The organism is Bacillus sp. MM2020_4, from assembly GCF_011250555.1.
Taxonomy (GTDB): domain Bacteria; phylum Bacillota; class Bacilli; order Bacillales; family Cytobacillaceae; genus Neobacillus.
Window position 1 is genome coordinate 1 of the sequence record NZ_JAANMZ010000022.1, and the last position, 57,671, is coordinate 57,671.

At 38.4% G+C, this 57,671-nt stretch carries 62 protein-coding genes and 4 pseudogenes (1 of these 66 running past the window's edge); 51 read left to right on the plus strand and 15 right to left on the minus strand.

Going from position 1 to position 57,671, the window contains the following annotated elements:
- From G6554_RS14300 to G6554_RS26360, 8 genes and pseudogenes are all read left to right on the plus strand, one after another.
- A pseudogene (locus G6554_RS14300) lies at positions 1-1,060 on the plus strand (hypothetical protein); the annotation flags it as partial.
- 16 nt (positions 1,061-1,076) lie between these two features.
- Entirely contained in the window at positions 1,077-1,376 is a 300-nt protein-coding gene (locus G6554_RS14305) for a hypothetical protein (protein WP_166242988.1), read from the plus strand.
- 24 nt (positions 1,377-1,400) lie between these two features.
- Positions 1,401-1,535, plus strand: coding sequence for a hypothetical protein (locus G6554_RS26060; protein WP_278187276.1), 135 nt, complete (start codon positions 1,401-1,403; stop codon positions 1,533-1,535).
- Positions 1,536-1,772: a hypothetical protein gene (locus tag G6554_RS14310; protein WP_166242990.1), complete on the plus strand. Its 237-nt coding sequence runs from the start codon at positions 1,536-1,538 to the stop codon at positions 1,770-1,772.
- Complete coding sequence (locus G6554_RS14315) at positions 1,769-1,981, plus strand: hypothetical protein (RefSeq protein WP_166242992.1); 213 nt, start codon at positions 1,769-1,771, stop codon at positions 1,979-1,981. The genes G6554_RS14310 and G6554_RS14315 overlap by 4 nt, the downstream gene beginning before the upstream one ends.
- 49 nt (positions 1,982-2,030) lie before the next feature.
- A complete protein-coding gene (locus G6554_RS14320) occupies positions 2,031-2,519 on the plus strand; it encodes a phage holin family protein (protein WP_166242994.1) in 489 nt (162 codons plus the stop codon).
- Positions 2,519-3,085 (plus strand): annotated as a pseudogene (locus G6554_RS14325) (peptidoglycan recognition protein family protein); the annotation flags it as partial. The gene G6554_RS14320 and the pseudogene G6554_RS14325, both read left to right, overlap by 1 nt.
- Positions 3,083-3,358: a peptidoglycan-binding domain-containing protein gene (locus tag G6554_RS26360; protein ID WP_242637866.1), complete on the plus strand. Its 276-nt coding sequence runs from the start codon at positions 3,083-3,085 to the stop codon at positions 3,356-3,358. The pseudogene G6554_RS14325 and the gene G6554_RS26360, both read left to right, overlap by 3 nt.
- 59 nt (positions 3,359-3,417) lie before the next feature.
- Here G6554_RS26360 and G6554_RS14330 read toward each other — a convergent pair whose 3' ends face one another.
- The 4 genes from G6554_RS14330 to G6554_RS14345 form a co-directional block, all read right to left on the minus strand.
- The gene (locus G6554_RS14330) at positions 3,418-4,065 is read right to left on the minus strand and encodes a hypothetical protein (protein ID WP_166242998.1); all 648 of its coding nucleotides are present in this window, start codon (positions 4,063-4,065) and stop codon (positions 3,418-3,420) included.
- 115 nt (positions 4,066-4,180) lie between these two features.
- On the minus strand, positions 4,181-4,435 hold the full coding sequence (locus tag G6554_RS14335; RefSeq protein ID WP_166243000.1) for a hypothetical protein: 255 nt from the start codon (positions 4,433-4,435) through the stop codon (positions 4,181-4,183).
- Positions 4,419-4,577 (minus strand): hypothetical protein, encoded by a 159-nt coding sequence (locus tag G6554_RS14340; protein WP_166243002.1) that lies wholly within the window; start codon positions 4,575-4,577, stop codon positions 4,419-4,421. Before G6554_RS14340 ends, G6554_RS14335 begins: the two co-directional genes overlap by 17 nt.
- A complete protein-coding gene (locus G6554_RS14345) occupies positions 4,549-4,758 on the minus strand; it encodes a helix-turn-helix transcriptional regulator (RefSeq protein WP_166243124.1) in 210 nt (69 codons plus the stop codon). Before G6554_RS14345 ends, G6554_RS14340 begins: the two co-directional genes overlap by 29 nt.
- Before the next feature lie 130 nt (positions 4,759-4,888).
- Here G6554_RS14345 and G6554_RS14350 point away from each other — a divergent pair, with 130 nt between their 5' ends.
- The 8 genes and pseudogenes from G6554_RS14350 (at position 4,889) to G6554_RS14385 (ending at position 9,862) form a co-directional block, all read left to right on the plus strand.
- Positions 4,889-5,125, plus strand: a complete 237-nt coding sequence (locus G6554_RS14350; protein ID WP_166243004.1) for a hypothetical protein — start codon at positions 4,889-4,891, stop codon at positions 5,123-5,125.
- A gap of 59 nt (positions 5,126-5,184) precedes the next feature.
- Positions 5,185-5,451, plus strand: a complete 267-nt coding sequence (locus G6554_RS14355) for a hypothetical protein (RefSeq protein WP_166243006.1) — start codon at positions 5,185-5,187, stop codon at positions 5,449-5,451.
- Positions 5,448-5,711 carry a hypothetical protein gene (locus tag G6554_RS14360; RefSeq protein WP_166243008.1) on the plus strand — a complete coding sequence of 88 codons (264 nt, stop codon included), beginning with the start codon at positions 5,448-5,450 and terminating at the stop codon, positions 5,709-5,711. The genes G6554_RS14355 and G6554_RS14360 overlap by 4 nt, the downstream gene beginning before the upstream one ends.
- Before the next feature lie 39 nt (positions 5,712-5,750).
- Positions 5,751-5,924, plus strand: a pseudogene (locus tag G6554_RS14365) (sporulation protein YhbH); the annotation flags it as partial.
- A gap of 113 nt (positions 5,925-6,037) precedes the next feature.
- Entirely contained in the window at positions 6,038-7,237 is a 1,200-nt protein-coding gene (gene nagA, locus G6554_RS14370) for an N-acetylglucosamine-6-phosphate deacetylase (RefSeq protein ID WP_166243010.1), read from the plus strand.
- Positions 7,234-7,974, plus strand: a complete 741-nt coding sequence (nagB, locus tag G6554_RS14375) for a glucosamine-6-phosphate deaminase (protein WP_166243012.1) — start codon at positions 7,234-7,236, stop codon at positions 7,972-7,974. The genes nagA and nagB overlap by 4 nt, the downstream gene beginning before the upstream one ends.
- An 83-nt stretch (positions 7,975-8,057) precedes the next feature.
- Complete coding sequence (locus G6554_RS14380) at positions 8,058-8,780, plus strand: GntR family transcriptional regulator (RefSeq protein WP_166243014.1); 723 nt, start codon at positions 8,058-8,060, stop codon at positions 8,778-8,780.
- 89 nt (positions 8,781-8,869) lie between these two features.
- Positions 8,870-9,862 (plus strand): CAP domain-containing protein, encoded by a 993-nt coding sequence (locus G6554_RS14385; protein WP_347564309.1) that lies wholly within the window; start codon positions 8,870-8,872, stop codon positions 9,860-9,862.
- A gap of 113 nt (positions 9,863-9,975) precedes the next feature.
- On the opposite strand, the gene G6554_RS14390 is transcribed toward G6554_RS14385, so the two are convergent.
- Complete coding sequence (locus G6554_RS14390; protein ID WP_166243016.1) at positions 9,976-11,250, minus strand: sensor histidine kinase; 1,275 nt, start codon at positions 11,248-11,250, stop codon at positions 9,976-9,978.
- A 203-nt stretch (positions 11,251-11,453) separates the two neighbouring features.
- A complete protein-coding gene (locus tag G6554_RS14395) occupies positions 11,454-12,104 on the minus strand; it encodes an FMN-dependent NADH-azoreductase (protein ID WP_166243018.1) in 651 nt (216 codons plus the stop codon).
- 175 nt (positions 12,105-12,279) lie between these two features.
- Between G6554_RS14395 and G6554_RS14400 the strand changes: the two genes are divergently transcribed.
- Together G6554_RS14400 and G6554_RS14405 are read left to right on the plus strand one after the other, a co-directional pair.
- Positions 12,280-12,420, plus strand: coding sequence for a hypothetical protein (locus G6554_RS14400; RefSeq protein ID WP_166243020.1), 141 nt, complete (start codon positions 12,280-12,282; stop codon positions 12,418-12,420).
- A 370-nt stretch (positions 12,421-12,790) separates the two neighbouring features.
- Complete coding sequence (locus G6554_RS14405) at positions 12,791-14,200, plus strand: MFS transporter (protein WP_166243023.1); 1,410 nt, start codon at positions 12,791-12,793, stop codon at positions 14,198-14,200.
- Positions 14,201-14,357: 157 nt separating this feature from the next.
- Here the strand turns inward: G6554_RS14405 and G6554_RS14410 are convergent, their stop codons facing one another.
- A complete protein-coding gene (locus tag G6554_RS14410; protein ID WP_166243025.1) occupies positions 14,358-15,551 on the minus strand; it encodes an ROK family transcriptional regulator in 1,194 nt (397 codons plus the stop codon).
- Between the two features lie 254 nt (positions 15,552-15,805).
- On the opposite strand from G6554_RS14410, the gene uxaC reads away from it, so the two are divergent.
- The 7 genes from uxaC (at position 15,806) to G6554_RS14445 (ending at position 23,900) form a co-directional block, all read left to right on the plus strand.
- Entirely contained in the window at positions 15,806-17,209 is a 1,404-nt protein-coding gene (gene uxaC, locus G6554_RS14415) for a glucuronate isomerase (RefSeq protein WP_166243027.1), read from the plus strand.
- A 141-nt stretch (positions 17,210-17,350) separates the two neighbouring features.
- The gene (gndA, locus tag G6554_RS14420; protein WP_166243029.1) at positions 17,351-18,766 is read left to right on the plus strand and encodes an NADP-dependent phosphogluconate dehydrogenase; all 1,416 of its coding nucleotides are present in this window, start codon (positions 17,351-17,353) and stop codon (positions 18,764-18,766) included.
- Positions 18,767-18,982: 216 nt separating this feature from the next.
- Positions 18,983-19,915 carry an AraC family transcriptional regulator gene (locus G6554_RS14425; protein ID WP_166243031.1) on the plus strand — a complete coding sequence of 311 codons (933 nt, stop codon included), beginning with the start codon at positions 18,983-18,985 and terminating at the stop codon, positions 19,913-19,915.
- Positions 19,916-20,803: a sugar phosphate isomerase/epimerase family protein gene (locus G6554_RS14430; protein WP_166243033.1), complete on the plus strand. Its 888-nt coding sequence runs from the start codon at positions 19,916-19,918 to the stop codon at positions 20,801-20,803. It abuts the gene before it with no gap.
- A gap of 2 nt (positions 20,804-20,805) precedes the next feature.
- Positions 20,806-21,966 (plus strand): Gfo/Idh/MocA family protein, encoded by a 1,161-nt coding sequence (locus G6554_RS14435; RefSeq protein WP_207343054.1) that lies wholly within the window; start codon positions 20,806-20,808, stop codon positions 21,964-21,966.
- A 65-nt stretch (positions 21,967-22,031) separates the two neighbouring features.
- Positions 22,032-23,036, plus strand: a complete 1,005-nt coding sequence (locus tag G6554_RS14440) for a Gfo/Idh/MocA family protein (RefSeq protein WP_166243035.1) — start codon at positions 22,032-22,034, stop codon at positions 23,034-23,036.
- Between the two features lie 3 nt (positions 23,037-23,039).
- Positions 23,040-23,900 (plus strand): sugar phosphate isomerase/epimerase family protein, encoded by an 861-nt coding sequence (locus tag G6554_RS14445; RefSeq protein ID WP_166243037.1) that lies wholly within the window; start codon positions 23,040-23,042, stop codon positions 23,898-23,900.
- Positions 23,901-24,140: 240 nt separating this feature from the next.
- Here G6554_RS14445 and G6554_RS26225 read toward each other — a convergent pair whose 3' ends face one another.
- The 3 genes and pseudogenes from G6554_RS26225 to G6554_RS26235 form a co-directional block, all read right to left on the minus strand.
- Positions 24,141-24,350 (minus strand): hypothetical protein, encoded by a 210-nt coding sequence (locus G6554_RS26225; RefSeq protein WP_347564310.1) that lies wholly within the window; start codon positions 24,348-24,350, stop codon positions 24,141-24,143.
- A 324-nt stretch (positions 24,351-24,674) separates the two neighbouring features.
- A pseudogene (locus G6554_RS26230) lies at positions 24,675-24,842 on the minus strand (nuclease-related domain-containing protein); the annotation flags it as partial.
- Positions 24,824-25,051 (minus strand): hypothetical protein, encoded by a 228-nt coding sequence (locus G6554_RS26235; RefSeq protein ID WP_347564311.1) that lies wholly within the window; start codon positions 25,049-25,051, stop codon positions 24,824-24,826. The gene G6554_RS26235 and the pseudogene G6554_RS26230, both read right to left, overlap by 19 nt.
- A 252-nt stretch (positions 25,052-25,303) precedes the next feature.
- On the opposite strand from G6554_RS26235, the gene G6554_RS14455 reads away from it, so the two are divergent.
- The 6 genes from G6554_RS14455 (at position 25,304) to G6554_RS14480 (ending at position 32,565) form a co-directional block, all read left to right on the plus strand.
- Positions 25,304-25,975, plus strand: a complete 672-nt coding sequence (locus tag G6554_RS14455; protein WP_166243039.1) for a YesL family protein — start codon at positions 25,304-25,306, stop codon at positions 25,973-25,975.
- Between the two features lie 14 nt (positions 25,976-25,989).
- Positions 25,990-26,937 carry a carbohydrate ABC transporter permease gene (locus tag G6554_RS14460; RefSeq protein WP_207343052.1) on the plus strand — a complete coding sequence of 316 codons (948 nt, stop codon included), beginning with the start codon at positions 25,990-25,992 and terminating at the stop codon, positions 26,935-26,937.
- A gap of 29 nt (positions 26,938-26,966) precedes the next feature.
- Entirely contained in the window at positions 26,967-27,800 is an 834-nt protein-coding gene (locus G6554_RS14465) for a carbohydrate ABC transporter permease (RefSeq protein ID WP_166243041.1), read from the plus strand.
- A 54-nt stretch (positions 27,801-27,854) separates the two neighbouring features.
- Complete coding sequence (locus G6554_RS14470; RefSeq protein WP_166243043.1) at positions 27,855-29,204, plus strand: extracellular solute-binding protein; 1,350 nt, start codon at positions 27,855-27,857, stop codon at positions 29,202-29,204.
- Positions 29,205-29,489: 285 nt separating this feature from the next.
- Positions 29,490-31,310, plus strand: coding sequence for a histidine kinase (locus tag G6554_RS14475; RefSeq protein WP_166243045.1), 1,821 nt, complete (start codon positions 29,490-29,492; stop codon positions 31,308-31,310).
- Positions 31,303-32,565, plus strand: a complete 1,263-nt coding sequence (locus tag G6554_RS14480) for a response regulator transcription factor (RefSeq protein ID WP_166243047.1) — start codon at positions 31,303-31,305, stop codon at positions 32,563-32,565. Before G6554_RS14475 ends, G6554_RS14480 begins: the two co-directional genes overlap by 8 nt.
- 51 nt (positions 32,566-32,616) lie before the next feature.
- On the opposite strand, the gene G6554_RS14485 is transcribed toward G6554_RS14480, so the two are convergent.
- Positions 32,617-33,774, minus strand: a complete 1,158-nt coding sequence (locus G6554_RS14485; protein ID WP_166243049.1) for an ROK family transcriptional regulator — start codon at positions 33,772-33,774, stop codon at positions 32,617-32,619.
- 250 nt (positions 33,775-34,024) lie between these two features.
- Between G6554_RS14485 and G6554_RS14490 the strand changes: the two genes are divergently transcribed.
- From G6554_RS14490 to G6554_RS14525, 8 genes are all read left to right on the plus strand, one after another.
- Complete coding sequence (locus tag G6554_RS14490) at positions 34,025-35,293, plus strand: nickel pincer cofactor-dependent isomerase, group 22 (RefSeq protein WP_166243051.1); 1,269 nt, start codon at positions 34,025-34,027, stop codon at positions 35,291-35,293.
- A gap of 18 nt (positions 35,294-35,311) precedes the next feature.
- Positions 35,312-36,082, plus strand: a complete 771-nt coding sequence (locus tag G6554_RS14495; protein WP_166243053.1) for an SDR family oxidoreductase — start codon at positions 35,312-35,314, stop codon at positions 36,080-36,082.
- A 76-nt stretch (positions 36,083-36,158) separates the two neighbouring features.
- On the plus strand, positions 36,159-36,959 hold the full coding sequence (gene larE, locus G6554_RS14500) for an ATP-dependent sacrificial sulfur transferase LarE (protein ID WP_166243055.1): 801 nt from the start codon (positions 36,159-36,161) through the stop codon (positions 36,957-36,959).
- Between the two features lie 125 nt (positions 36,960-37,084).
- Positions 37,085-38,560 carry a gluconokinase gene (locus tag G6554_RS14505; protein ID WP_166243057.1) on the plus strand — a complete coding sequence of 492 codons (1,476 nt, stop codon included), beginning with the start codon at positions 37,085-37,087 and terminating at the stop codon, positions 38,558-38,560.
- 17 nt (positions 38,561-38,577) lie between these two features.
- Positions 38,578-39,324 (plus strand): nickel pincer cofactor biosynthesis protein LarB, encoded by a 747-nt coding sequence (larB, locus tag G6554_RS14510; RefSeq protein ID WP_166243059.1) that lies wholly within the window; start codon positions 38,578-38,580, stop codon positions 39,322-39,324.
- A 4-nt stretch (positions 39,325-39,328) separates the two neighbouring features.
- Positions 39,329-40,183: a nickel pincer cofactor biosynthesis protein LarC gene (larC, locus tag G6554_RS26065; RefSeq protein WP_166243061.1), complete on the plus strand. Its 855-nt coding sequence runs from the start codon at positions 39,329-39,331 to the stop codon at positions 40,181-40,183.
- Between the two features lie 52 nt (positions 40,184-40,235).
- Positions 40,236-40,715, plus strand: a complete 480-nt coding sequence (larC2, locus tag G6554_RS26070) for a nickel pincer cofactor biosynthesis protein LarC2 (protein ID WP_166243063.1) — start codon at positions 40,236-40,238, stop codon at positions 40,713-40,715.
- A 50-nt stretch (positions 40,716-40,765) separates the two neighbouring features.
- Entirely contained in the window at positions 40,766-41,407 is a 642-nt protein-coding gene (locus tag G6554_RS14525) for a sulfite exporter TauE/SafE family protein (protein WP_166243065.1), read from the plus strand.
- A 52-nt stretch (positions 41,408-41,459) separates the two neighbouring features.
- On the opposite strand, the gene G6554_RS14530 is transcribed toward G6554_RS14525, so the two are convergent.
- The 3 genes from G6554_RS14530 to G6554_RS14540 form a co-directional block, all read right to left on the minus strand.
- Complete coding sequence (locus G6554_RS14530; protein WP_166243067.1) at positions 41,460-41,741, minus strand: hypothetical protein; 282 nt, start codon at positions 41,739-41,741, stop codon at positions 41,460-41,462.
- Positions 41,742-41,748: 7 nt separating this feature from the next.
- Entirely contained in the window at positions 41,749-43,029 is a 1,281-nt protein-coding gene (locus tag G6554_RS14535) for an ArsB/NhaD family transporter (protein ID WP_166243069.1), read from the minus strand.
- 186 nt (positions 43,030-43,215) lie between these two features.
- A complete protein-coding gene (locus G6554_RS14540) occupies positions 43,216-44,334 on the minus strand; it encodes a metallophosphoesterase (protein WP_166243071.1) in 1,119 nt (372 codons plus the stop codon).
- A gap of 208 nt (positions 44,335-44,542) precedes the next feature.
- Between G6554_RS14540 and G6554_RS14545 the strand changes: the two genes are divergently transcribed.
- From G6554_RS14545 to G6554_RS14570, 6 genes are all read left to right on the plus strand, one after another.
- A complete protein-coding gene (locus G6554_RS14545; protein WP_166243073.1) occupies positions 44,543-45,247 on the plus strand; it encodes a cobalamin biosynthesis protein CobQ in 705 nt (234 codons plus the stop codon).
- On the plus strand, positions 45,225-45,455 hold the full coding sequence (locus G6554_RS14550) for a 4Fe-4S binding protein (protein ID WP_166243075.1): 231 nt from the start codon (positions 45,225-45,227) through the stop codon (positions 45,453-45,455). Before G6554_RS14545 ends, G6554_RS14550 begins: the two co-directional genes overlap by 23 nt.
- Before the next feature lie 19 nt (positions 45,456-45,474).
- Positions 45,475-46,539, plus strand: coding sequence for a 3-methyl-2-oxobutanoate dehydrogenase subunit VorB (locus G6554_RS14555; protein ID WP_166243077.1), 1,065 nt, complete (start codon positions 45,475-45,477; stop codon positions 46,537-46,539).
- A complete protein-coding gene (locus G6554_RS14560; RefSeq protein ID WP_166243079.1) occupies positions 46,536-47,291 on the plus strand; it encodes a thiamine pyrophosphate-dependent enzyme in 756 nt (251 codons plus the stop codon). The genes G6554_RS14555 and G6554_RS14560 overlap by 4 nt, the downstream gene beginning before the upstream one ends.
- Positions 47,291-47,839, plus strand: a complete 549-nt coding sequence (locus G6554_RS14565; protein ID WP_166243081.1) for a 2-oxoacid:acceptor oxidoreductase family protein — start codon at positions 47,291-47,293, stop codon at positions 47,837-47,839. The genes G6554_RS14560 and G6554_RS14565 overlap by 1 nt, the downstream gene beginning before the upstream one ends.
- A gap of 141 nt (positions 47,840-47,980) precedes the next feature.
- Entirely contained in the window at positions 47,981-48,325 is a 345-nt protein-coding gene (locus G6554_RS14570) for a cupin domain-containing protein (protein ID WP_347564312.1), read from the plus strand.
- Between the two features lie 18 nt (positions 48,326-48,343).
- Here the strand turns inward: G6554_RS14570 and G6554_RS14575 are convergent, their stop codons facing one another.
- The gene (locus G6554_RS14575) at positions 48,344-50,518 is read right to left on the minus strand and encodes an MMPL family transporter (RefSeq protein WP_166243083.1); all 2,175 of its coding nucleotides are present in this window, start codon (positions 50,516-50,518) and stop codon (positions 48,344-48,346) included.
- A gap of 221 nt (positions 50,519-50,739) precedes the next feature.
- Here G6554_RS14575 and deoC point away from each other — a divergent pair, with 221 nt between their 5' ends.
- The 6 genes from deoC to G6554_RS14605 form a co-directional block, all read left to right on the plus strand.
- A complete protein-coding gene (deoC, locus tag G6554_RS14580; protein WP_166243085.1) occupies positions 50,740-51,414 on the plus strand; it encodes a deoxyribose-phosphate aldolase in 675 nt (224 codons plus the stop codon).
- A gap of 135 nt (positions 51,415-51,549) precedes the next feature.
- Entirely contained in the window at positions 51,550-52,062 is a 513-nt protein-coding gene (locus tag G6554_RS14585) for a DUF3189 family protein (RefSeq protein WP_166243087.1), read from the plus strand.
- A 19-nt stretch (positions 52,063-52,081) separates the two neighbouring features.
- A complete protein-coding gene (gene proC / locus G6554_RS14590; RefSeq protein WP_166243089.1) occupies positions 52,082-52,885 on the plus strand; it encodes a pyrroline-5-carboxylate reductase in 804 nt (267 codons plus the stop codon).
- Positions 52,886-52,953: 68 nt separating this feature from the next.
- The gene (locus G6554_RS14595) at positions 52,954-54,012 is read left to right on the plus strand and encodes a HEAT repeat domain-containing protein (protein WP_166243091.1); all 1,059 of its coding nucleotides are present in this window, start codon (positions 52,954-52,956) and stop codon (positions 54,010-54,012) included.
- A 3-nt stretch (positions 54,013-54,015) separates the two neighbouring features.
- Complete coding sequence (locus G6554_RS14600) at positions 54,016-55,428, plus strand: glycosyltransferase family 2 protein (protein WP_166243093.1); 1,413 nt, start codon at positions 54,016-54,018, stop codon at positions 55,426-55,428.
- On the plus strand, positions 55,425-57,671 hold the 5' portion of the coding sequence (locus G6554_RS14605) for a hypothetical protein (protein ID WP_166243095.1). It continues 993 nt past the right edge of the window; only the first 2,247 of its 3,240 coding nucleotides appear in the window; the start codon lies at positions 55,425-55,427; the stop codon falls past the right edge of the window. The genes G6554_RS14600 and G6554_RS14605 overlap by 4 nt, the downstream gene beginning before the upstream one ends.

Here is a 57,671-nt window from a genome sequence, read left to right on the forward strand (position 1 = left end):
AACCTACCACAATACAAAAGTAGAAATTTCAGAAGACGGTATTACATGGACGACTTTATTTGATAGTTCAATTACTGGTGAGTACAAAGAAACAGCAAATGGGTTGGTTGTTCAGGTAAATAATTCAATCGTTAATAGTTTTTATTCCAGACTCTCAACAGCTGAATCAAGCATAACCCAACAAGCTGGGCAGATATCATCTAAAGTTTCTCAATCCACCTATGACGTGGACATCCCAAACATAAAGAATCGTTTGAGTTCTGCCGAATCGAACATCACTCAACAAGCAACAGATATTAGTTTACGGGTCAAGACAACCGACTATAACGGAAATCAGATTGCCTCTTTAATCAATCAGACAGCGACTACAATTAAATTAGTTGCTTCGAAGATTGACCTAGATGGTGATGTAGATATTTTAAACGGGCGCACCAGGATAAAAGATGCGGTCATCACAAATGCAAAAATAGAAAGTATGTCAGCGGATAAGTTGACCGCTGGAAATGTCAATAGCGATACATTGGGAATTGGGAGTAATAGCGGCTATAGACTTGTGTTTGGTACTAGGGACACAGGCAATGGTGGAGTAAAGAGTTCAATTTATTCCACAAATAACGATGGCTTATGGATTCGTTCACAGTTTGGTTCTGTTGATATTAGTTCCCCAGACAGGGTTAGGCTGTTATCGGTTACCGAGGCAACAAATATCCTTTTAACGGGTGATTATTATATTTCTACCAAAGACAGGACGTGGATTTCTCCTACCTTTACAAACGGATGGTCAAATTATAGCAATGGATATGAGCCTGCCGGATATTACAAAGATCCAAATAATTTAATGCGTCTTAAGGGTCTAGTTAAGGGCGGGAACTTTGGATATGCCATATTCCAGCTTCCATCAGGGTATAGACCAACGTATAGGCGGATATTTAACGTAATTTCATATAACGGGACCGCAATTGTGGCAGGCAGAGTAGATATAGATGCCAGCGGTTATGTTTACGCGATGACAGGCGCTAATGCTTGGTTATCGTTAGACGGTATTTGGTTTAACTTCTAATCTAGGGGGAATTAGTTTGATAGAACAAGTTTCAATTGTGGATGATCAAGGAAACTACCTAGAGCCTCTTTTAGTTTTTCCGTATGATATTCTCCCCGTTAATTGGGTTCGGGAGCCGGTGCCGGAAGGTCTTTATCAGCCAAGATGGGATGGAGCAAAATGGGTGGAAGGGTTGTCTGATGATGAATTAAGGAATAGACAGTTACAAGATATTCCTGTTTCTGAGATTGATAGAATCAAACAGGAAAACGCTGAATTAAAAGAACGTTTAGAAACTGCCGAGATGGCCATTATCACGTTAATGGACTTTTTGTAGAGGGGAAAAGGAGAGATGAATAATATGTATCAGTTTGTTCTCAATATGTGGGTTTTCAGGAGAATTACTGAAGAGCAGGTAAATAGTTATGCAACAAAAGGATTTATCGAACCAGAAGAAGCAACGCGAATATTAGCAACCCCACAGGAGGTAAAATAAATGAGTGCAAGCACCGATTTAGTCATAGAAAACCTAACAGATCAAATAGCCAATCTTAGCCGAGAAAAGGCTATTTTTTTTGCCATTGCAACGGAAAAGGAGCAGGAGAATCAGCAATTAAGACAAGCAGAGGAAGAATCAAAAATTAGATTACAACAGGTAGAAAATGAATTACTCATAGAAAAAGCTAAAACTGCTGGACCTATTCCAGTAAAGAAAGAAGGTGAGGAAGAATGAAAATCCAAATCGCATCAGTAAATGTAAGTTATTCTCCAGAAGGCGAAGTGGTCAGCGTCCAGGTGTTTTTCCAGGGATACGACGAAGAAAGAACAATTAATATTAATGGCTACTTGCCGTTAACCGCCGGTGAATACAGCGGAAATGAGTCTATCAAAGCTTTAACAGAAATAGTAAAAAACAGTGTAGCCAGTAAGTTGTTAGATTAAGAGAGTCCTTCCAGGGCTCTTCTTTATATTGAAATTAGGAGAGTGAAGTATGTTTGGAAATGTAACAGAGGTATTTACTAAGATGGTTAGTAATAAAAGTTTAGCTTTAGGGACTCTAACCGGGACGGTGGGAGCTTTTTTTGATGCCGTGCTGCAGGCTAAAGGCTTTAATAAACTACACATCTATATTGCGGCAGCTTTAGCGATAATCGTTGTCCTTGATTATGTTGTAGGTGATAGACTCGCCAAGAAAAATGATCTGTATAAAAGTAACATTGGCATCGATGCGTGTATTAGAGACGGTATTATCTTTGGGATAGTTGGAGTTGGGTGGATATTTGATCAGCTTTTAGGCACTGGAGCCCTAGTCTTTGCAGTGTTGGCATTCTCTTTCATCTACCACAATTTACAGTCTTTTGTATCAAATTTGTATGTACTTGGTTGGGATAAATATTTCCCTATGTGGCTTTTCAAAATTCTCGAATCAGAGATCAATGCAAAAATAAAAAAATATAGTGATCAAGGAGTGGGTAAATAATGCCACCATGGACAGAGGATATAATCAAAATCAATAAATATTCAAGACCAGGACTTAAATTAACTGCTGTTAAAAAAATAGTGGAGCATTTTACGGCTAATCCCGGCGGTTCAGCCAAAAACCATGTAACGTATTTCGGCAAAACATTAATCGAACAAAATGAGAAGCTCCCTAAAAAGGATAGGCGGTACGCATCAGCTCATATTTTTGTTGATAAAAAAGAAGCCTTACTGTTGGTACCTCTCAATGAAGCAGCTTACCATGCCAATGATGTACAGCAAAAAAATAAAAACGGCAGCCCGTGGCGCGGTATTAAAGATCTGGCGCCAAATGCCAACTTATTATCTATTGGAGTGGAGCTTTGCATTGAGTCTGACGGCACGTTTCATCCGGATACCATCCAGAGAGCTGCAGAGGTTAACGCAGAACTTTGTAAAATGTATAAACTAGATCCTATCGATGATATTGTCCGGCACTATGATGTGACACATAAAAATTGTCCGGCACCGTGGGTAGCAAATCCACAGGCATTTATCGGCTTTAAAAATTCAGTAAAAACTTACATGACACCAGAAAAGGGAGTGGAAGATGTGCTAAAAGCAGGAGACAAGGGTGAAGCTGTAAAAGTATTAAATTATCAATTAGCAAGTTTGGGGTATATATCTTGGGCTGATCGTGAGAGTGATGTGTTCGGTAACAGTACATTAAAAGCGTTGAAAAAATTTCAAAAAGAACAACGAATTAAAGAAACTGGCGAGTATGATGCGAAGACCGCTTTGCAGTTTGCGAAGATTCTTGCGATTTATTATGACAGGTTGAAGAAAAATTTGATGTTATAAAAATAATTACCCCTGTCTTTATTTGAGACGGGGGCAATTATCCTTACTTCATTCTTAATTTAATGGGTTCTATTATAAGCGTCCAACTGTAATTGATATTCATATTCAAGCATGTCGAAGTCGAAACCCCAATCTAAGTAAGCAGCAGTAAGAATATCTTGTTTGACCTTGTTATCAATTTTTAACGCTAATAATCTATTATATGCAGCAGTTTGTAGTTGGATTTCATATGCAACCATATCGTAATCAGTTCCCCAATTCCGGTCTGCGTTGGTCTTAATGGTATTATGGACTCCAGTTACCCATAAATCTTTAATAATATTCTTATAAACTGGTACTGGTGGTGCTGGTGGGGTATAAATCCTGTAATAAGCTGTAGCCCCCGGAACTGCCACTTTATAATTACTTACCGTAACATATTTGGCTTTTATATAAACTTCCGATACTATTACCTGTTTTACCCTTTTGCCGCTAACCAATTTGTAATAATTATATGAGATTTTTGTTTTGTCCCAATCCTTATTAACTCTTGTAACCTTTACACCAACTGGGACAGTAATCGTTTCACTTTTTAACTGATAATTAACTGTTCTTACTCTGTAGTCTTCTTGACTTGTTACTGCAGCTTCTACTTTGTGCACTCCGAAACTCGGTAATCCACTAAGTAACATTGCTGCTAATGCTAACCCTGACACAAATTTTTTCACTTGGTATTTCCCCCTTTATATGTATGCAACACATAATACTTCAATAAAGTGCATTTATTTTCCTTCTAAAAATTGGGGGATTAATAAAATAATTACAATAATGAATAAGCGACGCTTAAAAATGTAAATCATCCGCTGCATAAAAAGCTTTCAGATCCTCTTGTCTTTCTAACTCCAAAACAGCCTCAGTGATGTCCTGGCCACCATCTACAATTACCTTCTCCAATTTAGCACGATAAGACAATTCCTTATTAATTTGCTTCCAAAACTGCAGGGCTAAAAATTCCGGTTTTCTTCCTCGAAGTTGAAATTCTCCTTTTTTATATCCACGACTCGCAGCAGTAAAGTGTATTTCAATTATTACTGTCATTTTCATCTTCCTCATAATATTTCTTCATAATCTTATGCTGCTCTTTCATTAAGTCATAAAAATGCACGATCATTTGAATATCACGTGGAGTATATCCATTTTCCTCGAAATTTTCAATTAGTTTCTTCCATTTTTCGTTCATATAGATCATCTACCTTTACTTCCAGTAAGTCAGCCAGTATAAAAGCTTTGTCCATTGTAGGATATGTATTACCTACACTCCAATTAGACAGGGTATTTTGACTAACTCCTAATTCTTTAATTATGTACTCTCTTCTGTATTTACAAACACGTAATAATTCTCCGATTCGGCTCCTAAGCATGACAAACACCTCTGTAAGTAGTTTCTCCAAGCAAACAATAAAATCCTTTCACAAATATTTGGGATAAATATTCATAAAGTGGTAGTGACGGTAATATCATATATCAAACAAGCAAAGGAAGTGATTATGATTGAGTGGAAAAAGGCCTAAATCAGTATCATTTAACGAGAAAAATATGAGGGAGAATGAAATCCTGAAGTACCTAAAAGATGAAAAAATAAGTTTTGCACCATACGTTAAGGATCTGATTTTTGCAGACATGCAACGAAGAAAAGAAGGGCTCCGAATTATCCAGAAGAATAAAGGTGGGGGGATAAAAATCGTTGTAGGCGGTAGTACTCCTCCTCCCTCCGCAGTTGGAGTGTAACACTGTAACACGGTTGACACTGTCAATTGTCATGACAAAGTGAAAGGGGATGTTGAAAATTGATTGAGGGGAAAGGCTTAGGAGGAAAGCGAGTGAACCGGGTCGGGTTATCACTAACAAATGAATATGAAACCAAACTTCTTAAGTTAGCAACTGCATGCAATTTTAGACATCATACTACTTTTGCAAATTTGCTTATTGAAATGTGTTTGGATAACGCCCAGCTGGTGAGTGATCTTCAAAAAAAATATTGTACTCAATCAGCTTATAAAATTTTTATCGTCAATGGTGAATATGTTTTAAGTGGAAGGGAGGATATACGGTGAACTGGCAGGACTTTATCATGGGCGGTATTAGCGTAATTTTTACCTATGCGCTATTTTCAAGTGGCTCTTGCGAAGAGGATACCGATATAGATCCAGATGAGGATTTAGAAAACAATGTAGTTGTAAATGACTTTTCTAGTCGACATGTTATTTTATCTTGTCAAACTTGTCGTAAACAGAAAAGACATAAAGAAATTGAATCGAATCTTTATCAATGCACTAAATGCAAAAGACATGTTGATTTAAGAAGAGTATCCTAATTATATATCCTCATTTTAGTCCTCATTTACCCTCCTTTATTATGTGTATATGGTGTACACGTCAATCAGTACAACAGACACTCAACCTTAATGTCGGCATACAAGAATATCAAGGATGAACATTTCCGCTATTATATTCTTAAGCAAAAAGCGGATGTCTTCCATGCAATGAAGAGCTTCTTTCAACAAGAAGAGTCAAAATTATTTGCCTAAAAAACCGACAGGTCTAGGTACCTGTCGATTTTTTTATATTCTATAAATTGGTATAGACAACTATACTTTTTGGGTATAAGATAAAGATATAACCTGAAAGGAAGTAATGGAAGATGAATCAAAAAGATAATCATATTTTACTCAAGGGTATTCAAATTTATACAGAGGATCATGTTATCGAAAAAGGGTATATAAAAATAATAGACGATAAAATAGCAGAACTTGGTACCTTGGAAGAACTTGTTCAGGACGAGGACTATGATGTAATAGAGATTCCGGCACATTTTAGGGCGGTACCTGGTTTTATTGATGTGCATATACACGGTGTAAATGGTGCGGACACAATGGACGGAACAAAGGAAGCATTGGATACGATGGTTGCGGCATTGCCCAAAGAAGGAACCACAAGCTTTTTGGCTACTACTATGACCCAAGAAGGCAAACAAATTGAAAAGGCGTTAGAAAATGCCGGTGAATATATGCAAACCCAGCCAGCATATGGTAAGGCAGAAATACTAGGACTCCATCTTGAGGGACCGTTTGTAAATGCCAATAAAGCAGGGGCCCAGCCAATTCAGCATATTGTCGACCCAAATCTACCATTATTTAAAGAGTGGCAACAGTTATCCCGTGGAACAATAAGGTTGGTGACACTGGCACCAGAGCAGCCAGGTGGATTAGAAATGATTCGTTACTTAAAGGATCAAGGTATCATTGCATCGATTGGCCATACTGATGCAACCTTTGAACAGGTAAACGAGGCCATTGAAGCAGGGGCAAACCACGTGACACACCTGTTTAATCAAATGAGAGGACTTCATCACCGTGAACCAGGTGTTGTTGGGGCGGCATTTTTACGTAAAGAATTAAAAGCGGAAATCATTGTTGATGGGGTCCATGTTCATCCTGAGATGGTGAATCTTGCTTTTAAAAATAAACAAAGCGACGGTTTAATATTAATCACTGATTCAATGCGGGCAAAATGCTTAAAGAATGGAATGTATGACTTGGGTGGCCAAGAAGTGACAGTAAAGGATGGAAAAGCAGTTCTTGCTGACGGGACACTTGCGGGAAGTATTTTAAAATTAGGGCATGCCGTAAAGAATATTTTATCCTATACAGGTTGTTCCATAGAGGAAGCGATTGAAATGGCTTCTGTTAATCCGGCAAAGCAATTGAATGTATTTGACAGGAAGGGAAGCATTGCAGTCGGGAAGGATGCAGACCTTGTCATCCTCGATGAGAACTTGGATGTTTTTATGACATTTTGTCGTGGGAAACTTTCATATAAAAGGGAGGAAAACGAGCAATGAAAATTATCGAAGTGAATGATTACACAGAAATGAGTCAGAAAGCAGCTGAATATATTATTGAAAAAGTTTGTCAAAATCCTAAGATCAACCTAGGGCTTGCCACAGGTGGAACGCCTGTAGGAACCTACAAGAAAATAATTGAAGACTATCGGAAAAATGGGACTTCTTATCGAAACGTTACCACATTCAATTTAGATGAATACATTGGACTTTCAGGTGAAGATAAAAATAGCTATCGTTATTTTATGGATGAGCAGTTGTTTAATCACATTGATATCAATAAAAATAACACCTATGTTCCGCAGGGAAATAGTAACGATGCTGAAGAAGAATGTCTTCGGTATGAATCATTACTTGTCAAAAATGGTGGGGTTGATTTGCAAGTTCTTGGAATTGGCAGCAATGGTCATATTGGTTTTAACGAGCCTGGGACCGCCTTTAGCTCTCAAACACATGTCATTGAATTGGCGCCTTCGACAATTAATGCCAATGCAAGGTACTTTAATCGAATTGAAGAAGTACCAACAAAGGCAATAACAATGGGGATTTCAACGATAATGAAAAGCAGGGAAATTCTCCTATTAGTTTCTGGTGAAGCCAAAAAAGAAGCGATGGGCAGGCTTTTAAATGGAACAATAACAGAAAATTTTCCTGCTTCTGTGTTGAAGAATCATCCATATGTTACAATTATTGCTGATAAAGCAGCAGTTTCAGGTTTGAAAATTCCCAGTTTATAAATGTAAACAAGAGATCAAAAAAAATAAAGGGATAATCAAAACCTGTTATTGTTAGTTAAATTAGAAGGGTGTATGTAAGGAGAATGATAAACAAAAATTCCCCCATTCCACTTTATTATCAGCTTGAGGAACACATTAAAGGATTAATTGAAAATGGTGAATTGTCTCCAGGTGATGCTCTTCCGCCGGAGAGAGAATATGCTGAAAAATATCAGATTAGCCGGATGACAGTCAGACAGGCCTTTACCCAGCTAGTGAATGAAGGGTATTTATATCGGTTGCAAGGAAAGGGAACTTTTATAGCGGAACGGAAAATTGAACAGCCCTTGCAGGGACTTACAAGCTTCACAGAAGACATGAAAGCAAGAGGACTTACCCCTGAGAGCATCCTTGTAAGGTTTGAAATTATTCCAGCTTCAAATCAGATTGCAGGTCAATTAAAAATTCCTGAAAATAAACCTGTTTATGAAATAAAACGTATCCGTTTAGCGGATGGCGTCCCAATGGCATTGGAAACAAATTATCTCTCATCGGATCTTATTAAGGGGTTAACAGAAGAAATTGTTAATAAATCCCTTTATGGATATATTGAAGGTGAATTAAACCTGCGAATCGAAAGTGCTTCACAGATTATTGAGTCATCCATTGCGAGTCAAGATGAGGCAGGCCATTTAAATATTACAAAAGGGGCACCAGTAATGCACATCCAACAAAATACCTTTTTGAATAATGGCACCCCAGTAGAATTTGTGAAATCAGTTTACCGTGCAGATCGATATAAATTCATGATTCAAATGAAACGATAACTAATTAAGTCGGATATTACCACTAATAACTTCCCCCGAAAAATCAAAAATAAGAAGGCAAGAGGATTTTTCAAAAGGGGGTAGTACAATTGATAAAAAAACCGGCAGGGTTACTATTAACAGCGGTTCTAACAATGGGACTTGCTGCTTGTAATAATAATGACAATGATCAAATAAATGATAAAACCGGTAATCGGGTAGGCATGAATACAGCCAACAGGAATAACCACTTTATGGATGTACGAAATGGCAGAGATGATGGTATCGACCATAATGGTCTGCTTACCGAGGATTATTCAAATCGTAACAACAGTGAAAGTGATTTAAATTTGTTTAAGGATCGGAAAAAGAATAGAAAAAATAATGAAGACATGATTTCTGCATACCAGACAACATTGAATAGTGATCAATATCCTCATACTCGGGCGGTTTTAATCCGAGATGCAAAATATCAGTTTATTCGTATTGACCCTAGACAAGGGAATTGGTTTCAGTCTGGAGTAATCCAACAGGTACAGCCAAATATTGGGCAGCAGCAAAACCCTGTTCCAAATGTACCGGCTCCAAAGCAAACGAAGCCGGCACCGGTTCCAAAGCAAGCACAGCCGGCACCGGCACCAGCACCAGCACCAAAGCAAACACAACCAGCACCTGCAGCAAAACCGGCTGCTCCGTCTCAAAATACTACATCAACTACTGGAACAGTAAGTCAATATGTTCAGCAAGTAATCAATTTAACCAATGCTGAGCGAAGTAAGAAGGGACTTCCGGCATTAAAAGCCGATACACAGTTAAGTGGAGTTGCACAAAAGAAAGCTCAGGATATGCAGCAAAATCACTACTTTTCACATACAAGTCCTACTTACGGATCCCCGTTCGATATGATGAGAGATTTTGGGGTAACCTATAAGGCTGCTGGAGAAAATATTGCTCAAGGTCAAAGAACACCGCAAGAAGTTGTAAATGCCTGGATGAACAGCGAGGGACATCGAGCGAATATTCTTAGTTCGAAATATACAAATATTGGGGTTGGATTTGAGGGAGCAGGGAAGAATTGGTCACAAATGTTTATAGGTAAATAATTAGAAAAGCGCAAGCGCCCTGGTCAGCGGCGTATGGCCTGGAGCTGGACATTTCTCGAAGTCGAATGATATAAAATTTCTATATTATAAGAAAAGGAACAAACCAGCAGATTCTATTCTCTGAAGGTTTGTTCCTTTTTCTTGATGGCCGTAATCGTTGGAAATTCAAAAAGAAAGATTGTCCCTTTGCCTACTTCACTTTCTACCCAAATCGACCCATCCATTGCACGGACAATACTATAAACGACCATCATTCCGAGCCCAGTTCCCTTTTTCCCTTTTGTGGAATAGAAAGGTTCTCCTAATCGTTCCAACTGCCCATTTGTCATTCCCACACCTGTATCTTCGACTTTAATGGTTACAGAGCTTTGGCTAAATTCGGTTGAAATGGTTAAATACCCGCCTGACGGCATTGATTCAATTGCATTTTTGAGTACATTGACAAAGCACTGGCGGAACTTCTGTCCATCCCCCTTTATAAAACCTATGACGGAAAAGTTAGTAATAATTTCAACCGAATTTTGTTTTGCTAAGGGTTGAAGAATATTGATAATTTGCCGGAGTTCACTTTTTACATTCAATTCCTCAATCGTCTCCAAAGATGGCTTGGCGAAGGTTAAGTAATCCTGAATGACCCTTTCAGCAGAATTTAATTCCTCTTTAACGATGGATAAGTATTCTTTTCTTTTTTGTCTTGAAAGGTAATCATCTTGGAGAAGTTGAACAAATCCACTGGCAGCAGTTAAAGGATTTCGAATTTCATGGGAAATAGCTGCCCCCATTTGCTCGACTGCCTTTAATTTCTCTGCTTTAATCAGTTGCTGCTGCATTTCATTATTTTTTCTAACAAATTCAATTCCATACGAAATGATGCCAATTCCGAGCGAAGGAACAACAAGGTAGGCAAACCAAGCATCAAACAAGTCTGAGTGTTTTTGCGTGAGGCTCATCCCGAACACGGTCAGAATAGCAAGGACCATCCCCATACAAATCGTTATAAAAATTCTTCGTTCAGGGGATTGTTTCAAAAACCATGGATGTAGCTTCCAAAAAAATATGGCAAATGGTATATAAAGGATAGTTGTTTCTATAAAACCTATATCCAATCCGTAGAGGATTCTTAAAAAAACTAGAGCTAAAATAAGTATTGGCCCGATTCCAACATAAAGTCCACCAAGGACGAGGGGAATAATCCTTAAATCGTACCTAGTAAAAGGATCGGGAGTATAGGAAAACTGAATACAAAACCATAATGTCGCAATAAAGATAATAATTAATGAAGATTTAGTAGGGGCAAATTTTTTACCCTTTTCGAGAAATATCAAACAAAAAAAGAGAATAACGATAAAAAGGGAGAGATTTAAGAAAAGGTGTTTCGTAATTTCCATTTCCTTCACCATCCAAAACTTGTGCTCCGCCCCTTTTCCGCTACAGGGCTTATAGGAAAATTTTACATGTATTTTCCGCAAGTTACAACAAAATTTGCAAAATATTTGGAAAAGGGGGAGCTTTTGACGAAAAAACAAACTAAAAAAAGGAAAGGATACCATTTCTGATTTCCTTCCGCCTTCTTGAATAGTATAGATGGTATTTAATTGCCTATTGCTAATTCTTTAGCAGCAAGTCTGGCATTTTCCTTTGCCTTTCCAATAATTTCTGTTACCTTTTGTGGAAATAAATCGAATCCTTCCGCGAGTATAGTTTCCATCACCTCAATCCCCAAGAAGCGGAGTGCTATTTTTAAATAGCGATCACCTGATTCCATTTCCTGCATCGGTGTCCCTGTATATTGACCGCCTCTTGTTTGGATGTGAATAGCTTTCTTATTGGTTAAAAGACCTTTTGGCCCGTTGGGAGTATGAACAAATGTCTTTCCAGCTACAAACAAATTATCAAGGAAGGCCTTTAAAACCGCAGGGGAACTCAAATTCCACATTGGGGAAACAAAAACATAATAGTCATAACTAATAAATTCATCGGCAAGGGCATGCATTTTGAGGATTTTTTCTCGTTCCGGATCTGTCAGCTGATCAAGAGTATAGCCATAACCAGCTAATTTGCCTCTAGCAGAAACGAGATCCGCATCCATTTGGGCAAAATCTAAAGTGAACAAATCCATTTTCTTTATTTGTACGTCAGGAAGTTCCTGCTTAAAAGTTTCAAGAAAGGCTTCCCCAATTTGCAGCCCCTTTGATTTTTCTAACCCTTTTGGATTTGCTGTCACATACAGTAGCTTTTCCATTCCTACACAACCCATCTATTTAATTTCATTTATATATTTATTATAGAAAAGAAACCTATGCCCAATATTGAACAAAGCGTGAAATTCTTGAACATTAAATGACTTTTAATCATGATGTGAGTTAACCATAAACAAAATGAACAAACTATGTTTAATTGATTTTTTGGAGGTATAGATGATGAAGGAGAAGAAGAATGAAAAAGTCATGATTGTTACAAATGAGGCAATAAGGGGCAAGCCCTATCTTGATATTGATCGTGTCATTCTAGAAGGAAAAACCGCCGGCTCGGCTCAAAAAGAAAGGGATAACAATTGAGAGTAATGAGTTATCTTTTTGTCTAGTAAGTATAGAGGATGTAAGTTGTGGTAATTTCCACGACTTACATCCCTTTTTTACACACGGCTTCGATAAATACTGAGTTTAAAAATTCAAAAAACATTTTTATCAGCGCTTACAAAAAGTTGTTGACGTATAAAATGATGGGTGATATTCTAAATGTACAAATTAATTTGTAAGTTTAATAAACAAATTAATGGAATTTAAAACCAATCTCGAGTTGGAATGGAAATTTTTTAAACGTAAATGAAAAGGGTTTCATGTTTAGGAAAAAGAAAATCCAGATAAAAAAAGGCATATTTGTAAGAGATATCTCCCAAATACAGCTAATCAAATGGAGGGGTTAGAAATGGGTCAACCTGCTAAAAAATTAGATACGCCAGCAACAAATATCATTGGAAATGCTGTCCGTCCTTTTGGGATGAGGGATAAAATTGGTTATATGTTTGGTGACTGGGGCAATGACTTTTTCTTTATCTTAGCAGCATCGTTCCTCATGGTTTTCTATACGGATGTATATCATATAAGTCCAGCACTTGTAGGAACTCTCTTTTTAGTTGCCCGTTTGTGGGATGCTATTGCTGATGTAACAGTTGGACGTTTCATTGACTCAAGAAAGGCCGGGAAAAACGGCAAATTCAGACCATGGATTTTCAGAATGTCTTTTCCCCTTGTAATAGTGGGTGTATTAATGTTCGTTCATATCCCAGGGATGTCTACTGGATTTTATGAAGCCTATGCATTTGTAACCTATCTTTTATGGGGAACTTTATATAGCACTGTGAATATTCCATACGGTTCTATGGCGTCTGTGATGACCGCAGATCCAGTTGAACGAACAACCTTATCAACCTTCCGTTCACTTGGTGGAGCGTTAGCGGGATTAATTATAAACGTTGTTGGTCCATTAATCTTATTTGTAGATAATAAGGCTGATGCAAATCGTTTTATTCTCGGTGCCGTCATTTTCGGTGTTCTTTCTCTAGCATGTTATATGGCTTGTTATACATTAACAGTTGAACGAATTGTTGCTCCTAATTCTGAAACACCAAAAGGAAACTTTGCCCAAACAGTAAAAGGCCTTGGAAAAAACAAACCATTAATTTGGATTTTAGTTGCTTCATTACTTTTCTTGGTATGTTTCATGCTCGTGGGTACAGTAAATGTTTACTTATTTAAAGATTATTTCAGCAACGCCAAGGCATTAAGTATGGTAGGTCTTATCCAGACAGTTGCGTTAATTATTGCTATGCCGATGGTTAAACCGTTAGTAGCTAAGTTTGGTAAAAAGGAATTAGCATCTGCAGGACTACTTCTCTCTATTGTTGTATACGCGCTATTATATTTCTTGCCTAACGTAACTGTAGGTCAATTTACCGGTGTTTTAGCTGTTGGAATGTTTGGATTCTCCTTCTTTAATCTAGTGATTTGGGCATTCGTAACAGATGTCATAGATTATCATGAATACGTAACTGGATTGCGAGAAGATGGAACTGTATACTCTATCTATTCATTTGCTCGTAAAGTAGGTCAAGCTGTTGCTGGTGGTCTTGGTGGTTATGCGATTGCAGCAGTTGGATATAATTCAGCAAGTCAGACACAAACACAAGAAGCACTGCATGGTATTCATTCACTGGCAACTTTAGTACCTGCCTTACTTCTTCTAGTTGTATTCTTAATCTTGGTATTCTTTTATCCATTAAATAAAAAACGTACTATTCAGCTTACAGCTGATTTAGCTGAAAGAAGAAAGGTATAAAACTAAATCACGGTATTTGTTATAGTCATCCCCGGTTACCCATATGAATGGTAATCGGTTTTTTTGTATGAAAAGTGATATTTGAAACCGTTTAAGAAGTCCAGAAAAAAAGAACCTTCTGCTTCAACAGAGGTTCTTCCATTTAAAGTAGTGTGCATTATTTGTTTCCGCTTTCATTTTTCTCCCTTTGGTCATTGTAAGTAAAATTCAGCATTGGCACCTCAAGGAATTGTTTAATAGCAAGTGCGCATGCTCCAAGTCCACAGGATTTTTTTCCAATCGTAGAAATCAATAATTCACGATAGTGGCTGATGGAAGAATGTAGGTTATTACGGATTTTCTCCAAAGAGTTCGGAACCATCTGCAGCAATTCACTATCCAATACAAGTACGTCTGGATTGTACATGTTAATCATATTATTTAATCCAATTGAAAGGTAATAAATGAATTGCTCCAGCAACTCGTGTACCTCTTCGTCACCTTCATCCAGCCATTGTTGAATTTGTTCATAGGTTAGATTTTTAATCCCTCTTTTTTCAGAAAGATAATCAAAAATACTCGATTCTGAGGCATACTTTTCCCAGCATCCTTTGTTTCCACAGTTGCAAGGTTTTCCACCTGGCATGATAATCATGTGACCTGCTTCACCCGCGTACCCGTCATGACCGCGAAAAAATTCGCTGTTCATCATCATCCCGAGACCGATTCCAGAGTAGAGGGTAGCACATAAAAGATTATTCGTTCCATGGTGCACAAACACTCTCTCTGCGAACGCAGATAGATTTGCATTGTTTTCAAGATATATATTGATACCCAGTACATTTTCTAAATCATTTTTCAAGTGTACATCATGCCAGTTAAACTTGGGTACATAATGCACAAGTTCGTCTGTCGAGACAAGGCCGTGAATAGCAATGACAATTCCAACAATCCCATAACGACTGTCAATACACTCAGATCTGTATTTTTGAATCTGCTCAAGTAAGAGATGCAGAATCTTATAATAATCTGTAGTATCTATTCCAATAGTAGTAGAAGAAATAGGCTGACCTAAAAGATTGGAAAGGGTAAATGATAGTTGACCATAATCGAGGTCAATTCCAAGTGCATAGCCAGCTTGTCCATTTAAAGACAGCATGATTGGCTTCCGGCCGACATGATTATGCTCTAGTTGTGTTTCGACAATTAATCCTTCATCTAGTAAGTCTGCTACTTGTGCTGAAATCGTTGCTCGTGTTAGAGCAGTGACTTTTGATAAATCCGCCCTTGAAATCATTCCTTCTTTTACAATTTCTCTGATGATTAAGGAGCGATTAATTTTTTTGATATAAGCCGCATCACCGGTAACCATACTTATCCTCCATTTTCATTCTTACAATCTACAATCATTATAACAGGTAATGACATGCATAGTTTAGCATATTTAATTTAAATCATAAATTGTCAATTGACGAAACAAACTAAACATGATAATGTAGAAATATAGTTAATTTGTTTATTAAACAAATTAAAGAGGAAGACGCAATTTTTATTTTTTTTACCTTGGAAGGGTTTACAAAAGAGCGTGATAGTAGTATTTATATCAGTAAATCGGGAGGAATTTTGATGAAGTCCTTTTTAGACAAACACTTTTTGCTAAACACAGACACCGCAATCAAACTATATAAAAATGCTGCAGCCGAGGCACCCATTTTTGATTTTCATTGCCATTTGAACCCACAAGAAGTATGGGAAAACAAGTCATATGAAAATATAACTCAAATCTGGCTTGGGGGAGATCATTATAAATGGCGGACTATGCGGATGCATGGTGTAGCGGAAAAATACATTACCGGTGATGCTACGGATTGGGAGAAATTCGAAGTTTGGGCAGAAACGATGCCTCATTTAATCGGAAATCCTGTTTATCATTGGGCACAATTAGAATTGAAAATGTATTTCGGTATTGATACACTACTAAGTCCGGAAACAGCCCGTGAGGTATGGGAAGAGTGTAACGAAAAATTACAAAAGCCTGAATTTAGTGCGAGAGCATTCATTGAGAAATCTAATGTGAAGTTTATTGGTACGACAGATGATCCAATTTCAACCCTTGAATACCATCAATTATTAAAAAATGATGATTCATTTAAAACAATGATTGCTCCAACATTCCGTCCGGATGGTGCACTTTTCATTGATCGTCCTACCTTCACTAGCTGGATTGGAAAGTTAGCTCAGGTTTCAGGTATAAATGTAGATACATTTGATGGATTTATAGGCGCACTGAGACAGCGGGTTGATTTTTTTCATGAAAACGGGGGCCGTGCTTCCGATCATGACATTCAAAAAATGGACTATGTGGAAACAACGAAGGATCAGGTTGAAGCTATTTTCAATAAACGTTTAAACGGGGAACCACTTACAAATGATGAAGTAGTAGCGTATCGTATTTTCGTTTTGAAAGAATTAGGAAAAATGTACGCTGAAAAACAATGGGTTATGCAGCTTCATATGGGTGCAATGAGAAGCAATAACTCGAGAATGAAAGAGCTAATTGGACCTGACACAGGATTTGATTCTGTTGGCGAAGCGAATATGGCTGAAGGTCTGTCCCGCTTCCTTGATGCACTTGATCAGGAAAATGCCTTACCAAGAACAGTATTATTTAACTTAAATCAAAAAGATAATGTCGTTTTAGCAGGGATGATGGGGAACTTCTATGAAGAAGGAATTCCAGGAAAAGTCCAACTAGGCTCTGGCTGGTGGTTCCTTGACCATATTGATGGCATGGAAAGACAAATGAAGGACTTTGCTAATGTTGGCTTACTCAGCCACTTTATTGGTATGTTGACAGACTCACGCAGCTTCCTTTCTTATGCACGTCATGACTATTTCCGTCGCATACTTTGTAACCTTCTTGGTGGATGGGTAGAGCAAGGCTTGGCACCGAATAATATGAAGCATATGGAACAAATGGTACGGAATATATGTTATCATAATGCAGAAAAATTCTTTTTAGAAAGATAATGGCTTCAGAAAGACAGGGAGAGCCACATCGAGGGTTCTTCCTTGATTACATATGTAAAATAAGTGTTTAATTAGATGAGTTAAAATAAAAAATAGGTTAGAATAGGATAATATTGATTTTAGAAAGGAAAGGGATTAAATATGTCAAAACAACAAATTGGTGTAGTTGGCCTAGCGGTAATGGGGAAAAACCTCGCTTTGAATATTGAAAGCCGCGGCTATTCGGTTGCCGTTTTTAACCGTTCATATGATAAAACTGAAGCGTTTCTGAAAAATGAAGCGGAGGGTAAAAACTTTGTCGGTGCTCGTACCGTTGAGGAATTTGTTCATTCGTTAGAAAAACCACGTAAAATCTTATTGATGGTTAAAGCTGGTAATGCAACAGATGGAACGATTGATTCATTAAAACCATTCCTTGAAGAAGGCGATATCCTCATTGATGGCGGTAATACCTTTTTCCAAGATACAATTAGACGTAATAAAGAACTTGCAAATGCAGGGTTCCATTTTATCGGAACGGGTGTTTCCGGCGGTGAAGAAGGGGCATTAAAAGGTCCTTCCATTATGCCTGGCGGTAATAAAGAAGCCTATGATTTAGTAAAGCCAATCCTAGAGGCGATTTCAGCTAAGGTTGAAGGGGACCCATGCTGTACATATATTGGACCAAACGGTGCAGGTCATTATGTGAAAATGGTTCATAATGGAATTGAATATGGTGATATGCAATTAATTTGTGAAGCATACTTTATTCTGAAGAATGTCCTTGGTTTAAGCACTGAAGAGCTTCATGATGTGTTTGCAGAATGGAATAAAGGCGAGCTTGACAGCTACTTAATTGAAATTACCGCAGATATTTTTACAAAAGTGGATGAAGAAACAGGTAAACCTTTGGTGGACGTGATTCTAGATACTGCTGGTCAAAAAGGAACTGGTAAATGGACAAGCCAAAACGCTTTAGATTTAGGTGTCCCGCTTCCCATCATCACAGAATCAGTTTTTGCCCGTTTTATCTCAGCAATGAAAGAAGAACGTGTGAAGGCTAGTCAAGTTTTAAATGGTCCAGCTGTAAAACCATTTGAAGGAAATAAAGAAGAATTAATTGAAGCAGTTCGTAAAGCACTATATATGAGCAAAATTGTGTCATATGCACAAGGCTTTGCCCAAATGCGTGTGGCATCTGAAGAATACGATTGGAATCTTCAATACGGAAATATCGCGATGATTTTCCGCGGCGGCTGCATTATTCGTGCTCAATTCTTACAAAAAATTAAAGATGCGTACGACCGTGATTCTCAGTTAGCAAATCTATTATTAGATCCATACTTTAAAGAAATTGTTGAAGGGTATCAACCGGCACTTCGTCAAGTGCTTTCAGTAGCTATTGAACGTGGTATCCCAGTGCCATCATTCGCAAGTGCTATCGCATATTATGACAGTTATCGTACGGAAACACTTCCTGCAAACCTATTGCAAGCACAGCGTGATTACTTTGGTGCCCATACGTATCAACGTGTGGATAAAGAAGGAATATTCCATACAAATTGGATGCAAAAATAAGGCTTTTCCACATCTTCTATAAAAGAGACAAAACAAAGCATAAAAGGCTTGTTTTGTCTCTTTTTTTCTTTATTATTGACTAAAGTTTCAGCGCAAAAAGCAATACCAGTCAAATAAAGAAATAAATTAAGCATTTCGAGAGAATGATTTTTAAGTCATTTAGGTCTAAAATAAAAATGTAAATTGCTACCGCTTACTTAGAAAGGTATGGGTGCTATGGATTTGGAAGCAGCTATAAATCATCAAAGTATGATGAATAAATGGATCACTGCAGCTTACAGAGTTAAAGGTGTGCATTCCTATTCCTTTCAGTATCATTCCCATCATGAATATGAAATTTATTTCTTTTGTGGTGGTGATTGTAAGTATTTAATTAGTAATCGGATTTATGAACTAGAGCCTGGTGATATCATTCTATTGGATGGCATGACACTGCATAAACCGAATCCGAAAATAGAAAGTACCTATACAAGAAGTATGCTTCATTTTTCACCCACATGGATGGCAGAAATAGCAGCAGTTCTAGGGATTCCTAATTTGTTGGATCCATTTAAGAAGCTCAATAATTATCTACTACGAACGGGCTACAATGAATCTGGCCAATATATTGACCAACAGATAAAGAAAATCGTTGGACTTTTGGCCCGGATGAATGAAGAAATGCTCCAGACAGGCACAAATAATAGGCTGTTAGAGGCCGAAATAAAGCTTGAATTAGTTCAATTACTCGTAAAAATATATAAAATGAGTCAAGAAGAATTAGCACATGTTTCGAATAAAAAAACAGAAAAAGAGGTCCATGCCGAGGCAATTGCCTCATGGATAAAAGACCATTTTGCTGAAAAAATGAATTTGGATCGGATTTCGACTGAACTAAATTTAAGTAAATATTATACTTCACATGTTTTTAAAGAGATTACTGGTTTTACTGTGATGGAATATGTGATGGGCTGCAGGCTTAATCAGGTCAAGTTTTTATTAGAAATGGAGCCTGACCTCACTCTTGCTGAAGTATCAAGTGCAGCTGGATTTGAAAGTCTTGCCCATTTCAGCCGTTATTTTAAGGAAAAGGTAGGGGTTACGCCCTCTCGTTACCGCAAAAATAAACGAATAGCCGATACATCGGGAACAAAGGAGGATTCGCTATAAATGAATCAGGATTTATGGATTTCCGGCTTTTCAGATGAAATCTCGTCTGATTTTGAGACACAACTTGAGGTTGTTTCAAACCTTGGCATGCGTTATCTCTCATTACGGGGCATTGATGGGAAAAACATCGGCGACTTTACAGTTGAAGAAATAAAAGAAAATGTACAGCCAAGGTTGCAAAAATATGGTATTCAAGTTTCTTCAATCGGTTCACCGATTGGGAAAGTATTTATCAATGATGAAGAAGGATTTGCAAAGCAAAAGCTGATGTTGGACACGCTTTGCCAAATTAGCAATTTGCTTGATTGCCAATATATACGAATCTTCAGCTTCTATATTCCTAAAGGTGAGGATGCAGATCAATATCGTAGTGAAGTGGTAGGTAAGCTTAAGGAATACGCTGCCATTGCAGCAAAGTACAATGTGATATTGCTGCATGAAAATGAAAAGGATATTTTTGGTGATATCGCGAGACGCTGTCATGAGATTTTAACGGAAGTAGGATCTCCTTATTTTAAAGGGATTTTTGACTTTGCTAATTTCGTACAGTGCGGAGAAGATACACAGGAGTGTTACGACCTCTTAAGAGATGAGATTGTTTATATACACATTAAGGATGCTGTAACAGCGGATAGCCAAAATGTTGTCTGTGGAACTGGCGAAGGAAAAATACCAGAATTGTTAGCCCAGTTTATGAAGAGCGGCTATAAGGGATTTTTAACGCTTGAGCCACATCTTGTCCTCTTTGATTCTTTAAAGGACTTAGAGCTAGAAGATGCATCCGAAATTATTAAGGACAACAAAGGGCTAGACGGTGCCGGCGGTTACAAGCTTCAATATGAAGCCTTATTAGACATTCTTAACAAAATTGAAAGCGAGGGAAATTAATTATGGCAGATGTAAGATTAGGGATTATTGGATTAGGTGCAGAAGGTGGTATGTACGCTAATTTTATCGCTGAAGGTAAAGTGCAAAACATGGTGATTGGTGCAATCTGTGATAATGATCCTGCTAAAAAACAGGTTGCAGAAGAAAAGTATCCTGGTGTTCCTTTCTACGATAATTATATCGATATGCTTGAAAGTGGTGACGTAGATGCGGTCGTTACAACTGTTCCACATTACCTCCATCCAGAAATGGGAATTGAAGCATTAAAACGTAACCTTCATGCGTTAGTGGAAAAACCAGCTGGTGTTTATACAAAACAAGTGAAAGAGTTAAACGATTTTGCAGCAGCAAAGCCTGAACTTAAGTTTGCCATCTTCTTTAACCAACGGACAAATCCGCTTTATAAAAAAGTAAAAGAACTTATTGATAATGGTGAAATTGGCAACATTCGTAGCACCAACTGGATTATTACTACTTGGTGGAGACCTCAAGGGTACTACAATCAAAGTGAATGGAGAGCAACTTGGGGCGGGGAAGGCGGCGGTGTCCTTGTAAACCAAGCACCACACCAAATTGACTTGCTTCAATGGATTTGCGGTATGCCGAAAAAGGTTTATGCAAAATTAAACTTTGGCTATCAAAGAGATATTGTGGTTGAAGACGATGTAACTGCCGTTTTTGATTATGGAAATGGTGCTACTGGTGTATTTGTAACTAAGACACACGATGTAGTAGGGACAGACCGTTTAGAAATCCATGGCGATAAAGGAAAAATCGTGGTTGATGATAGTAAGAAAATTACGATCAAACGGCTAAATAAGCCTGAAGATGAAATGAGCGCAACCATGAGCATGCAAGATGTTATGAGTATTTTCATGGGTGGCGGTCAAGGTGATATTTTCACTGAGGAAGTAATTGAATTTGAAAGTGTTTGGGGCGGTCAGCACATTGCTGTATTAGAAGACTTCGCTTCCGCGATTGTAAATGGTACACCATTACTAGCTCCAGGAAGCGACGGTATTAATGGTGTTAGACTTGCAAATGCCATGCACCTGTCAAGCTGGTTAGGAAAAGAAATTGATGTACCATTTGATGAAGATTTGTTCCTAGAAGAATTAAATAAAAGAATTGCTGAAGAAGGTAAATATCCGGTTAGAAAGTAATCACCACACGAAACGAACTCATTGCTGCTCAAGCTTTGAGTTCGTTTCAAAAAGGGGAAATGCTTATGCTAAAAGTAGCGTTAATTGGGCTAGGGGATATATCTAACATACATCTGCCGGCGATAAAAGCAAATCCGAATGTGGAATTGACCGCGGTTTGTGATATAGATGAAGGTGCTAGAAAAATTGCCCCTGAAGCACGCTTTTATACCGATTATCAAGAAATGTTGGAATCAGAAGCATTAGATGTTGTTCATATCTGCCTGCCACATTATCTGCACAATCCAGTGACAAAGGCATGTGTCGAAAAAGGTGTTCACGTATTTCTTGAAAAGCCGCTTGGCCTGAATACAGAAGAAGCGCTTGAGCTAGTAGAGCTTGAGCAAAAACATCCGGATATTAAAATTTGTGTTTGTTTTCAAAACAGATACAATGAGTCGTTTGAAATGCTTCAAGAGATCGCTGAGAGCGGTGAGTATGGCAGGATCGTGGGGATTAAGGGGCTTGTTGCATGGTATCGCCCTAAATCCTATTATGATCTTAAGCCATGGCGCGCACAAATGAAATATGCCGGCGGCGGCGTAATGATCAATCAGGCGCTTCATACGATGGATTTGATGCAATTACTTGGAGGGAAAATGGAGTCAATCCGCGGAAATGTGGATCAGCTTCTAGATTACGGAATTGAGGTAGAGGATACAGCAACAGCACGTATTCAATTTGCAAACGGTGCCACAGGTTTATTTTTTGCTACGAATGCAAATGCCGTGAATTCCAGTGTAGAACTTCAAGTCATTTTTGAAAAAGGGAAATTTACGATTAAAGATAGTATTTTAACTAGAGTACATGAAGACGGAAAGAAGGAAGAACTAGTAGAGGATGCCAAGCTTCCTGGAACTAAATTTTATTATGGGGCAAGCCATGCAAAATTAATTCACTTATTCCATCAATGTATTGAAGAAGATACTAACAACTATGTTCTTGCCAAAGATGCACTTGTGGCGATTCAAATGATTGATGCTATTCGCAAGTCTTCAGAATTAAAACAAACAGTCAAAATGGAGGGATAAACAATGGAAAAAGGTAAAATTGGCGTGCAAATGATGATGCTAAAGGGCAAAGTGGAAGAACTAGGTGCCTATGAAACCATGAAAAATGTTAGTGAGCTTGGCTATCATGCGGTAGAAGTTTCGCAAATTCCTATGACTCCAGAAAATGTTGCTGAATTAAGAAGAGCGAGTGTAGACTTCGATATTAAAATTGCTGCCATGTCAGCTGCTTTAGAACCAATGCTTCCAGGTGCTCCTGGTGAGACCTTAACAAGTGATTTTGATAAAATTGTGAGTGATTGTAAAGCGCTGGATTGTAACTTTTTACGGATCGGTATGCTTCCATTAACATGTATGGGGCATAAAGATAAAATTATGGAATTTATTGAAAAAGCAGAAGCAATGGCTCATAAATTAGCTGATCACGGAATCGAATTATACTACCATACCCATCACCTCGAATTCCAAAAATACGATGGTGTCTACCTCTTGGATCTCATTAAAAATAACACATCTAAGCTTGGCTTTGAACTGGATGTTCACTGGATTCAAAGAGCAGGTGAAAATCCTGTCGAGTTTGTTAAGCAATATGCAGGCCGAATTTCATTATTGCACTTAAAAGATTATCGAATTGGTCAGATGGATTTAAGTAACGTCGACTTTAAAGATATGGCTAAATTCTTTGATATCTTTACGAATACAATTGAATTTGCAGAGCTTGGAGAGGGTAATCTAAATATCAAAGCAATTGTAGAGGCTGGACTTGAAAGCGGCGCACAGTATTTCTTAGTTGAACAAGATGATACCTATGGCCGCGATCCGTTTGAGTGTCTTGAAATCTCTGCAAAGCACTTAAGAGAATTAGGTTTTGGTGATTGGTTTTAATAGGTAATAGGGGAAAGCAGCTGTGTGTGCAGCTGCTTTTTCTCATTTGAAGAAAACAAAAATGCAAAACTCCAAGAATCCCGGAAGAAATGCCCGATAGAAGGGTTCTAAAGGACAAAACTCCAAGAACCCCGGAAGAAATGTCCGATAGAAGGGTTCTAAAGGACAATATTCCAAGAATCCCGGAAGAAATGTCCGATAGAAGTACCTTTCAAATACTGATATAGGAAAGTACCACTTTCACTCGTAAAAGACCCATCGTCGGTTGCCAAAAATTTTAAAGTTTTCCCCAAGAATTCTTCTAATTCTCCTTTCAGAATCTACCACCCCGCACCATTCATGAACAAGACTCGTTGTAATCTTCAAATCAGGAAAAAGCAGTTTTATTTCCCTCACACTCCGCAAAACTGCAGCTTCCATCAACTCTTCATGCCCACAATCACCGCACACACATTTCTTCCCCTGAACGGATATCGAAAACGAGTCGCACACTTCACAAGTCATCCCCTTTCGCAATTGCCCATATGTATATGAGGGTAGCGTTGTATAAGGGTTTTTTTCTATATGAAGGGAAATCAACTTATCTGCTAGCATTTTATGTCTACCGTTTAATTGCGATGGTGTCGAATCTAATTTCTTCAAATAATTTTCTACTTGTGTTGGAAAAATAAATGGTTTGTCCATGGGGGCTTGGTATAAGGTGAATTTAGGATTGATAAAAACGACCTGTGCCTCGATAGGAAAGTTATACCCAATATTCTGTAGTAATTGACGGAGCAGGGATTCGCTGCGATTCAATTGGGTTAGTGGATTACTATATTCTTTTTGCGGCTTCTTATATAATATATCTTTTTCGGAATCGTAAAAATAATCATCTTCATTATTTTTAACTTCATAAAAACAAACTTTGGAAGAAATAATAATTAATGTATCAACTGAAATGTAATGTTGTTTACCTTTAACAGCAAATCATTCAAAATATAGCACTCACATTGGAGTTTCTCCGTTAATGTATCAAACATTTCCTCTCCTTCATATCCCTTTTTTAGTCTGAAATAACGCTGCTTATCCTTTTTCGGCATCGTCATTCGTATTTTTAAAACTCTCAAAATCAAATATTCTTTAGATCTAATACGAGGCTTATAAGCCATATGCCACATCCTTTCTTCAAGTCCATTTTATTAAATAAGATAGGTGATTTTGGCCTCTCTAAGTGAAAGTTTTGTTAAATTTTATTAAAAAATAACAACATGATAGCAAAAAATATATTTCAGGATTTTACAAAATGTCAAAATATTTTCGAATGGGTAAAAAAAATCTATATGAATATTTTGAAAATTTACTTACAATTATTAATATAGTCATTGAACAAATGAAAAATACAGACCAATGGGGGAGGAACGATGGAATCTTACAGACTTATAAATAATGTAAATGCTGCTTGTGACTGGGTAATGAAATTACTTTATCTTAATCTCCTATGGATCCTATTTACTCTTGCAGGATTGATAATAGCTGGGCTATTTCCGGCAACGGTTGCTATGTTTACAGTCATGAAAGGGTATCTTGCAGGTGAAAATGTAAGGGTTTTCAATGCGTTTAAGAAGGTATATAAAGAGGAATTTAGAAGGGCAAACCGACTGGGTCTCGTGCTCCTACTCCTACCAATTATTTTGTATACGGATTGGCAATTTACGAACTATTTATCCGGAACCGTGGAAATGATGGCTAAGGGAATTCTCATTGGCAGTACTTGTTTATACGTGGTGATGCTAATTTATATCTTCCCAGTCTATCTACAGATAAACAGGAAGGTGTTTACAGCCTTGAAAATGGCTTTTCTAATCGGAATAACGTATCCCTTCAATACTTTTATGATGCTTACTTCTATCGCATCCTTATTATTTTTATTTGTCTTCCTTCCGATGGCGGGATATCTCTTTTTTTCAAGTGGTTTAGCATGTATGGTGTCGTTTTTCTCTTTCCGCTTATTTCAAAAAATAGGAGACCGGGCAGAGAAACTACAAAATAGGGAAAGACCACGATGGACATCAATAACTAACACGATAGATTAGGAGAGGTGAGGGATATGAATATTGAAGCAAAAACTGTATTTGAAAAAGTAGACGTCGAAGTGAAAGTAAAGAAAAAGAAAAGTGCCATCCAAAAACGAGAGAGTTTGACAGGTATTTTGTTTGTTTCCCCGATGTTGATCGGCGTGAGTGTGTTAACGCTTTTACCAATCCTGGCAACTTTTCTATTAAGCTTTGCAGATTGGAATTTTATTGTTGGATTTAACTCAATCAAATTTGTGGGATTGGATAATTTTAAAGCTCTATTTGAAAATGAAGTGTTTCTAAAATCGGTGTTGAACAATTTACTTTTTCTACTAACAGTTCCATTATCCATGTTATTCTCATTAATCATTGCCATCGTCATTGATAAACATGTGTATGCAAAAAGTTATTTCAAAGTAGCCTTTTTCATGCCCTATATTTCAAGTATTGTTGCCATTGCCGTAGTTTGGCAGGTTCTATTTAATCCGACTGAGGGGCCGATCAATCAATTGTTATTTTCACTTGGTATTGATAATCCGCCAACCTGGATAGCAGATCCGGATTTCGCGTTAATCTCAGTTATGGTTATTCAGATTTGGGCATCAATCGGATTTAGTATGATTATCTATTTAGCCGGTTTGCAGTCGATTCCAAAAGAACTTTACGAAGCAGCAGATATGGACGGGGCACGGGCATGGGATAAATTTAAACATATCATGCTTCCGGTTTTATCGCCGACAACTTTCTTTCTATTAATCACAGGAATCATTGGCACATTTAAAGTATTCGATTTAATTGCTGTATTAACCAAGGGCGGGCCAATTAATTCAACCACCATGTTGGTATGGCACTTGTATGAAAGTGCGTTTGTTAATTTGAAAATTGGCTATGCCTCAGCGATTGCGGTGGTCCTCTTCTTCTTCGTGCTGATCATAACCTTAGTGCAGTGGGTTGGACAGAAAAAATGGGTGAATTATTAGGTTGACGAAATGAACAAGGAGGGACATCCATGGAGAAAAAAATTAATCTTCGGAAGACCATCATTACGATTATTGCCTTTATTGTAAGCATCGCCTTTTTACTTCCCTTTATTTGGATGCTATCTACCTCTTTTAAAATAGAGGCAGATGTATTTAAATTTCCGATCGAGTGGATACCAAAAAGATGGAACGGGATCGAAAACTATAAAGAAGTTTGGTTAGGTAAATATCCTTTTGCATTATATTATTGGAATTCGATTAAAATCACGGTGATTACGACACTTATTTCCGTAACAGTATCCGCGATGGCTGCATATGGATTCTCAAAAGTGAATTTTCCGGCAGGTAAATTCCTGTTCATTATTGTGTTGGCCACCTTCATGGTGCCACAACAGTCAATTTTAGTGCCTCAGTTTATTTTATATCGTTATTTGGGACTTTTTGATAGCCATATTGGATTAATTCTATTGGGAAGCTTTAGTGTTTTAGGTACCTTTATGTTACGACAATTTTTTATGGGGATTCATTCAGATTATATCGATGCCGCAAAAATAGACGGTGCAGGCCATTTTAGAATATTCTGGTCAATTGCCCTGCCAATCGTCCGACCGGCAATCGCCACCTATGGAATCTTACGATTCATTTGGACTTGGAATGATTATCAGAATCCGTTGATCTTCTTGCGTACTGATGGGTTATATACGATTCAGTTAGCCATGCAAAAATTCACCTCATTGAATGGCGAATTTTACTCATTGATTATGGCGGCGGCGGTTTCATCTATTCTTCCGCTCATTATTGTCTTTATTATCGGCCAGAAGCAGGTAATTGAGGGGATTGCACTTGGCGGTGTAAAGGGGTAATTTCAGATTCACAGCATCAAAAAAATAAATACTAACTAATAGGGGGTAGGGAAAGTGAAAAAAATTCTATTATTGTTTTTAAGCCTCAGTTTAGTTCTAGGAGTCCTCGCTGCCTGCAGCAAGCCTGATAAGACATCAAGTTCAGGCGAAAAGGGTGATACGGAAGAACCGGTCACAATTAAATTTTATACACATGGTACTGAAGATGGTTACGCATGGGATAGAACAATCAAAGCTTTTGAAGAAAAGAATCCAAATATCAAAGTGGACGTTGTTCAATTAAGTGAAAAGCAGGATAGTCAAGAAGCATTGAAAAAGATTGATTTAGCTGCCGCTTCAGGAGAAGAAATGGATGTCGTCATGTTCACAAATACCGCTAACTACGCACAGCGAGTAAATTTAGGTATGCTGGAACCACTAGATGAAATGATTAAAAAAGATGGCTTTAAAATGGAAGATGAATATAAAGTTGATACTAAGATCAATGGCAAATATTACGGTCTTCCAGGAAAATATGTATCATGGTTTGTCCTGTTAAATAAAGACCGGTTAGATGCGGCAGGACTTGAAGTTCCGAAAAGTTGGACATGGGACGAGTACATGGAATACGCTAAAAAACTGACGAAAGACGGAAAGTATGGAACCTACTTTCATGGTCCGTGGCAAGGTGCATGGGCAAACTATATGAGCCTAAGATTACAGTCACAGGAAAAAGATGCCGGTTTCTTGAAAACCGACGGAACCTCCAATATCGACAGCCCGCTTTATAAGGAATCACTAGCAATGCGTGTGAAAATGGAGAAGGAAGACAAGTCAGCGGTCCCATATTCTTCGATGATTTCACAAAAAATGAATTATCGTGATCAATTCTTTACGCAGCAGGTTAGCATGATTATTACAGGAACCTTTATGATTGCGGAACTTGGAGGATCAGAGCGATTCCCGGCTGATTTCAATGTGGCAGTCGCACCATTCCCACAAAATAAAGTAGACGAAAAAGGTGCATATTCCGCGGCTGATGCCGATATTTTGGGTGTTGCAGCTAACTCGAAACATAAAGAGGCCGCATACAAATTTATCAGATGGTACACAACGGAAGGGCAAATTGCTCAAGGAATTAATATTTCATCATGGAAAAAAACCACAGATGACCAAGTAATCAAATTAATCAATGATACTCTAGCAGAAGCCCAGAATCCTGAAAAGGTTGATAAGGAGTCTTTAATACACTCTGTTCAAACAACTATTTCAGCTAAAGTAGGAAAACCAGTACCATACCAGTCGGAAATTGACTTAGCACTTTCTACAGAATTTGAAAAATTAATTCTTGGGAAACAAAGTCTTGACGAAACAGTAGCAAGCTCTAAGAAAGTCGTACAAGAGATAATTGATAAAAATAGGTAAATAGATTAATCCCAACTTTCTTGCAATTGAAGCTGAGTATATAATAGGGACAGGGGCGATACCCGCTTTTTTAGCCCCAATCTTTATCAAAAGATAAGAAAGAAATCTTGATTTTGAGAATTGTCCAGCTCCAGCGCCCTAGCGGCTAATGTCCTTCGCTCTCCGCCCTACGATAAGTCAAGCACGAATGCGCCTCCGGCTCTTCGTGTTTCCTTTATCTCAGTTGGAGTGCTCCAGGCCATACGCCGCTGACCAGGGCGCTTGCGCTTTTCGAGGAGGTTGGAAGTGAAAACGCGAGTGATACATTTCGTATCGTCCCTGTCTTTTCGTGATAGAGTCCTTTTAATTGCGATAACATGTTTGATCCTTCCTGCCATAACGACATTCACCGTCTACAATTATTTGACAAAAGATGCTGTGAAAGAGCAGGCCATTAGTAGTGCACAAAATGAATTAAAACTTACAAATGAATATTTGAAAAAGGAATTTGAAGATATGTTATACACGCTGAATTTTATTCAGCTCGACACAGAGCTAAACACAATCTTTAAATATCCAAGTAGTTATTCCTCGGCATTAGAGAATGGAACAGAATATGATGAATTCATAAATGATCAAAAGGTTCAACAGAAATTAGATACAATTACTTTATTAGATCAGAAGGCATACGTGACAATCCTGCTGAATAACGGGAAATTTTATACGAACTATTCATTCCATGAATTTAATCCGCTCGAGTTAAAAAACGAACCATGGTTTAAAATCTTAAGCAGGCTAAAAGGATATCGGTCTATTTGGATTGCCCCCCAGCCAACCATGATTATATCTGAAAGAAAAAATAATCCTTTTCAATTATCTGTTGCAAGACCTTTACGTGACAGTAATCAAGGTGTCTACGGATATGCTGTGGTGACAGTGATGGAAAATAGAATCATAGATATATTAAATAGCGAAAATACCGGCCATAGCATGATACTACTAAATGAAAGAAATAATTTGATTGCAAAGAATCAATTTTTTGATTGGAAACTTACTAAGGAAGTGACCGAAGAATTAGGCCGCAATACATCAGATGTGATGACAATAAAAGGTGAAAAATATTTGATTAATTCTCGCGAACTTTCTATTACAGGATGGAAATTAATCTCTCTTAATCCTTATGAAAATGCGATCTCGAAAATTAATGCGATTTTCAAACGGGTATTTCTCGTTCAAGCACTTGCTTACGTTTTATTTTTAATTTTACTTGTCTATCTTTTACGGAAAATATTAAATCGACTGGTGGATTTAAAAAACTTAGCAAAAAAAGTTCAAAAGGGCGATTTATCAGTGCGATCTGAAGCGAAGGGGAACGATGAAATTGCCACCCTTTCAACTTCCTTTAATCTTATGTTAGATAAGGTTAATAAAGTAATCGAGGAGAATACACTCACCGAAACAAGAAAACGACAAGCAGAATTGGCGATGTTACAAGCGCAAATAAATCCTCACTTTTTGTTTAATGTATTAAATTCGATTCGCATGAAAGTGATGATGAAAGGTGATTATGACAGTGCTGGAATGCTTAGTTCATTATCAAAGCTTTTAAGAATGACAATCGATAAACATAAAGGGATGATCCCTTTTCATGAAGAATTAGCGATCAATAAAGACTATATTCGTTTAATGAATATGCGCAAACGGCATAAGATTGAATTGAAAATGGAAGTTTCCATCGAAACGTCAAACATTAAATTGCCACGATTAGTATTACAACCAATTATTGAAAATGCCATCATTCACGGGTTAAACGAGCAGGAAGGGCACATTTTGATTAAAGCACATTACACCTCTCCTACTTTTACCATTGAGATTGAAGACAATGGAACAGGGATGCGGAAGGAGCACCTTACTAGAATTCAGGAAAGACTGAGTAATCCGGGATTAGAAACTTCAGCTAAAAGTGAACGAAGCGAGGGATTTTCAAGTATTGGCCTATCAAATGTTTATGAAAGAATAGCATTAACTTTTGGTGAAGGCTTTTTAATGCAGGTACAAAGTGAACCGGACAAGGGTACCAAAGTATCCATGTTTATCCCTATTCAAGAGGAGGAAAATCATGTATAACGTAATGTTAGTAGATGATGATTATCCTGTGTTGGAATTCCTTTCAGAAATGATCGACTGGGATGGCCTTGGGCTGACATTGCAAAGTACCCATGTAAATGGAATGAGTGCTTTAAACGAAGCAGAAGAAAGTATGCCTGATATCCTTATAACAGATATAGGCATGCCAAAATTAAATGGAATTGAACTAACGAAAAGATTAAAGGGAAAATATCCTTCATTGTTAGTTACAATCCTATCGTGCCATAATGAGTTCGAATTCGCGCAACAGGCGCTTAAATTAAATGTTCAAGAATATATCCTCAAAGATGTGTTAGATGTAAATGAAATAATACATATACTGCGCCAGTTTGTAGATACACTTAACAATGAAAAGAAGAATAAAATGAATCAATTACAAATGGCTCAAACCATCGAACAAAACAAGGGGTTAATGTTAGAAAGATTTATAAATAAAACAATATATCATCCCATCCATAATCCGAATGTTTGGCAGGATGAAGCTTATTTACTAGGCTTCCAGCCAAATCAACGATATATGGTTATCCTTTGTATGATTAATCAATATCAATCAGTTCTTCATTATTTTCAATCAACCGATTTGCTAAATTACTTTATTCAAAATGTCATAGCGGAGGTAGTGGAAAAGGATGGAGTAAATGCCGTTCATGGTCAATTTGAAAAAGAGAAATCCTTTTTATTTGTAAGCATGGTGGAAGACGAGGAATTTCTAAAAATAAAAAGCTTGATGAAAAAGATACAAATTATTTTTCAGGACACCTTTGGAATTTCTCTTTCATTTAGAAAGGGCCATGCTGCTGAAAAGCCCGTAGATATAAAAATGCAAATGATGAAACTGATCGAATTCAATGATTCAAAAATCTGTTCAAACACAGAAATTGAAAATGCCTGCAAGTATATTTTAGATAATCTGCATAGGAAAATAACGTTGGAAGAAGTAGCGAATTACCTGCACCTAAATTCCAGTTATTTTAGCCGATTATTTAAAAAGGAAATTGGTGTTAATTTTGTTAAATATGTTGTGAAACTGAAAATGAACCGTGCTAAGGATTTATTGGATCAAACCAACTATACCATTCTTGAGATTAGCGAAATGTTAGGATATGAGAATCAGAGTTATTTTAATAAAACCTTTAAATCATTTGAGGGTATAGCACCGATTGAATATAGAAATGGGGTAATGCGGATAAAAAGAAAGGAAAAAGCCAACTCACATTTCAATTTTGTGAATTGACCTTTCCGGTTGTTTTATTCGTTTTTTTCATGGTAAGCTACCTTTTCTCCATTAAAGCGATAAGCAGATAGTTGAGACATTCAAAAACTTTTTAATCGCAAAAGCACATGCGCCCATTACACACGCTTTGTTTCCCAGTTCTGATACCCGCAATTCACAATAATGGCTAATCGTTGAAGTAAGATGATTTTTTATTTCCGCTACAGCATCCTGATAGTTTCGAAGTAATTCACTGTTAATGACCAAAATCTCAGGATTATAGAGATTGATAATATTATTAAGGCCAATTGATAGATACTTAATATATTGTTTCATTTGTTCACACGTAATTGGTTCTTGCCCCCTGATTAACTTTTGAATAGCATCATAGCTTAATTCAGGAGTATTCTGCTTTTCAGATAATTGTTTCATGAAGCTTGATTCTGATGCATATTGTTCCCAACACCCGAAATTCCCGCAGCTGCAGGGTATTCCGTCAGGAACAATGATCATATGGCCAATTTCGCCTGCATAGCCATGATAGCCCTTAAGTGCATCACCATTCACCATTATGCCTAGTCCAATTCCGGAGTACAGACTGATTGATAACAAATTCTCACTTTGATGATGTTGATAGACCTTTTCGGCAAAAGAACACAAATTTGCATTGTTTTCGATATAAATGCTCACACTGGTTTGGGTTTGTAGGTCATCTTTTAAATTTTTGTTGTGCCAGCCGTGCTGCGGAACAAAATAAATCATCTCGTCATTATTTACAATCCCGTGAATCCCAATCACTACCCCTGACAGGCCATAACGAGCTTCTGAACATTGCTGTTTGTAAGCGTTTATTTGTTTGATCAACATTCCAAGAATAACATCATAATCAGAGGTATCTAGATGAATTGTATCTGTCTGAACCGGCAAACCGCTAATATTAGCTAAGGCAAAGGTAACCGAATGTTTATCAAGGTCAATTCCAAGTACAAATCCAGCCTGTTGGTTGATGGAGAGCATGATTGGTCTTCTGCCAAGATTCTTATGATCTTGCTGGGTCTCGATAATTAAATCCTCCGCTAGTAAATCAGCTGCTTGAACAGAGATCGTTGCTTTATTTAGACCTGTAATTTTTGCCAGGTCGGCTCTGGATATCATCCCATGTTCAAAAATTTTACTTATGATTAACGATCGGTTGAGTTTTTTGATGTATGCAGCATCACCTGTAATCATGTAAGCCCTCCTTGAATGATAATTCGGTAAATAATCCTACATATTTATTGACGAAAAGGTTAGCATAATGATATTATACAGTTAATTAATTTGTTTGGTAAACAAATTAATTAAAGAAACACATAAATTATGTTAGTATGTTTTTTGAAAGGGATTACAGACAGGAGCTTATAAGAAAATGGACTTCCTGTTTACATGGAAATTTATCCAATGTGGAAAACTTACATAAGGAAAAGGAGTGTGTTAGTCCGTGGGTATACTTCAAGAATTATTAAAAGATATTCCTGTACCAAAAATGGCAAAAGTGAATGTGAATTTTGATGACAAAATGATTGATGACCTTCGTAAAGCTTTAATGGAAAAATTACAACAAGAACAGATTATAAAGACCGTTCGGCCTGGAATGGAAATTGCCGTGGCTGTCGGCAGCAGGGGGCTTGACCGTCTCGTGGAATTAACTGCGGTAACGGTTCAGTTTTTAAAAGATTTAGGGGCAAAGCCATTTATCGTCCCTAGCATGGGTAGCCACGGTGGTGCAACCGCAGAAGGACAGCGGGAAGTATTAGCACATCTCGGGGTTACAGAGGAAAGTGCGGGCTGTGAAATCCGTTCATCGATGGAAGTAGTAAAGATCAGCGAATTACCGAACGGTTTGCCTGTATATGTCGATAAATATGCCTCAAAAGCTGATGGGATTGTAGTGATCAATCGTGTGAAGCCGCATACGGCATTCCGAGGACCTGTGGAAAGCGGGCTTATGAAGATGATTAGTATCGGCTTAGGGAAACAAAGAGGGGCCGAAGCCTGCCATCAAATGGGTTTTAAATATATGGCAGAAAATGTGCCGGCGATGGCGAAAATCATCATGGAAAAAACACCATTTCTATTTGGAATAGCGACAGTTGAAAATGCCTTCGACAAAGTGGCAATTGTGGAAGCATTAACACAGGCTGAGATTATCGAAAAGGAAGCTGGATTACAGACACAAGCAAAAGCATTATTGCCAAAGTTATATTTTGATCAATTGGATGTCCTTGTGATTGATGAAATTGGAAAAAACATTAGCGGTGATGGAATGGATCCAAATATTACAGGTCGTTATCCCACACCATATGCAACAGGCGGCCCAGATGTTAACAAAATGGTAGTGCTGGATGTAACGCATGAATCAGAGGGGAATGCCAATGGAGTAGGAACCGCAGATTTTACAACCAAGCGTCTATTAGACAAAATGGATTTAGAAGGAACCTATGCAAATGGGTTAACATCAACCGTTGTGGCTCCTACAAAAATAGCTACGACATTACCAAATGATAAACAAGCAATTCAGGCCGCTGTAAAAACAAGTAATATCTTAGATTTTAGAAATGTCAAACTGGTTCGCATTAAAAATACCTTGAAACTTAGTGAAATTGAAGTATCCGAACCGTTGCTTGACTATATAGCAAAACATCCAAATATGGAGCAGGTTTCGGATCTATATGAATTTCCATTCGATGAAAACGGGAATTTATTTTAACAAAGAGGAGAGAGAGAAATGACAAATTTATTTGATCTAACAGGAAAGACGGCGGTAGCAATCGGGGGAAATGGTGTATTAGGCTCTGCCATGGCAAAAGGATTGGCAGACCACGGAGCTAAAGTAGCGATTGTTGGTCGTAATTTGGAAAAGGCAGAAGAAATTGTTAAACAAATAGTCAATAACGGTGGAGAAGCAAAGGCGTTTTCAGCAGATGTTAGTTCTAAAGATTCCTTGGTTCAGGTTGCGAATGAAATCGAACAATGGTCTGGTGGCTGGGATATTCTCCTGAATGCACCTGGAACAAATAGTGCGACACCTTTCTTTGAACTTGATATGGATGAATATGATAAAATAATGGATATCAACTTAAAAGGGATTGTCCTAACCTGTCAAATTTTCGCGAAAAGAATGATTGAGCAGGATCGTAAAGGCAGTATCATTAACATTTCATCTGTTTCATCGACAACACCGCTTTCAAGAGTATTTACGTATTCTGTTTCGAAAGCAGGTCTTAACAGTGTAACACAGTTCTTAGCACGTGAATTTGCACCTAATGGAATTCGTGTGAATGCGATTATTCCAGGATTTTTCCCGGCAGAACAAAATCGGAAAATATTAGACAAAGAACGAATCGAATCGATCATGAGCCATACCCCGATGAATCGCTTTGGTGAAGCAGAAGAATTACAAGGTGCTACTGTTTGGCTCGCTTCAGAAAAGGCATCAAGCTTTGTCACTGGTGCAATGATTCGTGTCGATGGCGGATTCGGCTGTATGACAATCTAATCATATTTTTGCTGCATATGAAATAAGGTAACAATGGCATGATTGATTTAATGTAAGGGGAGGGGAGACAAGGACCATGCTAACTGAGAAATATAAAAAATTACAGTCTATTCTCCGTGAAATGGAATCGGTAGTTGTTGCGTTTTCAGGAGGAGTGGATAGTACGTTTTTACTTAAAGCGGCATTTGACACATTAGGTGCGGATCACGTTCTAGCCGTAACTGCGGACTCTGAAAGCTATCCCTCAAGTGAGCTTAAAGAAGCAATGGAGCTTGCCGAAAAAATGGGTGTCAGGCACCAAGTGATTGAAACTTCTGAACTGGCCATCCCAGGCTATGCTGAGAATAATAAAAATCGATGCTACTTTTGTAAAAGCAGTTTATTCGATCATTTAATTCCAGTCATGGAAGAAATGGGTTTTCAAAATGTCATATATGGTGTCATTGCTGATGATATGAATGAATTTCGTCCAGGCATGCAGGCTGCTAAAGAAAAGGGGATACGCGGTCCGCTGCAGGAGGCTGATTTATTTAAGGAAGAAATTAGAGAGCTGTCACGGAATTTTGATTTGCCAACATGGGATAAACCATCACTTGCCTGTCTTTCATCTAGAATTGCCTATGGGGAGTTTATTACCCAAGAAAAGCTGTCAAAGGTTGAAAGGGCAGAAGATTATTTAAAAAGACTCCATATTCGCCAAGTTCGTGTAAGGACACACGAGGACATTGCCCGGATTGAAGTTGAACCAAGTGATATGAGTACCATTTTAGAAAATCATGATTCGATTGTAAAAACGCTGCAAGAGTATGGATATAAATATATTACTTTAGATTTAATAGGATATCAGAGCGGCAGTATGAACAAGGTTCTATCTTAAAGTGGATAAAACAAAAGGCTTTGGATATATCCAAAGCCTTTTGTTTTAAGAGTAGTCCGTGCCAAAAAAGAGTATGATAAAATGGATAATAAATACATAGTGGTAACTGAAAAGGAAGATGAAATATGCCAAGAGAGTTTGTAATTGGACTTGATGTCGGAACAACAAGCGTTAAAGCCTGTGTGTTTAACTTACACGGTAAATTAATGGCTGATGTTGAAAAAGTAATTACATCAAATTACCCCCAGCAAGGATGGGTAGAGCAAAATCCGGATGAAATTGAACAATCTGCAATCCTAGCAATTAGAGAAGTCATTGAAAAAGCGGCAATTGAGAAAAATGAATTGGTTTCTCTTGGTTTTTCTGCTGCGATGCATTCGCTTATTTGTATCAATGGGGAGGGCAAACCGATATCTCCAGCACTTATTTGGGCCGATGGAAGAAGTTATAAACAGGCTGATGAGGTAATTAATACAATTGGAAATAAGGTTTACGCTAAAACAGGAACACCGATTCACCCCATGACACCCTTTGTAAAATTATTATGGATGAAAGAGAATGACTATAAACCATACAAAGAAGCAAAATTTTTCATGTCAATTAAAGAGTACTTACTCCTTTGCTGGTTTGGCGAGAGAGTAATTGATTATTCAATGGCATCCGCAACAGGGTTATTCAACCCCACAACCCATAAATGGGAGCAAGAACTATTAGACCTTACGGGTATTTCGGAAGATCAGCTATCTGAAATTGTTCCACCGACAAAAATAGTGATGGGAATCAACCGAGATAAAGCAGAAGAAATGGGGATTCACCCCGACATGCCTGTAGTTGTTGGAGCGGCAGATGGACAATTAGCCAACCTGGGAAATGGTGCAATTCTTCCTGGTGAAGTAGCGGTTTCAGTTGGAACAAGCGGGGCTATTAGGCAAGTGACAAAAGGTGTTAAGATTAGTGAAAGTCGTGAAACGTTTTGTTATTCCTTTACAGAGGATTCTTCCATCATAGGCGGACCGACGAATAATGGAGGAATTGCTATTCAATGGTTAAAGGAACTATTGAACGATCAAAGAAGCTTTGCTGAATTTCTTTCTGATGCGGAACAGATTCCTCCAGGTGCAGATGGTATGCTTTTTCTTCCTTATTTAAATGGTGAAAGAGCACCAATTTGGAACCAACGGGCAAAAGGGAATTTTTACGGAGTAACAATCACACATAAAAAGGAACATTTTATTCGTGCCGTACTTGAAGGAATCACCTTTAATCTCTATCAAATTGGAAAAACCTTGGAACGCTTAGCCGGTGAGCCGCAAAAAGTTTATGTAAACGGTGGTTTAGCCAGATCTCCATTGTGGCTCCAAATGATGGCTGATATATTTGAGGCGGAAATTTATGTTTCGGAAAGCCATCATAGTGCAGCATGGGGTGCTGCATGGACCGCGTTAGTGGCAATCCGTAAAGTTGATTCCTTTGAAGAAATTAAAAGAAATATTCCGATGGGAAAAGCCACACTTCCAATTAAAGAAAATAGTGAACAATATAAGAAGTTCTATGAGAATTATGAAATGTTAGCAAATGATATGGTAAAGTATTTTAGGTGAGAATAGGGGGGATAGGCATGCTTGAGGATGTGTTGAAGCAAGTTCAAGATGGAACCCTTAGTATTACAGCCGCCAAGGAACAATTAGCTACCTTTGAAAATTTGGGTTTTGCGAAAGTCGACCACCATCGAAAAAAACGCCAGGGCTTTGCAGAGGTCGTTTATGGGGAAGGAAAGACAGCGGAACAAATTATTTCAATTATCTTGACTTTAAGGGCGCGGAATAATGAAATTCTTGTAACAAGGGTTGCAATGGAGAAGGCTGAATTAATCCGGAATGAGCTTCCTGAAATGATCTATAATGAGATTGCAAGGATTCTTTTTTGGAAAAATGAAACGAATACTGAGAGAAGACCGGAAGGATACATTGCCATCGTAGCAGCAGGAACTTCTGATTTACGGGTTGCAGAAGAAGCGGCAATTACAGCTGAGGTGCTCGGGAGCAAGGTACGCCGCTTTTATGATGTCGGTGTTGCCGGCATTCATCGCCTCTTGTTTCATGCCGAAGAAATTCAAAAGGCGACAGTCTCCGTTGTTGTTGCTGGAATGGAAGGGGCTCTCCCAAGTGTAGTGGGCGGACTTGTTTCTCACCCTGTCATTGCTGTCCCGACAAGCATTGGGTATGGAGCGAGTTTTAACGGCCTATCGGCCTTGCTTACGATGTTAAATTCATGTGCTTCAGGAATTAGTGTAGTAAATATTGATAATGGGTTTGGCGGCGGATATAACGCTGTATTAATACATCAGCTGGCACAAAAGGGGTAGGGAAATGAAGACACTTTATTTTGATTGTTTTTCGGGAATCAGCGGCGATATGGTCATCGGGGCACTTATCGATGCTGGAGCTGATCCAAATCTATTAGCAGAGGAATTAAAAAAGCTTCAAATTGAAAATGAATATGAGCTGCAATGGAAAAAAATCATTAAAAATGGTATTAGCAGCACAAAGTTTGATGTTGTACTGCTAAACAATTCGAATAATCAAAACAACAATCATGAGCACACCGAAGACCATAGTCATAGTCACGAACACGAGCACCACCACGATCATAGTCATATCCACGAACACCACCATCATCATAGCCATGATCATGACCATCACCACCAGCATGACCATCGTGCCTATAAAGAGATTGTGGAATTAATTGAGGGGGCTGGTTTTTCTGACTCTGTAAAGGAAACCTCCTTAAAAATTTTTAATAAAATTGGTGAAGCAGAAGGGTTGATCCACGGAATACCCTTGGAAAATGTCCATTTCCACGAAGTAGGAGCCGTTGATTCGATTATTGATATTATCGGTGCGGCGATCTTAATCGACCAATTGGAAATAGACATCATCAAGTCATCACCTATTCCTGTTGGCACAGGAAGAATTCATATTGACCACGGAGTTTATCCGGTACCGGCTCCCGCGACACTCGAAATTTTAAAAGGAGTGCCGCTTGACCAATCGGATATCAGAGCGGAGCTTACAACACCAACGGGAGCGGCGATTGTCGCCGTACTTGCTGAGGAATATTGTTCGATTCCTTCATTGAAAGTTAGGTCAATCGGGTATGGTGCGGGAACAAAAACCTTTAAAAACCACCCAAATGTACTCCGAGTTATTATTGGTGAGCAATAGAGAGAAAACAAGCTACGTAAAAAAGTCATCCAACTTGAAAGGGGGTAACCAAATGGCCTCACTTCCTCCCAATCATGAACATTACGATCATCAAATGGTCAAAATGGAAGTGAATCTTGATGATATACCAGGAGAATGGCTTGGCTATGTGATGGACTTATTATTCGAGGCCGGAGCAAATGATGTGTTCTATACGCCCATTTATATGAAAAAAAATAGACCAGGCGTATTACTGCAGTTACTTTGTTCACAAGAAAATAGTAATAGAATGAAGGAGATTCTTTTTAAGGAAACAACCACGTTAGGTCTACGCTATTATCCGTTAACCGTACATAGATTAGAAAGAATGTTTACAAAGGTTACTACGGAGTGGGGGAGCGTGACGGTAAAAGAGGGAATATTTGAAGGACAAGTCGTACAAAGAGCTCCCGAGTATGAGGAATGTAAACATATTGCGCAGCTTAATAATATTCCTTTAAAACAAGTCTATGAGCAGGTTTGGAAAGTAATAGGGGAAAAAGATAGACTTTAAGATTTTCTTTTTCTTCATTATTATAATAGAGGAGAGGAAGAAGGTTAGTTATGAGTTTTATCTCTGTATTATTTTTAGGTTTTGTTTTAGGAATAAAGCATTCCATCGAACCGGATCATATTATTGCCGTTTCCACCATGGTTGGTAAGAGCAATAAGCTGTCTCGTTCTACTTTAACGGGTGTATTCTGGGGAATCGGGCATACTAGTACTCTTTTTATTGTCGGGATGATATTGGTTTTGATGAAAGGTGAGTTATCAGAGAAATGGGCCATGTCACTCGAATTTTTAGTGGGCATTATGTTAGTGTATTTAGGTATAAAAAGTATGCTATTTTTTAATAACTTTCAAAGGAATTCCGATAACCATGCTCGCTCATCATTCATAAAAATTACCTTTATTGGGTTTATTCATGGATTGGCAGGGAGTGCAGCGATGGTTATTTTAACTATGTCAACTGCGTCGTCTGTCTGGGAGTGTGCCTTATATATTTTGATATTTGGTGCAGGAACGATTATTGGGATGCTCATGTTTACAACGATCATTGGAATTCCGTTTGTTTATAGTAAAAAAAGCGTGGGTCTTAATCGTCGTTTGACCCAATTTGCCGGGACGGTAAGTTTTCTATTTGGGATCTACTATATGTATAACTTGGGTATTACAGAAGGACTATTTCAGATGTGGGTACAGTAGAATTTTGAAACTAAAAAAAGGCTGCCACCCATGTGGTGTGGCAGCAAATCCCTTAGCCCCATTTAATTTCCTGCAATAATTCCTGTCTAAATAATTGAATCAAAAATTCATTATAAAAGTCCTTTCTGACAATCACCTGATACTTATTATTAGGATGGATATAATAATGGATATCAGTTAACACTTTATTTTCCTCAAAAAACTCGCGGACTTTTTTCAAGTTTTTCTTAAATTCACTATTATGAAGGTTTATCGAGAATTCAATGTCATCCCCGTTAGCAGTTTCCTTAAGGTCTAGTAGCTTTTCGTCATATTTATAGAGTACCTTCATCATTTGCCCCCTAAATTAAATATCGTAAATAAATGTAGACTGTACTGATTATGATAGAAAGGATCATTAGTGGAAAGGCAATTAATAAAAATTTCCCAAACGTAATCGAATGACCTTCTTTGGCGGCAAGGCCGGCAACGATGACGTTGGCACTCGCCCCAATTAATGTTCCGTTTCCTCCCAGACAGGCACCGAGTGATAAGCTCCACCAAAGTGGCTCTAAATTATTGACGCCTAATTCCCCCATATCTTTTATCATCGGGATCATCGTGGCAACAAATGGAATATTATCAATAAAGGCAGAGGCAATTGCACTTACCCATAGAATTAAGATTGATGTCGAGGTCACATTTCCCCCGGTAAGGTGTACGGAGTAATCAGCTAATAATGATATCACTCCTGTTTCTATCAATCCCGATACGAGAACAAACAGACCAATAAAGAAGAAGATGGTTGTCCATTCAACTTTCGAAAAAGCTTTATCCAAATAACTTTCCCCAGTTAATAAAAGTAACAAAAATGCTCCGGTTAGAGCGACTGTCGCTGATTCAATATGTAACAGCTGATGCAGGAAGAAACCTAAAATAGTAATTGTAAGGGCAATTAACGACTTGATCAATAAAGGTTTGTCTGTAATTTCTTCTTTTTCATCCAAGTCCATTAACGTGGCCTTTAATTCTGCAGATGTCCGAAGCTGTTTGCGATAAATAAAAGCTAAAATAGCAATATTCACAAATAAGATAAAAAATGAAATCGCGGTAAGGTTATTAATAAAGGCCATAAAGGTTAATTCCTTAACAGCACTTCCAAGCATGATATTGGGCGGGTCACCGATTAAGGTAGAGGTGCCACCAATATTGGATGCAATAATTTCGGTTACTAGGAATGGAATGGGGTTTACACGTAATTGCCTGGTGATGCTGAAAGTTACGGGAACCATTAATAAAACAGTTGTAACATTATCCAAGAAGGCAGAGCCTAATGCAGTAATGACTCCAAGGACTAGTAAAGTTTTTAATGGGTCACCCTTTACTTTTTTTGCTGCCCAAATGGCTATGTATTTGAACAAACCTGTTTCCGCAGTGATGGAAACAATAATCATCATCCCTGTCAGCAATCCGAGCGTATTAAAATCGATATGGTGCAGTGCCTTTTCCTGACCGACAATTCCTAATAAAACCATCATGATTCCGCCGGCCATTGCGATGATAGTCCGGTGTATTTTTTCTGTGACGATGAAAGCATAAGTAATGAGAAATACACCAATGGCGATGATAGCTTGTGTTGACATATATCGACCTCTTCTCCCAAATTATTTCTACATATCATTGAAAAAAATGCAAAAAGGAGCCCGATTTGACAGACTCCACCTAAAATCAACATATGTAGTTTACACTTTATTTTATAAAACTATTCAAAAGATGTAAAGAAAAACATATTCTGAAAATTGTGTCGACGGTATTCAAGACCTTTTGTGTCACAGACCTAGCTTTTTGATAAAATCCACGGTTTCCTCGTGTTCGGTTTTAATTAAGTTATAAAGACGTTTGTCCGTTTTTACAAGTGAATGACCTTTCTCATCAGCAATTGGTCTTGTAAAGGAAGTACTATTGATTACCTTCCACTTGCCCTCGGTATATGAAAGTGTAAGATCAATTACTCCAAGCCGGCTGCCAAAAGCACCAGCCATTACGACTGGCTTTCCATTGATTTGTCCTGTTTCCATATTGGTATTAGGCAGATCAATAAAAACAGGGCCTGGAAAAGTACTATGGGAATGCCCTGATAAAATAGCATCAATTTCAGGAATTTGTGTCAAATAATAAACTGCATTCTCTGTCTCCGGATTGTATGGTTCGCTGCTGATACCTGTATGGGCGAGGGCGATAATAATGTCTGCACCTTCAGCCTTCATTATGGGGACAAATTTCTTCGCAGTTTCTACCATGGGTTTAGCAATAACCTTGCCCTCGAGATTACCCTTGTCCCATCTCATAATTTGGGTAGGCATAAGGGCCATAACCCCAATATGAAGTTCATGCTGTTTGCCATTTTGATCAACTACCATTTTTTTTAAAATAACATAAGGAGTAAAGTACGGCTTATTTTTTTTGACGGAAACTACATTTGCATTTAGAGCTGGCATCTTTAAGCCTTTCAAAGCTGCATTTAAAAACCCTAGGCCATAGTTAAATTCATGATTTCCAATCGCGATCGCATCATATTTTAAATAATTGAAGGCACGGTACACAGGATGGGTTTTACCCTTATGCATACTTTTAATTCTTGCTAAATATTCGCCTAGAGGGTTTCCCTTTAGATGGTCACCATCATCAAACAATAATGAATTGTTGACTTCTTTTCTTGCCTCATGAATAAGGGTTGCCGTTTTAATCAGTCCAATTCGATTGTCTGTCTTTGTTTGATAATAATCATAATTAACCAAATCGGCATGTAAATCAGTTGTTTCAAGTATGCGTAAATCCACCATTCCTTTGGGGCTTGGTACGGTCTCGGCGGCATAAGAAAGAGTAGAACAAGAAAACCAACCAAGGGTCAGCAGGATCAGTAATACAGGAACCCTGTTTTTGTCCACTAAAATTACCTCCATTATATTGCTTGAAGCATGCTAATCATAGTATTGGTTTTTCCTTCATATTTATGACATTTAAGTGAATAGTACCTTTATTTAAGGCGGGGCAGATACAAATTATTTTATAATATAAGTGTTGATATTCTTGGAAAAATTTAGATAGGTATTTTTGGAAACGCTTGCAAGGCGATGAAGGGAAGTGACTTAATCGTTGAATGAAAATAAAATCACTATTTTATCCGGTCATTATGGCAGCGGAAAAACAGAAATCGCGATTAATCTGGCTATAGCAGAAAGATGGAAACACGAAAAGGTAGCCATTAATGATTTAGACGTTATAAACCCGTATTTTCGCTCTCGGGAGATGGCGAGTATCTTTCAACAATTTGAAGTTGAATTACTTGCCCCGAGGAATGGCTTAGCGGCGGCCGATCTCCCAATAGTGTCCGGTGAGATGTATCGAGTTTTGCATGATCATAGATATCGAGTCATTGTCGATGCCGGTGGTGATAAAGACGGGGCAACGGCACTAGGACAATACTATCACGAATGGAAGGGATTAAACCCGGAATTACTCTTTGTTCTCAATGGAAAACGTCCGTATGTCAGTACAGTGGAGGGGGCGCTTTACACAGTCCGTCAGATTGAAATGGCCTCTCGGCTTAAGGTCAGCGGCATAATTAATAACTCAAATATCGGTGCTGAAACGACGATAAAAGAGATTATGCAAGGATATAAATTATCTTCAGGCCTAGCAGAAAGACTCGAGATTCCATTTTTATATACTACCATCTCCAATCATTTAAAGGCGGAGGCTGAAGACTTTGCCAACACTCATAAAGTTGTTTTTATTAAACGGTATATGACTTTACCCTGGGAAAAGGAGCATTCATATGGAGAAAAAGGTCGTTTTTAATGAAGCCATTTGTAAGTCCTGCGGTCTATGTGTTGAAGTATGTCCAACAAAGGTTATTTTTCTGGCGGACTATTTAAATGGGAAAGGATACCGTCCAGCAACAGTGGTGAACCAAGAAAATTGTATCAGTTGCGCCAAATGTGCACAAATATGCCCTGATGCTGTAATAGCTGTATTTAAACCGGTAAAGATGTTGCAAACAGTGTGATTTGAAGGGAGTTATTCTCATGGGTAAAGTGTTAATGAAAGGAAATGAAGTGATTGCGGAAGCGGCCGTACATGCAGGATGTAAGTACTTTTTTGGCTATCCAATTACACCGCAGAGTGAACTTGTTGCTTATATGGCAAGAAGGCTGCCGGAAGTAGGCGGATTATTTTTACAGGCTGAAAGTGAAATAGCGGCGATTAATATGGTGTATGGTGCAGCGGGCACAGGTGTCAGGGTAATGACCTCCTCCTCAAGTCCAGGATTCAGTTTGAAGCAAGAGGGAATATCCTATTTAGTGGGATCAGAACTTCCTGCAGTCATCTGTAACATCGTTCGCGGCGGCCCAGGACTTGGCAATATTCAGCCTGCCCAATCGGATTATTTTCAAGTAACAAAAGGGGGCGGACATGGGGACTACAACATCCCGGTTTTAGCACCAGCAAGCTTACAGGAAATCGTGGAATTGACACAAGAGGCATTCGACATTGCTGACCGTTACCGGACACCGGTGATCATAATGGGCGATGGGATGCTTGGGCAAATGATGGAACCTGTTGATTTTGGCGAACGTACCGAAATAGAACAGTTTAATAAAGAATGGGCAACAACAGGTACACGCGGTGACGGCGGTCCCAAAATTATCACGTCACTTGAACTTGATGCAGAAAGTTTGGAAAAACGTAACCAAAATCTGCAGAAAAAATTTGCTTTAATAAGAGAAAATGAAGTTCGTTATGAAACATACCAAACCGATGACGCAGATTATATTATGGTGGCATTCGGGACGGTGGCCAGGATTACCATGAATGCCATTAACAGAGCAAGACATGAAGGAATCAAGGTTGGATTAATAAGACCGATTTCCCTATGGCCATTTCCGGATAAGCCGTTTATTGAAACAAGGGATCGGGTAAAAGCATATATCTCTGTTGAAATGAGCGCCGGTCAAATGATCGAAGATGTCAGGCTTGCCGTGAATGGTCGTGCCCTCGTAGACTTTTACGGTCGAACAGGCGGTGTGGTTCCAACGCAAGAAGAGATTTATGAGAAGATTAAGTCGGTAGCCGGAGGGGTAACGATATGACCATGAAAACAGTTTTTAAAAGAACAGGCGGTTTGACAGACAAGCCTACACATTATTGTCCCGGCTGCACGCACGGTGTGATACACAGACTTGTTGGCGAAGTGTTAGAGGAAATGGATATTTTAGAAGATACAATTGGGGTGGCATCGGTAGGATGTTCGGTGTTATCGTATGAATATTTTAATTGTGATATGACACAGGCGGCACATGGACGTGCCCCAGCAGTGGCCACGGGAGTGAAGCGGGTTCTGCCGAATCGGTTTGTCTTTACGTATCAAGGTGACGGGGATCTTGCTTCAATTGGAATTAGTGAAGTCATTCATGCCGCGGCGAGGGGAGAGAAGATCACCGTTATTTTTGTCAATAATGCTATTTACGGGATGACAGGCGGACAAATGGCACCTACCACATTGATTGGTCAAAAAACGGCGACCACTCCCTTCGGGCGCGATGTCACGATTCAAGGGCCACCAATTAAGGTATGTGAAATGATTGCGACGCTTGATGGCGCAGCATATATTGAGCGGGTTTCCACCCATGATGTTCCACATATTCAAAAGGCAAAAAAGGCTATTAAGAAGGCATTTGAAACTCAGAAAAAAGGTTTGGGATTTTCCATGATTGAAATACTTTCTACATGCCCGACAAACTGGGGACTTAACCCAGTGGAATCCCTTGACTGGGTAAAGGACAATATGGTTCCTGTCTATCCTCTTGGTGTTTATAAAAACAGCGAGGAAGTGAAAAAGTGATGCTAGAGGAAATAATTATTGCAGGATTCGGCGGCCAGGGAGTTATGTCTATGGGGCAATTGATTGCCTACGCCGGTATGCTTGAAGGAAAAGGTGTTTCATGGCTTCCTTCCTATGGACCGGAACAACGGGGAGGTACGGCTAACTGTGCCGTTGTTGTCAGTGATGAGCCTGTTGGGTCACCGCTGGTTACAAGACCATCGACAGCGATTGTATTGAATAACCCATCATTCGATAAATTCGAACCGCGAGTTCGCCCTGGCGGGATGTTAATGCTTAATTCTTCACTGGTGAATAAAGTCTCGGGACGCAAGGATATAAAAGTCTTCGAAATCAGTGCAACAGACATGGCTAACGACCTTGGAAATACTCGAGTGGCAAATATGATTTTATTAGGGGCCTTTTTGGAGCGCAGCAAGCTTGTTTCGAATGATTCCATCATTGATTCATTAAAGAAAGTTCTTTCACCTGATAAATACCATTTAATAGAGATCAACAAACTTGCATTGGAAAAAGGAGCTTCGCTTGTTAAGGTACACATGGCTTAATGAGAGGAAGTAGGCTGTTTTTTGGGCTTCCTTTTTCGATAAATATGTAAAAATTGTGACATACTAAAAACTTGATATGAGTCAATTAATTAAAAGTGATTTTCGATTAAACTTACGTTATCGATAATCAAGGAGGAATTAATGATGGAAAAAAGCTCAGTTAAAGCATTCATGGAATATAGCGAAGAAAGATTTACGAAACGAGTAATCTATAAAAAAGGTGAAACAACAGCATTTATTTTGAACTTTATGCCAGGTCAGCAGCTTCCGGCACACAGACATCCGGGAACAGAGGTTTATTTATATGTTGTAACTGGAAATGGAACAATCATCATTGACGGTGCGGAGACAGAAGTAGCAGAGGCAGATCTTATTCATGTAACTAGTGAAGAAGAGATGGCCTTTAACAATAACGGAAGTGAACCACTAAGTTTATATGTCGTTTTAAGTAAAATCCCAAATGAAAATTATGCTAAAAATATTTAAATGGAAGCCAGCCTAAAGTTAGGCTGGCTTTTTGCGACTTTCTCTGCGCTGTTTATGTTTATAGCCAAAAAACCACCAATTCCAATCCCCTAACAGCTTCATTAAAGCGGGTACTAACACCATCCTCACAATCGTTGCATCTATAAATATGGCGATAGCAATGCCTACACCAAGTTGCTTTACAGGCATGACACCCGTAAAGGCAAACGCTCCTGTTACAACAATCATGATAGCTGCTGCGGAAGTAATAATCTTACTTGTGTAGGTTAGACCGGCAATGGTTGCTTGGCTGTTATCACCTGAACTTAAATAAAACTCCTGAATCCTTGAGATAAGAAAGACCTCATAATCCATTGACAAGCCGAAAACAAGGGTAAACACGAATACTGGCAAAATTAGAGCAATATCCACTGGTGTGATCCCTAAATGTCCCTGCTGAAAAATCCAAACGACAATCCCAAATGTACAGCCCAGGCTTAAAACGTTCATTAAGATGGCTTTTATAGGAATCAGAATGGATCGGAAGGCCGCCATTAGAATAACGAAGGTAGAAACAACAATTAATACTAATCCATATGGTGCTTTTTTAACTATCTCCGCAAAAATTTCCTGCTCAAATTTAATGGGTCCGCCAAAAGATGCCTTTAATCCTAAATCCTTTTCAGTCCACTCACTTACCCATTTTCTAGCTTTAGCAGAATGTTCACCTGTTTTTAAATACACATCCAAGCGTAATTGATTGTCTCTGATAAAGTAGTTTGTAACCTGCGCCACCATGGCTTTGTCACCATGGATAAGAAATTGAAATAGCTGATCAGCCTCGTTTATTCCTGACGCTGAAAATGGTGAGTCAACTATAGATACTAGTTTGTCTTTCTCAAGTTTGTTAATTATCTGACTAACTTTTTCTAAATTCCTTTTATCCATCATGCTGCCCTGGGATTGGAGGACAATTGTAACCTTTTTCTCATCGCGTTTTTCGCTGGCAATAAAATGGTCCTGAAATGTTTCTAAGGCTAACCTTGAAGGGTAGTTTGTTGGTAGGGAATCTGTCCCTGGAATGGCTAAAACCATTTGCTTTACTGGAATAAGCCCGACTAACAGAATAACAAGTGCCGCTGTGACCATCATAATTGGGCGTTTCATCACCAGCCCAGCAAATTTATGCCATATGCTTGTTTGGGTTTTCGATATCTTAAAAATACTCAGTTTGTTAATATTTTCCCCTAAAATAGCAAGGAGGGCGGGAAGAAAGGTTAAGGCGCATAGTGCAGAAATGAAGACAACGGTCATCCCGCCAAGGGCAACATTTTGAAAAATATCAATCTTGATAAACCAAAGCCCTGATAACCCGATAAACACACATAGCCCAGAAAAGATAATCGACCGACCTGCAGTGGCGACAGTAATCTCAAGTGCTTCACGGATGGATTTCGTCTTAACTTCTTCTTTGTACCGATTGATAAATAACAAAGCAAAATCGATGCTTAGAGCGAGGCCAATCATTGGGACAATATTTAAAATAAAGATGGTTAAATCAGCACCATAACTGAAAAAATAAACAGTTCCCATTGTCGTCAAAATGGAAACTACCCCGATTACAAGCGGCAGCGACGCAGCAACCAGACCACCGAATGCAAAAATGAGGACGACTAAGGCAATCGGTAAACCAATCATTTCTGCTTTGGCCAGATCCTCCTGACTGGCAACATTTAAGTCTTGGACAATGATCGGTTCCCCCGTCATGGTGACCTTTAAACCCTGTTTGTTTTTAAGCAGGCCATTTAATTGCTCAATTTCATTGCCAAGGCTTTCAGCTTTTTTGTTAAATGTGAGAAGGCCATAAGCATACTGCCCCTTGATCATTCCTTCTCGTTCGAAAGGAGTGATGATTTGTTTAGCCCCATTAAAGTCAGCTAACTTTTCAAATGTTTCTTCAATAAAGGTCCTAAAGCGGTCTTCACTAACTGTTTGCTTCTTTTCAAAAACCAGAATAATCGATGATTTAGCTTGTCCAAAGTTATTTTCCATGACTTTCCTTGTTGCGGCGTATTCACCCTTGTATTCGAAACCATTCCCACTTAAAACTGAGGGTAATTTCAATGCGAAAAATCCTAAGACGCAAATCACTGCTATCCAAATCACCAGCACCCATTTGCGATTCCGGTAGATGTAACTACCCAATTTCTGCACGTGATAACCTCCATTATCGAGTTCTATGTTAATAGTATACATAAGATTGATAAGGTAATCCGTTGTCTTTTTTGTGTCTAGTTAGACCACTAAAGTACAATAAACCCAAAATGAAATTTTGTTCATAATTGTATTTACAAATGTTCAATTTCTTTGTTATAGTAACATTATGTTAAAGTACTAATTGAAATAAAAATTCTATTAAATAGGAAGGTGTAAAAATGTCTCAAAATGTTGTTAGAATGATCGATCATACCTTATTAAAAGCTGATGCAACACGTGAAGAAATCATTAAAATTGTCGAGGAAGCAAAAAAGTATTTATTTGCGTCAGTGTGTGTAAACCCAACTTGGGTTAAAACAGCTGCTGACATGCTTGCAGATACTAATGAAGTAAAAGTTTGTACTGTAATTGGTTTCCCTCTAGGTGCCTCAACAACTGAAACAAAGGCTTTTGAAACAAAAAATGCCATTGAAAATGGCGCAAATGAAATTGATATGGTCATCAACATAGCGGCCCTAAAAGATGGCCAGGACGAATTGGTTGAAAAAGATATCCGCGCTGTTGTCGAAGCTGCAAAGGGAAAGGCAATTGTAAAGGTAATCATCGAAACGTGCTTATTAACGAATGAAGAAAAAGTAAGAGCATGTGAGCTTTCTGTAAAAGCAGGAGCAAATTTTGTCAAAACATCTACAGGTTTTTCGACTGGAGGAGCAACAGTCGAGGATATCCGCTTAATGCGTCAAACAGTCGGCCCTGAGATAGGTGTGAAGGCATCCGGCGGTGTCCGCAGCCGTGAAGATGCAGTTGCGATGGTTGAGGCAGGAGCTACCCGGATTGGTGCCAGTTCCGGTGTTTCCATCGCCAAAGGTGAACTTTCAGACAGTAACTATTAAGAATATAAATTGAGCAAAAATGGAGCTATTCTTACGAGTAGCTTCTTTTTTGCTCTTAACAGTAAAATTCATCCCAGAATTGAAGAAAGTGTATAAGTACATACTATAAATATAGAAAATAAAAGGGATGAGAGCATGATTTATATTTATAATGATTATGGAGGAACACATACTACATCACTAGCCGCTGCGTACCATTTAAAACAACTTCCTCAATCAGAGCGGAAACTTTCAAGGGAGGAAATATTAAATGTGAATTTCTTTAATAAATTAACAAAGGAAGACTTCGGAAAACTAATCCTTCACGGTGTTGATGATGAAAGTAATCCAGTGTATACGATCGGGCGCAAAAGGAATAAATATGTTGTTCCGGCATTAAAAGAAATGAGTTTACTGCTTCAGGAAAAGTTTAAATTCGATGAAAAGATTGTCTTTTCAAATACCTCACCGACCGTTCCCTTTGCCATGTCAATGGGGGGATTCTTCTCAAGGGGGTTAAAAATTGACGTAATTGGGGTTCCGTTATTAGTGATAGGCGCCAAACAATGCTGCGATAATATTTATCGCTTGGTTGAAAATACGAAAGAAGTGGGAAGGACCACTTTTTCAGAAAATGTGATTATCTTAGATAATAAAATGTATAAGTAAAGAAAAGGTGTTGAAGAGTATGGAGAAAAAGATAGGTTTTATTGGGGCGGGGAAAATGGCTCAAGCCATGATTGCGGGAATGGTTCATTCTGGTATCATCCCTCGGGAAAATATTATGGCAAGTTCTGCTACAAAAACAACTGTTGATAAAGTTGAAGCGAAGTATGGCATTTCCACATCGTTACATAACGTTGACGTTGCAAGATATGCTGACATTCTTATTCTTGCGGTGAAACCAGATCTTCATCCATCCGTCATTAATGAAATAAAAATGAATATGAAACAGCATGTCATCATTGTTACGATTGCTGCTGGAATTACATTAGGTAATCTTGAACAGTTATTTGGTTACCAAATAAAAGCAGTCCGGACGATGCCAAATACGCCATCATTGGTGGGGGAAGGTATGAGTGTTATCTGTGGAAATCATTACATATGTGAACATGAACTTGCTGAGGTGGAAGTTTTGTTCAGTTGTTTTGGGAAAACGGAGCGTCTTGAGGAAAAGGTCATGGATGCCGTTCCATCCATAAGTGGTTCTTCCCCAGCATATGTTTACATGTTAATCGAAGCAATGGCAGATGGTGGTGTACGTCAGGGAATACCAAGAGATAAAGCGTATCGGCTGGCAGCACAGGCTGTTTTAGGGGCTGCTAAAATGGTACTTGAAACAGAATTACATCCTGGGGAACTAAAAGACCAGGTTTGTACGCCTGGGGGAGCCACGATAGAGGCAGTGGCAACGCTGGAAAAGGAGTATTTTCGGGGAACCATCCTGGCAGCAATGGAGAGTTGTTCTAAAAAAGTAACAACACTTACTTAGTATTAAGAATTTTGGATCCCTTAAATTGGATCCTCTTTTTATATAGTAATTATTGAAGGGTGTAGTTTATGGACAGTCATACGCCTTATCTACATGAAAATGAGTTATTTATCCTTTTGAATATGACCATCGTAATAGTAACAATATTGGTCATGTTATTAGTATACCTCCTTATTCGAAAATCCCATGATAGTAAGAAAAGGAAGAAAATTGAATACTATAAAGAAAAATACAATCCCCACATTTTTCAATTGGTGACCGATGGAATCTCTTCATGTGAACTGTGGCCGGAAACAGCCATCCAGCAAAAGGCCATCGAAAAGCTGTTGAGTAGTTATTTAAAAGTAGTAGAGGGTGATGTAGAAAAGAACCGATTATCGGAACTAGCTGCCATGTATTTAACGGAAAATTATCGTAAGCGGCTTAAGAGTAAAAAGTGGAGTACACGTATGAATACTCTGTACTATATTGAGGGCTTCAATATGATTTCCCTGTTAAATGATGTGAATAGATTATTGAAATATAAACGGCTTTCCCATGAAGAATTGGTCCATATTTTAAGAATCCTTGCCATGTTTCAATTTAACCCACTATTTCATTTGCTTACCAACCACTATCAGTATCTAACTGAATATGATTATCGTCATATCTTGATTCGTTTACAAAATCAACAATTTCAACAGTTTATAGATTATTTCCACCAGACAGATTCTACCTTACAGAAAGCCGTTCTTGAAGTCATTGGGTTAAAGAGGGAGACCAATTACCTTTCCTTCCTAGAAAATATTATTTTCAGCTACTGTGGTGAAATAAAACTACGGGCCCTAAAGGCATTAGCAGAAATCGGCTTTGTGGAAGATATTAATCCTTATTTAGATATTCTCCATTCTACAATATGGCAGGAACGGATGCTTGCTGCAAAACTAATGGGGTCAGTTAAAGAAGAAAAAGCCATGCCCAGATTAATCGAGCTTTTACACGATCAAACATGGTGGGTTCGTTCTCAAGCGGGCCAATCAATCTGTCAATTTGGAAACGGGAAAGATATTCTTCGAACAGTTTTAGAAACATCAAAGGATCCTTTTGCAAAAGACATGGCCTGGGAATGGCTCCATAAAGGGGTATGAACAATGCATTTTATTCACTGGAGCGACATTGTTACGGCTTTTGCTTCATTTATTGCCGGTTACATGGTACTAGTCATTATCTTTTACACCGTTTTTTTGTTTATTTCCATGATTCAACTTCGTAAGGAATACCAACTTGATCGAATACAGGTCTACGATGATTACTTGGAAGGAATCTACACCAAACCTGTTTCGATTATCGTCCCTGCCTTTAATGAAGAAGCTGGTATTGTCCATAGTGTACGTTCCTTATTACGTGTGAATTACCCAATATTTGAAGTCATTGTCGTGAACGATGGCTCCACCGACCACACTCTCAAAAAAATGATTGATCACTATGATATGAAAGAGATCCAAAAGGTTGTTCGCATACAAATTAGCACCAAAGCAATCGGAAAGATTTATCAATCCGCCAGATTTGCGAACCTATTTTTTATTGATAAAGAGAACGGAGGAAAAGCAGATGCGCTTAATGTGGGCCTGAATTTTTCCCATTATCCGTATTTTTGTTCTTTAGATGGTGATTCTGTTCTTGAACAGGATGCTTTTTTAAAGGTGATGAAGCCGATTATCGACTCTAATGAGGAAGTGATTGCTTCCGGAGGAAGTATACGAATTGCGAATGGTTGTCATATTCAAAATGGGCGAATTGAAAAAATTGGGTTATCAGATAAACCATTAGTTGTTATGCAAATCATTGAGTATTTACGAGCTTTTTTAATGGGAAGGATTGGTCTTAGCAGGCATAATCTACTGCTCATTATCTCTGGTGCCTTTGGGGTCTTTTCAAAGAATTGGGTGATTGCTGCCGGCGGGTACCGAACCGATACGGTTGGGGAGGATATGGAATTAGTGGTGAGAATGCACCGGATATTGAGAGAAAAAGGTGAAAAGAAGAAAATTGTCTATGTTCCTGACCCTGTATGTTGGACAGAAGTTCCGGAAGACATGAAATTTTTAAGAAGACAGAGGAGACGATGGCATCGAGGGCTATTTGAAAGTTTATGGATTCATAAAAAAGTAAGCTTTAATCCAAGATACGGTTCAATTGGACTACTGGCCTTTCCCTACTTTTGGATTGTGGAGTTCTTGGGGCCAATTATTGAATTATCCGGCTATATTTTTATGGTTCTCTGTTTTGTTCTCGGGGGAATTTACATAGAATTTGCTATTTTATTATTTCTATTATCCTGTTTATACGGATCGATTTTTTCGATGGCAGCAGTACTTTTAGAAGAATGGAGTTTGACGAAATATCCCAAGGTTACAGATATCCTTAAGTTATTCCTTTATTCCTTGACAGAAACTTTATGGTACCGACCGCTAACTGTATTTTGGCGCTGTGAAGGAGTATGGCAGATGCTAAAAGGGGATAAAAGCTGGGGAGAAATGAAAAGAAAAGGTGTTTCGGAATGAAAAGACAAACCAACCTATGGATCTATTCGGTATTCCTCATCCTATTTTTGACGAGCCCCTTTTGGTTATGGAAGATTCAGCCTTCAAAAAAATTAAACGTGTTAATCGTGGATAAAACAGTACCCACTCAATCCTTCCGGGAACATAAAGGACTTGTGTGGATATTAAACAACGCAAAATACTATAAAAATGGGACAACCCCATATTCAGTAAAAAATGATTATAAAGGCTTTAAACCGCAAAATGGACAGGAATATACGATTACACCCCTACCAAGAGATTTAAAACCGTTTGATGTGATCTATTTAACTGATCAATATGGCGTATATAAAGAGGACATTAATCGTAGGAATACTGAAGGCAAACATTCAAAAAAAGTTTATGGCGGGCTTACATCCAGTGAAGTTAATAAAATTGAAAGGGCACTAATCGAATCAAAAGGTAAGACATTAATCGCAGAATTTAATACGTTTGCAAGTCCCACTTCAGAAAAGGCCAAGGAGGAAATCTCCAATTTACTTAATGTTGAATGGTCTGGCTGGATTGGCCGCTATTTTTCAGATCTTTCGAATTCTGAAGTGCCAGAGTGGATCAAAGCGAACTATCGGAAACAAAATATGAAGTGGGGCTTTGATGGAGAAGGTTTTGTTTTTATAGGTAGAAATAATTATGTAGTGGTTATCGGAAAAGAGGAGGTTAAGGATACAGGGCTTCTGTTTGAAGTATCAAAAAAGGGGAAGAAATATTTTACCGATGAAATCAAGGGGAAATATCCGTATTGGTTCGATATTATCGAGGCAAGAGATAAGAATGAAATTTTGGCTGCTTACCGTTTGCCGATTTCACATGCTGCAGTGAAAAGGCTTGAAGGATACGGGATTCCCGCCAGCTTCCCGGCAGTCATTTATCACCAAAATACGAAATTCTCATCCTATTATTTTTCCGGTGATTATGCGGATGAAGCGGAAGTGCCGAGAATGTATCAAACAAAAGGTTTTGATACATGGAAAAGAAAACTTGGTGCAAAAGATTCTTTTTACTGGCAGACATATGTACCGATGATGAAAGATATTTTACATCATGGGCTAAGGCAAGTAAAATCACAGGAAAAGATAGGACTAGTTGAACAAAACGGGGTTAAGACAAATAGCAAAACCGGAAATACGTATATTCAAATTCAAAGAGGTGGAAAGTGGCAGGACTATCTTATCAAGGGTGTGAATATGGGGATTAGCAAACCAGGTTATTTTCCTGGCGAAACAGCCATAACGAAGGAAGAGTATTTTCGCTGGTTTAAAGCAATTGGAGCCATGAATGCAAATGCTTTAAGAATTTATACGCTTCATCCGCCACAATTCTACGAAGCATTTTATCTCTATAATCAAATCGCTGAACAGCCCTTATATTTATTTCATGGGACATGGGTCAGTGAAGAGAATTTGACACAGACCCAGGATGCCTTTGCCCGGATAAATGTAGATGACGCTAAGCTGGAAATAAGAAATATGATTGATATTATTCATGGTAATTCCAATTTGGCCGAACGCCCCGGACATGCAGCAGGCACTTATCAATACGATATCTCCAAATATGTCCTTGGAATGATCATAGGAACGGAATGGGATCCAGAGATGGTGAAGAATACAAATACCGTCCATGCCGGAATAGCCCAATATAAGGGCAATTATTTTAAAACGGAAAATGCAAGCCCATTTGAGGTTTGGCTTGCTGGGCTTATGGACTATGCCGCTGCCTACGAAGCAAAGCAATATTCCTGGCAGCATTCGCTCAGCTTTACGAATTGGGTGACCACCGATATATTGCATCATCCCGCGGAACCACTTGAGAAGGAAGATATGGTTTCAATTAATCCGAATCATATTAAAATCTCTCAATCCTTCCATGCTGGGATGTTTGCTTCGTACCACATCTATCCTTACTACCCGGATTTTATGAACTTTGAGCAAAAGTATCTTGATTATGTAGATAGAAAAGGAAAGAAAAATAATTATGAAGGGTACCTTCATGAGTTTCGTCCTGCACATCAAATGCCAGTTTTAGTTGCTGAATTTGGCGTGCCATCATCAAGGGGGTTAACACATAAAAATCCGTTTGGAATGAATCAGGGCTTTCATTCAGAGAAAGAGCAGGGGGAAATTAATAGCCGTTTATACCAATCAATCGTAACGGAGGGGTATGCGGGCGGGCTAGTTTTTACATGGCAGGATGAATGGTTTAAACGT

Bases quoted from the DNA above. Each gene is read 5' to 3' on its own strand.
- G6554_RS14555 (WP_166243077.1), top strand. From the start codon at position 45,475: ATGGGTAAAGTGTTAATGAAAGGAAATGAAGTGATTGCGGAAGCGGCC.
- G6554_RS14440 (WP_166243035.1), top strand. From the start codon at position 22,032: ATGCTAAAAGTAGCGTTAATTGGGCTAGGGGATATATCTAACATACAT.
- G6554_RS14585 (WP_166243087.1), top strand. From the start codon at position 51,550: ATGATTTATATTTATAATGATTATGGAGGAACACATACTACATCACTA.
- G6554_RS14400 (WP_166243020.1), top strand. From the start codon at position 12,280: ATGATGAAGGAGAAGAAGAATGAAAAAGTCATGATTGTTACAAATGAG.
- nagA (WP_166243010.1), top strand. From the start codon at position 6,038: ATGAATCAAAAAGATAATCATATTTTACTCAAGGGTATTCAAATTTAT.
- G6554_RS14335 (WP_166243000.1), bottom strand. From the start codon at position 4,435: ATGACAGTAATAATTGAAATACACTTTACTGCTGCGAGTCGTGGATAT.
- G6554_RS14405 (WP_166243023.1), top strand. From the start codon at position 12,791: ATGGGTCAACCTGCTAAAAAATTAGATACGCCAGCAACAAATATCATT.
- G6554_RS14480 (WP_166243047.1), top strand. From the start codon at position 31,303: ATGTATAACGTAATGTTAGTAGATGATGATTATCCTGTGTTGGAATTC.
- G6554_RS14430 (WP_166243033.1), top strand. From the start codon at position 19,916: ATGAATCAGGATTTATGGATTTCCGGCTTTTCAGATGAAATCTCGTCT.
- G6554_RS14340 (WP_166243002.1), bottom strand. From the start codon at position 4,577: ATGAACGAAAAATGGAAGAAACTAATTGAAAATTTCGAGGAAAATGGA.
- G6554_RS14455 (WP_166243039.1), top strand. From the start codon at position 25,304: ATGGAATCTTACAGACTTATAAATAATGTAAATGCTGCTTGTGACTGG.
- G6554_RS14425 (WP_166243031.1), top strand. From the start codon at position 18,983: ATGGATTTGGAAGCAGCTATAAATCATCAAAGTATGATGAATAAATGG.
- proC (WP_166243089.1), top strand. From the start codon at position 52,082: ATGGAGAAAAAGATAGGTTTTATTGGGGCGGGGAAAATGGCTCAAGCC.
- gndA (WP_166243029.1), top strand. From the start codon at position 17,351: ATGTCAAAACAACAAATTGGTGTAGTTGGCCTAGCGGTAATGGGGAAA.
- deoC (WP_166243085.1), top strand. From the start codon at position 50,740: ATGTCTCAAAATGTTGTTAGAATGATCGATCATACCTTATTAAAAGCT.
- larC (WP_166243061.1), top strand. From the start codon at position 39,329: ATGAAGACACTTTATTTTGATTGTTTTTCGGGAATCAGCGGCGATATG.
- G6554_RS14565 (WP_166243081.1), top strand. From the start codon at position 47,291: ATGCTAGAGGAAATAATTATTGCAGGATTCGGCGGCCAGGGAGTTATG.
- G6554_RS14600 (WP_166243093.1), top strand. From the start codon at position 54,016: ATGCATTTTATTCACTGGAGCGACATTGTTACGGCTTTTGCTTCATTT.
- G6554_RS14390 (WP_166243016.1), bottom strand. From the start codon at position 11,250: ATGGAAATTACGAAACACCTTTTCTTAAATCTCTCCCTTTTTATCGTT.
- G6554_RS14495 (WP_166243053.1), top strand. From the start codon at position 35,312: ATGACAAATTTATTTGATCTAACAGGAAAGACGGCGGTAGCAATCGGG.
- G6554_RS14320 (WP_166242994.1), top strand. From the start codon at position 2,031: ATGTTTGGAAATGTAACAGAGGTATTTACTAAGATGGTTAGTAATAAA.
- G6554_RS14560 (WP_166243079.1), top strand. From the start codon at position 46,536: ATGACCATGAAAACAGTTTTTAAAAGAACAGGCGGTTTGACAGACAAG.
- G6554_RS14380 (WP_166243014.1), top strand. From the start codon at position 8,058: ATGATAAACAAAAATTCCCCCATTCCACTTTATTATCAGCTTGAGGAA.
- G6554_RS14460 (WP_207343052.1), top strand. From the start codon at position 25,990: ATGAATATTGAAGCAAAAACTGTATTTGAAAAAGTAGACGTCGAAGTG.
- G6554_RS14595 (WP_166243091.1), top strand. From the start codon at position 52,954: ATGGACAGTCATACGCCTTATCTACATGAAAATGAGTTATTTATCCTT.
- G6554_RS14345 (WP_166243124.1), bottom strand. From the start codon at position 4,758: ATGCTTAGGAGCCGAATCGGAGAATTATTACGTGTTTGTAAATACAGA.
- G6554_RS14505 (WP_166243057.1), top strand. From the start codon at position 37,085: ATGCCAAGAGAGTTTGTAATTGGACTTGATGTCGGAACAACAAGCGTT.
- G6554_RS14485 (WP_166243049.1), bottom strand. From the start codon at position 33,774: ATGATTACAGGTGATGCTGCATACATCAAAAAACTCAACCGATCGTTA.
- G6554_RS14550 (WP_166243075.1), top strand. From the start codon at position 45,225: ATGGAGAAAAAGGTCGTTTTTAATGAAGCCATTTGTAAGTCCTGCGGT.
- G6554_RS14445 (WP_166243037.1), top strand. From the start codon at position 23,040: ATGGAAAAAGGTAAAATTGGCGTGCAAATGATGATGCTAAAGGGCAAA.
- G6554_RS26235 (WP_347564311.1), bottom strand. From the start codon at position 25,051: ATGGCTTATAAGCCTCGTATTAGATCTAAAGAATATTTGATTTTGAGA.
- G6554_RS14395 (WP_166243018.1), bottom strand. From the start codon at position 12,104: ATGGAAAAGCTACTGTATGTGACAGCAAATCCAAAAGGGTTAGAAAAA.
- larC2 (WP_166243063.1), top strand. From the start codon at position 40,236: ATGGCCTCACTTCCTCCCAATCATGAACATTACGATCATCAAATGGTC.
- G6554_RS14410 (WP_166243025.1), bottom strand. From the start codon at position 15,551: ATGGTTACCGGTGATGCGGCTTATATCAAAAAAATTAATCGCTCCTTA.
- G6554_RS14535 (WP_166243069.1), bottom strand. From the start codon at position 43,029: ATGTCAACACAAGCTATCATCGCCATTGGTGTATTTCTCATTACTTAT.
- G6554_RS14310 (WP_166242990.1), top strand. From the start codon at position 1,536: ATGAGTGCAAGCACCGATTTAGTCATAGAAAACCTAACAGATCAAATA.
- G6554_RS26060 (WP_278187276.1), top strand. From the start codon at position 1,401: ATGTATCAGTTTGTTCTCAATATGTGGGTTTTCAGGAGAATTACTGAA.
- G6554_RS14530 (WP_166243067.1), bottom strand. From the start codon at position 41,741: ATGATGAAGGTACTCTATAAATATGACGAAAAGCTACTAGACCTTAAG.
- uxaC (WP_166243027.1), top strand. From the start codon at position 15,806: ATGAAGTCCTTTTTAGACAAACACTTTTTGCTAAACACAGACACCGCA.
- G6554_RS14570 (WP_347564312.1), top strand. From the start codon at position 47,981: ATGATGGAAAAAAGCTCAGTTAAAGCATTCATGGAATATAGCGAAGAA.
- G6554_RS14315 (WP_166242992.1), top strand. From the start codon at position 1,769: ATGAAAATCCAAATCGCATCAGTAAATGTAAGTTATTCTCCAGAAGGC.
- G6554_RS14465 (WP_166243041.1), top strand. From the start codon at position 26,967: ATGGAGAAAAAAATTAATCTTCGGAAGACCATCATTACGATTATTGCC.
- G6554_RS26360 (WP_242637866.1), top strand. From the start codon at position 3,083: ATGACACCAGAAAAGGGAGTGGAAGATGTGCTAAAAGCAGGAGACAAG.
- nagB (WP_166243012.1), top strand. From the start codon at position 7,234: ATGAAAATTATCGAAGTGAATGATTACACAGAAATGAGTCAGAAAGCA.
- larB (WP_166243059.1), top strand. From the start codon at position 38,578: ATGCTTGAGGATGTGTTGAAGCAAGTTCAAGATGGAACCCTTAGTATT.
- G6554_RS14435 (WP_207343054.1), top strand. From the start codon at position 20,806: ATGGCAGATGTAAGATTAGGGATTATTGGATTAGGTGCAGAAGGTGGT.
- G6554_RS14525 (WP_166243065.1), top strand. From the start codon at position 40,766: ATGAGTTTTATCTCTGTATTATTTTTAGGTTTTGTTTTAGGAATAAAG.
- larE (WP_166243055.1), top strand. From the start codon at position 36,159: ATGCTAACTGAGAAATATAAAAAATTACAGTCTATTCTCCGTGAAATG.